Genomic DNA, 57,671 nt, shown 5'->3' with positions numbered 1-57,671 from the left:
GGGAACCCAAGTCTTTTCAAATTCTCTATGGTCGCTTTTCGGTCAGCCTCATCGCGATTGGTGATGTAAAAGGTTTCCACGTTTTTGCTTGCCGCAAATTTTAGGAAAGATAATGCGCCAGGCACCGTATCGGCCATTGCTTTGGAAGTCCATTCTGTCCAATGAGCAGGCACATAGCTTACACCGTGTTGAATTTCATAACCTTGAAATCTAGAGTTGTCTATGATTGTTTCATCAGCATCTACGATAACGCAGTTAGGCTTACCATTCTGATTTTCCCATAGCGCCTCTTTTAAGGACAATCTAGCGAAGTTATAGGCTTGAAAGGCCAAGGCTCTATACTCGCCGCTATATTGCTGCCATAGCACTGCATTTGTCCAATCTCTCTCAGGCGCTACTCCCTTTTGTGCCGAAACCAATACTGGAAAAGCAAACAGGGCAATTATTAAAAGTTTAAATCTCATATCTGATAAGTTAAAGGTGCAAAGTTAAAAAGTTAAAAGTGAAAACTCCTATTGGTATAAAATGAATGATATCAGAAGTTGATTATTCTGCTGACCCTGAAATAAATTCAGCATGACGTCACCCTGAATTTATTTCAGGGTCTGTGTTCCCAAAATATTTGTCAGACTTTAGGAAACAAAAAACCCTCACCGATAAACGATGAGGGTTTATATTTTTTTGAATCCTTCAGCAAGTTCAGGACGACAAAATCATATTATCCGTTTAATGCTGCCGCACCACTTACAATTTCGGTAAGCTCGGTGGTAATTGCAGCTTGACGTGCCTGGTTGTAAGCTAATTTCAACGATTTCAACAAATCACCTGCGTTTTCTGTTGCTTTATCCATTGAAGTCATACGAGCACCATGCTCAGAAGCATGAGAATCTAATACTGCTTTATACAACTGGATTTTGATTGACTTAGGGATTAATTGAGTTACGATCTCCTCTTTACTAGGCTCCAAGATATAGTCTACATTGGTTTCTTTAGTGCTAACTGCTTCTTCAGATTTTGGAAGAGGTAATAATTGTTCTGAAGTTAAAATTTGAACAGCAGCATTTTTAAACTGGTTATAAACCACTTCTACACGGTCGTATTTACCCTCTACAAAGCCTGCCATGATCGCTTCTGTAATTTTAGTTACATTCTCGAAAGACAAATCAGCGTAAACTTCATTATTGTTGCCAATAACATTGTAATTACGTTTCTCGTAGAAATCTTGAGCTTTTTTACCAATAGCAACAATACTTACGTTACCTTTCTTCAATTGCTCGCTGTATTTCTCAGCAATTAAGTTATTAGTGGTTTTAATTACGTTCATGTTAAACGCACCCGCTAAACCTCTATTTGAAGATACCGCAACAATCAATACTTTGTTTGGCTCTCTCTCTTCGATAAACGGAGAGGTAGAACCTTCCAAACTTGCCGAAAGATTTCCTAAGATTTCTTTCAACTTGGTTGCGTAAGGACGTAATTGAATAATCGCATTAGTAGCACGCTTCAACTTCGCAGCCGATACCATTTTCATTGCTTTGGTAATCTGCTGAGTTGACTGCACAGAGGCAATACGATTTCTTACTTCTTTTAAATTGGCCATTTGTTAGTATTTAGTAGCTAGTATTTAGTAGTTAGACCAAAATCTAAATACTAAATACCGACTACTTATAATCTAATTAATATTTACTTGAAATTTCTTTTGCTACAGTTTCCAATACACCAGTAATTTGGTCATCAAACTTACCAGCTTTTAATGCTGCTAAAGTTTCTGGATGACGCAATTCCAATGCTTGTAGATAATCTGCTTCAAATTCTTTTACCTTGTTGACAGGTACATTACGCATCAAGTTTTTAGTACCAGCGTAAACAATCGCAACTTGTTTCTCTACAGTGAATGGAGAGAACTGAGCTTGTTTCAACATCTCCACGTTACGAGCACCTTTATCCAATACAGATTTAGTAGCCGCGTCCAAATCAGAACCGAATTTAGAGAAAGCCTCTAACTCACGGTATTGTGCTTGGTCTAATTTCAAAGTACCAGCAACTTTTTTCATTGATTTGATTTGTGCGTTACCACCTACACGTGATACCGAAATACCTACGTTAATTGCTGGACGGATACCTGAGTTGAACAAGTTCGACTCCAAGAAAATCTGACCATCAGTAATTGAAATTACGTTAGTAGGGATATATGCAGAAACGTCACCAGCTTGAGTTTCGATAATTGGCAATGCAGTTAATGAACCACCACCTTTAACGATACCTTTGATAGACTCTGGCAAATCGTTCATGTTTTTAGCGATATCATCATTAGCATTGATTTTCGCAGCTCTTTCTAACAAACGACTATGCAAATAGAAAACGTCACCTGGATAAGCCTCACGACCTGGAGGGCGTTTCAATAATAATGAAACCTCACGGTAAGCCACAGCTTGTTTAGACAAATCATCATAAACAATTAAAGCTGGACGACCTGTGTCACGGAAGAACTCACCAATAGCAGCACCAGCGAAAGGAGCATAGAACTGTAAAGGAGCAGGTTCAGCAGCAGAAGCAGCCACAACCACAGTATAAGCCATTGCGCCGTTCTCTTCTAAAGTACGTACAACGTTTGCTACTGTACTTGCTTTTTGACCACAAGCTACATAGATACAGAATACAGGATTACCTGCTTCGTAAAATTCTTTTTGGTTGATGATGGTATCGATACAAACCGCAGTTTTACCAATCTGACGGTCACCAATCACCAACTCACGCTGACCACGACCGATAGGAATCATCGCATCGATAGCTTTGATACCAGTTTGTAGAGGCTCGTTTACCGGCTGACGATAGATTACCCCGGGTGCTTTACGCTCCAAAGGCATTTCGTAAGTTTCACCAGTAATAGGTCCTTTACCATCAATTGGCTCACCTAAAGTGTTTACTACACGACCTAACATACCTTCGCCAACTTTAATAGAAGCGATTTTTTTAGTACGTTTAATGGTATCACCTTCTTTGATTTCGTCTGATGGGCCTAACAATACCACACCCACGTTATCTTCCTCAAGGTTCAATACAATTCCTTGCAAGCCGTTAGCAAACTCAACAAGCTCACCACTTTGAACTTTAGTTAAGCCGTAAACACGAGCAATACCATCGCCCACTTGCAATACAGTACCAACTTCTTCAAGTTCAGCTTCTGATTTGAAGCCGGCCAATTGCTGTCTGATAATTGCCGAAACTTCGTCTGGTCTTACCTCTACCATAATTTTATGTTATTTTGATATCTTTTGTTGTAAAATGTAATCTCTTACTCTTTTGTTATTTCAGTCCCGCTTTCCGCTTTACTTCGTGTTCGCTTCAATCGGGTTTATGTTATTTGCTATTGTAATTCTTGGTATAATTCAGTATCCTCAAAGTTTCCTATCTAAATACTGATTACTAAAATCTAGTTAGCAAATTCCTTTTTCAGTTTGGTTAAGCCGCTAGCAATACTTGCATCAAATTGCTTATCGCCAACTTTAAGAATAAAGCCCCCGATTAAATCAGCATTTACCTTTTCCTTGATCAATACTTGGCTAGCATTCAGTTCCTTTTTCACAAGGCTTACTACCTCAGCTCTGTTAGCGTCAGTAAGCGGGCTTGCTGAAGTTACCTCAGCAGTTACAATACCGTTAATGGCATTATATTGTTGTACAAACTGTTTAGCTGTATCAAACAAGATAGCACCACGACCTTTGCTTACCACCAATTTCAAGAAGCTTTGAGTAATGGCATGCACTTTTCCAGCAAAAATACCATCCAAAATGCCCTGTTTCTTATCCAAAGGTACAATCGGGTTTTTAAGGATTGCCTCTAGCTCCGAATTGTCATCCACCACTTTTTCAAAAAACACCATATCATTTTTCACCTCTTCTACGGCATTTTGCTCCTTAGAAAGGTCTAACAATGATTTCGCGTATCTAGCTCCTGCTTTACTTGACATATATTTTAGTTGTAAGTTGTAAGTGGTAAGTTATAAGTTGCTTAAAACATTAAGCACTAAAACCTAAAACTTAAAACGTTATACTTATAACTTAGTTTAATTCAACGTCCTTTAACAAATTGTTCACCAACTCTTGTTGCTTAGCCTTATCATCTAATTGGCTGCGCAATACACGCTCTGCAATATCCAATGACAATGCCGAAACTTGACCTTTCAATTCTGCCAAAGCTGCTTTCTTCTGGTTTTCGATTTCGATACGAGCTTTCTCGATCAATTTCGCCCCTTCAGTTTGTGCCTGAGTTTTTGCCTCGTTAACGATGCTATCTTTTAATGTTTTAGCTTCTTTTAAAATTTGGTCGCGTTCTTCACGAGCTTGTTTCATCAACTCTTCGTTCTGAGAACTTAAACGAGCCATCTCTTGTCTAGCTAGTTCAGCTTTATTTAAAGCCTCATCAATGCTTTTCTCACGATCGTGAATACCTTTCATGATTGGCTTCCAAGCAAATTTGCCCAATAAAAACACCAACACTAGGAAAGAAATAGTATTCCACGCTAATAAACCAATTTCAGGAACTAATAAATCCATTGTATATATTTAAATATTTTTTCTTTGTTAAACTTTCTTTTAAATAAGCACCTTAGCGGCAACCCCGAAAAGGTGCTTATCTTAAAATCTTTCTTTGATTAATTTGCGATCAAAGAAACTACTACCGCGAATAAAGCAACCGCCTCGATAAAAGCAGCAGCGATAAGCATAGCAGTTTGAATTTTTGAAGCGGCTTCTGGTTGACGAGCAATTGATTCCATTGCAGATCCACCGATTTTACCGATACCTAATCCAGCGCCAATTGCAGCTAAGCCTGCGCCGATTGCAGCTAATGTTCCAGTCATTTTTCTGATTTATTTATTATTGTTTAACAATTATGTTCTAATTAATGGTGCTCTTCTACCGCCATACCAATAAATAGCGCTGATAGAATAGTGAAAATAAACGCTTGGATAAATGCTACCAAGAACTCGATCAAGCCAATGAACACCGCAAAGAAAATTGATGCTGGTGCTACAGCAATAGAGTTAAAGATAAAAATCAAGCATAATAGTGACATGACCAAAATGTGACCTGCCGTAATGTTTGCGAACAAACGAATAGCTAGAGCGATAGGCTTAGTGAACATACCAAAAATCTCTACAGGGATCATCAATGGCTTTAACCACCATGGCACTGGAGGGTTCAAAATGTGACCCCAGTAATACTTATTTGCTTTAAAGGTAGTGATCAAGAAGGTAGCAGCGGCTAAAACCACAGTTAAAGCAATATTACCAGTTACGTTAGCGCCTCCCGGGAAGAAAGGAACCAAACCTAACATATTGTTTAGCCAGATAAAGAAAAACACAGATAACAAATACGGCATAAACGCAGCATACTTATGACCTAAGTTTGGTCTAGCAATATCATCACGCACAAAAAGAATAATTGGCTCCAAGAAAGATTGGATACCTTTTGGTGCTTTGCCAGCTCTCTTTTTGTAACCTGCAGCAACCGTAGTAAAAATAATTACCAACACTACAATTGACAGCAGCATACTGAATACGTTTTTGGTAACAGAAAAATCTAAAGGACGTGCATTAGTCACCTTCTCTTCGCCTTTCTCATCAGTTACGTGAGAAACATATGAACCATGAGCATCTGCAGTAGCATTTGCATAGTATATTTTGTTATGGGCAATGGCAAAACGTTGACCATTTTTTTCTACCACAACTTTACCAGCATCGTCAAACTGAAAAGCAGACGAACTAAAAGTCACCAAACCGTTGTCAGTCCAAAGAATAATTGGCAAATGAAGGGTTAAACCATGGTCGCCATGTCCCCAAATGGTAAAAAAATGACTATCACTAATGTGATGGAAAATAAATGAAGTAATATCAAATCCTTTTTCTTCTTTTCCATGCTCTTCACCGTGTGCAGCCGGAGCACTCACTTCATGGCCTTGAGCAGCCACACTATCAGCTTGCGCAAAAGCAGTAGTCCTAAAACCTAAAAACACAGAAAAAAGCGCAAAAACAACAATTAGCCTTCTAACTTTTGACACAAAAACTTGGTTATAATCCATTTACTCGCAGATTTTTACTATTTATTTTGGTGGCGCAAGTTACGTAACAAACCTAATATTTCAAAGAGGGTAAACAATAAATATAAAGAAAAAAAATTGAGGGCAAAAACCAAATCTCCTTTGGCTTGTTTCAGGCTGTAAATCAATACAAAAGCCATAGCGAACAACATTTTGATGATTACAGAGCCTAAAATAGCAAAAACCCCAATTTGCGGATTTCTTTGAATGCCCAAGTGGGCTAATAGGTAGGCAATCAGAGTTAGTCCAGCTAAAAACCCAAATACCAACCAAAATTGACCGGCAATAGCGTTTGGCAATAGCTCTTTCAACAATATGGCCGCCCCCGCCAATATTAACGTATAAATAAAATAGGCAACAATAAATTTTCTTAAGCTCAAAACAGTTTTTTTGTGGCAAAGTTAACCATTGGCTTATAATTTTACGATTTGTTCTTACTTAATGACCTCACCACTTGATATAACGATGCGGCAACCCCTACTATTCCCAATAGGGCCGTAAAAAGAAAATTTTCGATTCCTTGGTGTTCGTCTATTTTATAGCCAATAAAAGCAAATACGCCTATAGTAGCCATCATTTGAAAAGCCAGCCCAGTATATTTGGCATAGCTAAATGCAGGTTTATCTTTTTCCTCTTCCATTGTTTGGCTAACATTTGGTAAATTACATTTCAAATATTAAGATTATATTGCCGAATAAAATATTTTTGCGAATATTTTGTTATAGTATAAATAACTCAAAACCAATTGAACTCCTACAAGAAACATGGCTACGGAGCCTTATTGGGCTGTTTAACGCTCGCATTAACAATTAGCTGCTCTTCTCAAAAAGACACGCTTGCCAACAGAAAGCTCCAAAATCTGTCTGCAAGATATAACCTTATCTATAACTCTAATGTTTTATTAGAAGAATATTTAGAAGGTGTTAACCAAAGTAGAATAGATAATTTTAGTAGTTTTTTACCGCTTTATTATGCGCCGGCTATAGCCGATGCCACCACTGCCGGCAGTAAAATAAAAGAACTTGACCTGATAGACCAAAAGGCAAGAACCATTATTGCCGAAAAGAATTACAGTAATTATATAGATGACGCGTACATCCTTTTAGGAAAAACAAATTTTCTTCAAGGTAAATATTATAACGCCACAGCCTATTTCGATTACGTAGCAAAGGCTTATCAAAAAGACCATCAAGTTTATCTCAACGCCCTTAATTGGAAAGCACGTAGTTTTATAGAGCTAGACGATTTAGGAAATGCAGAAAAGATTTTAGACACGGTTAAAATAGAGCTCGACTCTGTAAAAAGAAACAAATCAGAGCCACTAGCCACCTTGGCACAGTTTAGCATTATCAAAGAAAACGATAAGCAAGCTATCGATTATTTGGAACAAGCCTTAAAAGCTGGGCCAAGTTCCTTGAACAGAATCAGATGGACTTATACCTTGGGACAGCTTTACGAGAATGAAAAGGAATATGCCAAAAGTATGGCCGCTTACCAAAAGGTAGAAAAAAGCAACGCCCCTTTTGATATGTACTTTAATGCCAAGTTGAGCAAAATTAGAATTGCGGAACTCTTGGACGGCAAAAACTTTGACCGGAAGCTACAGCTTACCCGAATGCTAAAGGATGATAAGAATGTAGATTTTAAAGATCAGATCTATTATGAAATTGCCGAAGATTATGCTGCAGCTGACCAATATGCCAAAGCAGAAGAATACTATAACCTTTCTGTTAAAAGCAGTACCGTTAACCAAACGCAAAAAGCATTATCATACTTAAAAATTGCCGATTTAAACTTTAAGCATTATAGCGATTATGTAACCGCAAAGCTCTATTATGATAGTACAGCCTTAACTTTGCCCAAAACACATCCGCTATATGAATCAATAGCTAACAAGGCCCAAAACTTAGCTTATTTGCAACAACGTTATGAAACCATTAGCCTGCAGGATACTTTGCAAAAAATAGCCTTACTGCCCGCTAACAATCGTGCGGTTGCTTTAAACAATTATTTTTCGGCAATGGCCCCGAATGTGGCTAGTGCCTCTACAAATCCAAATGGCACCACCACAGGTAACCTAGGAAGAGCAAATGTAAATTATCAAAATCAAGCTGGCGGCACCTTTTATTTTGCTAATTCTAATGCTGTTAGTAGAGGTTTCAATGAGTTTAAAAAACGTTGGGGCAATAGAAAATTGACACCTAACTGGCGACAAAGTGTAAAATCATCGCAAGATCAGCAAGATGCACTTAACGGCGCAATAAATGACCCTGGTTCTCTACCTTCAAATCCAGATGTAGTAGCCTCAAACGACGCATCAAAAGATCAGAACAAGGTAAACTCCTATCTTGATTCCATTCCGCTTAGCCCTGCGCAACTGGAAAAATCAAACCAAAAAATCATAGATGCCTATTTGGATATGGGCAGTTTTTATCAGCAAGTGCTGCATGATAAACCGGAAGCTATCAAGACTTACCAAACTTTGTTAAAAAGGTTTCCAAACAACAGCAAGCTGGACATGGTCTATTACAGTCTGTATCTCGCTTATCAAGGTAATGATAATGCAAAATCGAATGAGTACAAAAACTTGGTGTTAAGCAAATATCCTAATTCAGTTTATGCCAAAACCATCATCGACCCTAATTTCTCTTCGAAACAAAATCAGCTGGAAGCCACCTTGAATAGAGAGTACGAAAGTTTGTTTAACAAACTGCAGGAAAAAGAATTTAAGGCCGTAATCGCTGACGCAAACAGTGTTAGTCAACGTTTCCCCGGAAATAGCATGGAGCCTCAATATGATTATCTAAAAGCAATAGCCATTGGGCGTACGGAACATGTTGACCAGTTGATTTCGAGTTTCAAACAGATTACTGAGAAATATCCGAATGACCAATTGATCAAACCCTTAGTAGAACAGCATTTGCTCTATATCAATGCTCATTTAAGCGAGTTTAAAAAGAGAAAAATAGCACTCGTAGATTACGACACCAACGAAATCCCGTTTGCAGAGAATAAAACAAGGATAAGGTTTAACGAACCTATTATTGCCAACTTACTTGATCCAACAGGTAAAAAAACTTACACGCCTACGCAAACTGTTGCACCAAAACCTGTGGAGGAAAAACCAGTGCAAAAACCAGTAGTAGAACCAAAACCTGAGGTAAAACCGGAACCTAAAGAAGCCAAAAAAGATACGGTGGCGACGAAAAAACCAGTGATTGAACCTAAAAAAGATTCAGTAATTGTACCTAAGCCAATAAAGAAAGACAGCGTAATAATTCCACCAGTAACCAAAAAGGATACCATAGCTACGCCAATAGCTGTTACAAAACCAGTGGATACTGTTGTTGCTAAGCCCGTAATTCCGGAACCTGAAAAAGAAACTTTATTCAATCCTGCTTCTTCGAGTACCTATTATTATGTAGTGGCGGTAAATTCGGCAGCACTAAATGTAAGTACTTCTCGTTTTGGTATCGGACAATTTAACCGTGGCAATTATGCTGGCACCAATCTTCGACACCAGCTTAAGGAATTCAATGAAGACCAATTGATTATTGTAGGCGACTTTAACAGTGTTGGCGATGTGCAACAATACCTGCAGAATATAAAACCTCAATTAGGGAAAATCATGAAAATTCCTGCCGCTAATTATGTTACCTTTGCCATTAGTAAAGAAAATTTAGAAAAAATCACCAATCGAAATACCTTAGAAAGGTATATCAGATATATAAGTAGCAATGAACTATAGAAAAAACAATTCATTATCTCCGGAGCTTATCAGAAAATACAATTGGCGCATTTGGAAAGTGCTGATTGCAGGCATTATTGCCTTTGCTATTTTTATCATTATGATAGGTTTTGGTGTTTTTGGAGAAATTCCTTCATTTAGAGCCATTGAACATCCAAAAAGCAATGAAGCTACAGAGGTGATTTCTGAAGAAGGAAAGGTTTTGGGGACTTACTTTGTTAAAAACAGATCCAATGTTAACTATAGCGAAATTTCACCAAACGTAATCAATGCGCTGATTGCTACAGAAGACATTCGCTACCGTTCACACTCAGGTATTGATTTTAAACGTACATTCACTATTTTTCTATACGCCCTTACGGGCAAAAAACAGGGTGGTAGTACCATCACCCAACAGTTGGCGCTCAACCTTTTTTCGGAAGAAGGAAGAGCCAAAAATTTCGCAAAAAGGATCATTCAAAAGTTCCAGGAATGGGTAATTGCCATTAAATTGGAGCGCAACTATACCAAAGAGGAAATCATTACCATGTACCTAAACACGGTTGATTTTGGAAACAATGCCTATGGTATCAAATCTGCGGCGAGAGTATATTTCAATACTACTCCCGATAAATTAACGGTACCTCAAGCTGCAGTATTAATCGGTTTACAAAAAGGGATTACCCGCTATTCGCCAACCAAAAACCCAGAGCGTTCTTTAGAACGTAGAAATACCGTAATGGCTTTAATGGTGAAAGAAGGTTACATTACCCAAGATCAGCTTGCCGGAGAAAAAGACAAACCACTCAATCTACATTTTAATGCAGCAACCACCAACGATGGTATTGCTCCTTATTTCAGATCTGTTTTAAAAACAGAAGTTAAAAAGATTTTGGAAGAGCGTTCGATCAACAAAGCGGACGGCACTCCTTATGATTTAGATAGGGATGGCTTAAAGATTTATACCACGATCAATTACGATATGCAGGTATATGCCGAAGAAGCACAAAAAGAATACATGAAAACTTTGCAGGCCCAGTTTACAAAAAGCTGGAAAGGCAGAAATCCGTTTAAAGGCCTAGACCAACTCATTGACCAAGGCATTAAAAGATCGGATAGGTATAAAGCGTTGAAATTAGAGGGCAAGTCTGATGAGGAAATCACTACTGACTTCAACACCCCTTCTAAACTGACTATTTTTACTTGGCGTGGTAACATCGACACCTTGATGAAACCGATTGACTCGGTAAAATACTACAAATTGTTATTGCGTAATGCAATGATGGCCATGGACCCAAAAACAGGCAACATTAAAGCTTGGGTAGGTGGTATTAATTTTGAACATTTCAAATATGACCAGGTAAAAATGGGTAAAAGACAGGTAGGCTCTACCGCTAAACCTTTTACTTATGCCGTAGCCATTGAAAACGGATATTCTCCTTGTTTTGAAGTGCTAAATGAGCCTGTGACCATTTCTAACCCAGGCAGTCCGGATTGGACGCCTCGAAATTCGGGCACTCCTCTTCCGGGGAAAATCACTTTGCAAAAAGGTTTGGCCTTTTCACAAAACTATATTGCTGCATTTTTAATGAAAGAAGTAGGTCCAACGGCAGTAATGAATGAAATCAAAAAGATGGGCATCACTAGTGAAGTTCCTGCAGTGCCTTCTATTGCTTTAGGAACTTTTGATGCTTCTATTTATGACATGGTAGGCGCTTATGGTGTTTTTGCTAACAAAGGAGCCTGGACACAGCCTAATTTCATCACCAAAATTGAAGACAAGAACGGTGTAGTACTTTACGAAAGTAAGCCAATTATTAAAGTAGCCATGAACGAAGAAGTGGCCTATGTAATGACCCGTATGCTACGTGGCGTAATTACTGGCGGTACAGGTTCTCGCTTAAGCTATAAATACAAGATAAACGGTGCTATAGGTGGTAAAACCGGAACTACTCAAAATAACTCCGATGGTTGGTTTATGGCCATCTCTCCTGATTTAGTAGCGGGTGTTTGGACAGGCTGCGAAGACCGTGCTTTCCATTTCACCAGTACCAGAGATGGCGAAGGTGCTAATTCGGCGCTGCCTATTTACGCAGGCTTTATGAAACGAGTATATGCCAATCCAAATCTAAAAGTAACTAAAAATGATTTTGATCCTCCTGCAAGTGGGGTCAATATTATTTACGACTGTAACCAATATCAGCCGCAAGAGCAAACGACAACAGAGCTAGACAAGAAATTGGGCTTTTAATTTTAAGCAATATTGAATAGACCTCGTAAGTTTTAAACCTACGAGGTCTAATTTTTTAGTGTAAATTTGTAATATAGATGAGCAGTTTCGATTACAAAAAGGCGTTAAAGGATATCCCACACAAACCTGGTGTTTATCAATATTTTGATATTGAGGATAAACTCATATACATCGGTAAGGCCAAAGATTTACGAAATCGTGTAAGTTCCTATTTTGTAAAAGACAAACAGGTCAATGGGAAAACCAGGGTATTGGTATCAAAAATCAGACGCATACAGTTTACCATTGTAGATACCGAAATAGATGCCTGGTTATTAGAAAACAGCTTGATCAAAAAACATCAGCCCCGCTACAACATCATGCTTAAGGATGACAAAACCTATCCATGGATTGTCATCAAAAAAGAACCTTTCCCTCGAGTTTTTTCTACCCGAAGAATGGTGAAAGATGGCTCTACTTATTTAGGACCGTACGCCTCCGTAGGAATGATGCACACTATTCTTGAGGTCATTAAGGAAACCTATACCTTACGTACCTGCAATCTTCCTTTAACAACAGAAAATATCAATGCCGGCAAGTTTAAGGTTTGCTTGGAATACCAAATTGGCAATTGTAAAGGGCCGTGTCAAAACTACCAAAGCAAGGAAGACTACGAGACCAATATTGCCGAAATCAAGGATATCTTAAACGGTAAAATCGGCAATGTGATTAAGGACGTGAAGCAAGTAGTTAAAACTGCTGCCGAAGAACTTAATTTCGAGCTGGCACACAGTTACCAAAAAAAACTGAGTGTTTTGGAAAAATACCAAAGCAAGTCTACAGTAGTAAGCAGCGCCATTACCAATATTGATGTCGTGAGCATTGCAAGTGATGAACGTTATGCCTTTGTGAATTACCTTAAGGTAATGAACGGGGCCATTATACAAACGCAGACCATAGAGATTAAAAAGCGATTGGACGAAAGTGACGAAGAACTTTTATCCATTGCCATTGCCGAATTTAGAACGAAATTTAAAAGTACGTCTCGAGAAATTATTGTCCCTTTTGAAATTCCATTGGAGGACATAAACTTAAAGCTTACGGTACCTAAGCTTGGCGAAAAGAAAAAGCTGTTAGAACTATCGCAGAAGAATGTACTATTCTTTAAAAAGGAAAAACTTAACCAATACGAAAAGTTAAATCCGGAACTGAAAACGGAACGTGTGCTTACTCAAATGAAAAATGATTTGAGACTTACGCAGCTGCCTTATCATATTGAATGCTTTGACAATTCTAACTTTCAGGGCAAATATCCGGTATCGGCCATTGTGGTTTTTAAGGATGCCAAACCCAGCAAAAAAGACTACAGGCATTTTAATGTGAAAACAGTAGAAGGCCCCAATGATTTTGCCACCATGCAAGAGGCTGTTTATAGGCGATATAAACGCATGTTGGACGAAAGCCAATCTTTGCCCCAACTGATCATTATTGACGGCGGTAAAGGCCAGCTTTCATCTGCAGTTAGCAGCTTAAAGAAATTAGGCATAGATAAGAAGGTTACGGTAATTGGCATTGCCAAAAGATTAGAGGAGCTATATTATCCAAACGATAGCCTACCAATGTACCTCGATAAAAAATCAGAAACGTTAAAAATCATCCAACAGCTTCGTGACGAGGCACATCGCTTCGGGATTACCTTCCATAGAAAGAAAAGAGACCAAGGCACCTTAAAAACGGAATTAGAAGAAATAGAAGGCATTGGTAAAAGTACCGCCGACAAGTTATTGAAACACTTTAAATCAGTGAAGAAAATTAAGGAAGCAAGTGCAGACGAGCTATCCAAATTACTTAACAAAAAACAAGTGGTTACGCTTGTAAATTACTTTAACGATACTGAAGCTGGTTAAGCTTTTCTTTTTAGTTATTGATAAACCCAAGGCAATCCTAAAGTATTATATAACAGACTTTAAGATTGCTTCGTACTTCGCAATGACATAATGCTTAAGAATAGCGAAACGATCACAAAAAAAGTCCCGATAAATGAATAACGGGACTTTTTATATTTTTACACAAGTTAGGATTAATACTCCCAAAGGCCTTGTTCCATATCAGCCATTTTCTTCTTGATACGTTCGTTTTCCAATAAACGTTGTCTTGGATCCGTAATCAAATCTTTTACCTTGTAATCACCGGAGTTGGTTTCTTTCACAATATAACTAGAGAACAAACGGTGTACAAAGAAATCGTCCATGCTTAATGGTGAAGAATCGTTTAGGGCATTGAAAAGTCTTTTGGTTGCCAGAATATCTCTAGCCTCTTCATAAGCAATCCAAAATACTGGTTGCCAGTCCTTAGTTTGCTCATTGAATTTCAAAGGAGCCAAGGCAATTATACGAGGTTCAAAAACGCCTCTTTTACCGTCGAAAACCCAATCTTCCTTAATTCTGTATTTCAAGAACAAAGCTGGATTAAACTCTCCAGCTACTTGCGTAACCGTTCCCGTTTTATTATTGGTTACGTTTACCATACCGTTTGCCAACTTAATTGCTTCCGCTGTATCCAATGGGAAATTAAATGCATCGTCATCATCCAAAGTCGTTGGATTTTTAGGGTTATAAGCCGTAAGCTCTTCATTTCTAACATGAGTAAGCAATACATCTATTAACCTTGACTTAGGGAAGTTCAGTACACCGTTAATGGTATCGCGTAAATCAATATCTCTCCAAACACGTTTGGTCAGTACTACATCTTCGTCCTTAATTACTGCTAAAAATGCCTTTTCAGAAGCTGTATCTCTTAGTTCCTTCTCCATGGCATAGCCATCTTTTGGCTTTACCTTCTGCTTTTTCTTAACCGTTTTGGTGGTATCTACTTTTGGGACTTCTGTCTTCGGAGCTTCTTGAACCACCTTAGCAGGAGGAGTTTTTGCACCTTTCTTATTGGTATTCGCCTTTTTTTGGGCAAAACCAGTAACTGAAATTACTGCAATAAATACCAACGACAACGCAATCTTTTTCATTTTCAATTATTTTACATTAAATACCAATGCTGGCAAAACCTTTTGTCTACCATCAGGCCCTTGAGAAACAATTTGGTCAAAAATAACTCTTGTTCCTGGCGATACCGCATTGATTGCACTTCTAACCGCTCCAGTAAAATTACCGCCTTGTCCTGATATGGTAATCGCATCAGCACGAGGTTTAATTACTGTTAATTCAAATCTCAAAATTTTAAACTTCACATCAAAAGGGAAGTCATCTAAATCAGCTTCAATCTCCGATTCGCTTTTCAGCTGTACCGAAGCGATATCACCACCACCATAACCACCAACTTTGGCAATTGGTGCAGGAATCGCCTTTACTCTAAATTTAGGGGCGCCCAAGTTTACCGTCTTCCCAGCATTGTTACCAGTTACACTAATAGAAATTTCTTTACCTACCAATGAACCTGGTACGTTTACCATGTATTTTCCATTGCCACCAGTTAAAGAACCACCACCTACAAGATTAGCACTAATGTTAGGGAAACCAGCTGCCGAAATGGTAAATGGATTTGGAATACCTGCATAAATTACATTCAACTTATCGGATGAAACCGTTGCCGAAGGGGCAGCTACCTGATAGGTTTGTGGTTTAGTTTCGTAAGTTTTGATATTGCCATTTCTTTCTTTAACTCTAATCGTACCTTTCCAAGTAAAGGTACCTACGCTGCCGGTACCGCCAGTATAAACGCCTTTTCCATTTTCGGTAGGAACTTTATTACCATTCACACTAACATCTGGGGTAGATTTGGAGTCACTAGCGGTTAAATAGATTTCTGCTTTATAAGGCTGTCCTTGTATCACGTATGAAGATGGTGCTACCGCAACGGCTTCAAATTGATCAAGCACTACAATAGGCTTATCAGCTAATATTTTATTGATGATATCTGCTTCCATGTTTTTAGCATCATTTTGAATCATTGTCAAAATGGTTCTAAAAGCCGCTAAAGGCACACCTTCACCAAAATTATTCCCTGTCCAAGTTCTAGGTTCACCAGCCTTAGGTTTTGCTGGGTCAAGTGCCTGTAGCATAAAAGTAGGCTTGCCCTCATCGGCCTGTAACAACGCAGCTAATTTCTTACCTGTTTCGTTAATTTTGGTTTGTAGCCTTTTACCTTCTTTATTTTCAGTATCACTACCCATGATATTTTGACCAATATCAAGGTTATTTTTTTGCACTAACTCGCCATTTTCGTCAAGTCCTTCTTCAGCAACCTTAGCTTGAAGCCCATCAATATGTTTGATTAAATCTTCAGCTATTTTCTGTGCTTCCTTTGCCCTATTTAATTTCAGCAAATTGTCGCCACTCTCCTTGGCTTTGGTGCTCTCGTAATTTCTTAAAAGTTGGGTGATGTTATTTCCAACGTTTTCCTTAGAGGTATTTAAGCTATCATTAATATTCTTAAAAGCTTTCAATACCAAATCAGAAACGTTTAGGGCAAGCATCGCTAATAGTACCAAATACATGATACCAATCATCTTCTGCCTTGCCGTTTCCTTACCTCCTGCCATATTATATCAATATTTAAAAGTTAGATAATATGACCAATTAAGCACGTGGTTGATTCATTGCCGTTAACATGTTACCATAAATGGCATTTAACGACGATAAGTTTTTGGCAAGTTTACCAACTTCTTCCTTAAACTGTTTAGAGTCCTCCATCGATTCGTTGAAATTATCCATAGTTAAGGCTAAGTTTTGGTAGAATTTATTCATGGATTTTAAGTGTGCACTAGAATCTTGCAATTCTAATTCATATACTGCATTTAATGCTGATAGGTTTTTTGCCAAATTGTTTACCTGCTCGTGATAAGCTTTTGAATCCGCGTTACTAGCACCTAATTCTGCCAACTGCTCTGTAGCTTTATTAAAAGCAGTGTTCATATTACCAAGGCTATCGCTAGCACCTTTTACTTTCGAGGTAAATTCTGTAGTTGCTAAAGAGGCGTCCGCAACATTAGAAATATTTGCTACTCGATCTCCAAAAGTGCGTAAGCCATTTCCCAAGCTCTCAATCAACTCTGGACCAATTTTTTCATTTACTAATTTATCCAACGCACCGGTTGAAGAAGCACTACTTACTGCAGCAACCTGAGGAATTGCGTCGGCAGGTGTCGGTTTGCCATCTTTACGCAATTGAGGATAAACTCTATCCCATTCCACATCTGCATGAGGAGGGAACAAACCACCCAGCAGGAACAGAATAGCTTCTACTCCTAGTCCCACACCAATCATGATACTTCCCCAAATACCTCCCAAGTGAAGGATTTTAAATAGCGCACCAACAATTACAATAGAAGCACCGATTGACGTTGCTAAGTGTAATTTCGCCTCATTAGTAGCATATTTTCCCGCCATAATTCTTAATAGTTAATTTTTTAGTTTGTGGTTTTATTTTATTTTTCTGTTGTTACTTGATGCTATTTCCTGGGTAGTGTGATACACATCTGAAACCAATGTATGACCTAGGAATATTTTGATATTCGTGCTGTGCTACTGAGTTTTGAAGGAAAAATCCGATATCCTTCCAAGAACCACCTTTTACAACCTTACGTCTACCTTTTCTAAAAATTGGGTTTTTATCTTCCGGCAAAGAACTATTGTATGAATTCAATGTCCACTCGGCTACGTTACCAGACATATTATATAGACCATAATCATTTGGCAAGTATGCCTTTGCTTCAACAGTATACAAGGCACCATCATCTGCATAGTTACCTCTACCTACCTTAAAGTTGGCCTGTAAGCAACCTTTGGCGTTCATAATATAAGGGCCTCCCCAAGGATATTTAGTTTGAGTTCTGCCCCCACGTGCCGCATATTCAAATTCAGCTTCTGTTGGCAAATCATATTTCAATCTAGAATTAACTGGCAATTTGCGTTGACGGGCTACATTTTCATAAAACTGTGTACGCCAATTACTAAAAGCCCTTGCTTGGTCCCAAGTAACGCCAACTACCGGATACTTATCATATGAAGGGTGGTTAAAGTAAGCTTCAACCATCGGATCATTATATTCATATGTATAATCTTTTCTCCAAACCAAGGTATCTGGGTAGACCATCACTGACGGATGCTCGTTCACTTTCCCGGGAGTTGGATTATCGGTATAGATATCATAATCGTCTATACGCTGTCTATTAGGAATTGAAGCATTTTCCAATGCCATGTCCATATTTTTCTCTACATAGGCATAGCGTAAAAGTTTAATATCAATATCCTTGTCGTTCTTCCCATTAGTAAAACTAGAAAGGTTATCATTGATATACATTGCTTTTAGCTTATTCTGCACTTCGGGTTTCTTATTTCTCCAAAGATTGGAGCCATTCCCTACCTTTTTCCAATCGATAGTCTTAAAGGTAGAAGGTCCAGCGGTAGCGCCACCTTTTGGTTTAATGAAATAGTCATCAATATTACCCTTGGTAACGGCAATGGAATCTCTTACCCAATTTACAAACTGTCTGTATTCAGCATTGGTGATTTCTGTTTGGTCCATATAGAAAGGACTCATCGAAACCATCTTACTTTGTTTGCCTTGGTAAAAGGTAATATCCTCGTCGGTCATTCCCAAAAGGTTCCGACCACCAGGTATATAAACCATCCCCAATGGGATAGCATTGTTTTTAAATTTCCTGTTATAAGCCCCTACTAATTCCCCATTACCGCCCTTTCCACAACTAGAAAGCATTAAAGAAAGCACGGTAATCGCAAGAAAGTATAATTTCTTCATATGTTGTCTAAGCAATTTTATAGCAATTTTATCAATTAACATTGAGATTAACAACTATTCGCACAAAAAAATCCACACTTTTTGTATTGAAATATTTTATTAACATTATGTTCATCTCAAAACCTTAAGATCTAGAAGATAATCTGGCTGCTTTCAAACCTGCCACCACATTATACACAACCCTTTAGAAAGCAGCCAGCTGGACACATTTTAGATGTACCTAGCTGACTACCAGTAGAAGTTAACGCTATTTCCGTTGCTTTATTATGTTATCGTTATACAAGAAGCATTTTATTTGCAATTTAAACGATAACTACCTGCATATCAATACCTAAAAATAGGTATTCGAAGCAATTATTTATTAGATTTCTTGATATAGTTCTCCAAGGCCATAATCATTGATGGCGCCTCTGGATTTGGTGCCGCGATATCCACAATTAAGCCTTTATCGGCTACGGCTTTCTGAGTATTTAACCCAAAAGTTGCAATCCGCGTATTGTTCTGTAGAAAATTGGGGAAATTTATATACAGCGACTGAATGCTCGATGGGCTGAAAAAAGCCAAGATGTCATAAAACACATCAGCAAGGTCTGAAAGATCACTCACCACTGTTCTAAAAAGCACCGCAGGTGTTACATCATAACCGTTTTTCTGAAGAAAGTTCATCGTATCCTCAGTTGCCACATCCGAACATGGGTAAAGGAATTTCTCCCCGGCATGTTTTTTTAACACTTCAGCCAAATCAGCTGCTGTCTGCTTGCCAAAGAAAATCTTACGTTTTCTGTATTGGATGTATTTTTGGAGATAAAGGGCTGTCGATTCTGAGATACAGAAGTATTTCAGGTTCACCGAAACCTCAAATCGCATTTCTTCACAAATCCTGAAAAAATGATCAACAGCGTTCCTACTGGTGAAAACCACCGCAGTATAATCGACCAAATTGATTTTTTCTTTTCTAAAGTCTTTAGCCGGAACGCCTTCAACGTGAATGAAAGAACGGAAATCTATTTTTAGATTATACTTCTTGGCTAAATCAAAATATGGCGATTTTTCAGTTTCTGGCTTAGGCAGGGTTACCAATATACTTTTTACCTTGCGTACTCTTTCGTCTTTATTTTCTTGCATTTTCCTAATTAGCACTTATATACCTACTGCCTTGATTAATATCAATATAGGGCAAATTTCGAGGGTGCAAAAATACAAAAATAAATACAATTTCGGAAACCTATATTGCGATAAAATATTTATTGCCGCCCTTATGAATTGAAAAACAAAGATGAGCACAAGGGCAGATATACCTAAAACAATATAGTTAGAACCATATTTCTTGGCAGAAAGCGCAAAGGCTATAATAATTGGAATGAATAGTAAAGAGGTATTAAAATAACTTAAATATAATATAGAAATGTATTGGTGAAGTGGCCGCTGCACATCAAATACAAAACCAATAAACCTTAAGCATATTATTTTAAGCAAGTATAAAAAAATAACCCCAACGGAAATGGTAACAAAGAAACCAAACCCTCCCTGATTGGCCGCTGGCAAATCCTGATACTGGGCCGCGAGGTAAAAAAACATCCCAATGGTAAAACCAAATTGGATAAACAACAACAGAAAGGACCAAGAGGTCACCAGATTGTCTTCCTTATTGAGATTGGCAAGTGCCCTATTACTATAAAATGATTGTACCACCGAACTGAGCTGCTTGCCAAAAGCATTTTTTAAAATAGCAAAAAGCACCAGCAAAAATCCAATAATACCTAAAACCCAAACATCTCCCTTAGGCAAAAGCTGGCCATGTTGGTAACTTACTTTCTCATGAGGATTATTAGCCTGGGCAATTACTTTCTGCAAAGAAAACACTTCGAAACCATAGCCTCGACTCAAGCTATCCAACCACAGTGCATTGGTAAGCGAATCTCTTATTTTTAAAATATTGGGCGTTAAAGTATCTATAGCCTTTACCTGTGCGGTATCCACAAGCAAACTCTCTGGCAGAGGTCGTACGTTTAACAGCGTATCGCTTTGCACAGGAACTTGTGCTTGGCTGAAGACAGTCATTACAGCAACTAGAAGGAAAAACAAAAAGCTTTTTTTTGACATATTAAAATAGAGCAGTAACACCGAAGTGCACTTTTCCGTTGCGCAAATTTAAGGGATTATTTCTTTGTTTGCCTAATGCATAGCTAATGGAAAGTATTCCTAAATTGGTTTCGAAGTTTACCCCCGCCCCAAATCCCAAGGGAAAATCAGTATAACTTTGCTTTGAGGCCTTATACCGCAAATACCCTTGATTATAAAAAGCAAAAAGAAAAGAATTTTGCTCCAATAAATATCTCAGTTCAGCATTACCATAAGTATATTGAGTAGCCAACACCGAAAGTTCGTTAAACCCTCTCAAACTTTGTTGTCCGCCAAGCCTGAACACCTCATTTTCCAACAGTTGCTTACTGCTGATTATTCCCGTTTGATTAGCTACTGCAAAAACAAGCTGTTTGGCCAAAGGCACATAGTAATTAACATGACTAAACCATCGATAAGAAGTGCCGCTTAATGGCACCCCCTGATAAAGCTGCTCGGGAATGGCAGCGTTACGCTTAATCTTTCTACTTCCCACCGCCACATCTAAAACTACACTGTAGCCCTTTTGCGGATTATAACGGTAGTCGAGGTTTTCCATATTCAATCCCAATCCGTAAAAAATAGTATTGGCATCAAGCACTGGTGGCAGCGTGGTGGCGTTTTGATAAGCCTCCACAGATGAAAGTCGCGAAGATTTGTTCTCGATAAAAAACTGAAAAGTATTATTGCCTTTCATCAGGTAATTAAATCCCAGCTTGGTATCTACGTTTAAAAATGACGAATCTTGCTTGTATAAATAAAGGCTTGGACTCAAACCGAAATCCGTATTCAGCACATGTGGCACTACTGCTTTTACGTCCAATAATTGACTGCGCTGGGCAAGCCCCTGATAACTAAAGTTAAGTTGTTCGCCCCTTTTAAAGGCATTTTGCAGATGTAGCCGTAAATTACCTACCAATTGTGTTTTCCCTGTAGCAGCATTTTGCTGCAAACCAACTACGCCATCAAATTGATTAGCATCTCTTTTGTTAACAAATATGCTCACCTTGGCTTTTTCCCCCGAGAACCTGACCTCCGTTGGTTTTACCACGGTTAAAAAGGGTAGCTCGCGTAAACGGTTCTCTATGGCTTGGATCGTTTTCTCGAAATAAGGAGCGCCTGCTTTAATGTTAAGGTATGACTGTATGTATTTTTGTGCAATTTGACCGCTACCTACCACTTCTATGGTATCAAAAAAAAGTCGTTGTTGAGGTTTTACATGAACGCTTGCCGAAATGGCACTACTAGAAATACTGATTTGTTCTAAGCTCACACTGGCAAATGGATAACCATTGTTTTCATAATAGGTTAAAAGCGCTTCAAAAAGATGGTTTAACCTGTCTGTATTAAAAATAGCATCTTCAAAACTTCGCTCCCTAAAACCAGCCGCTTGTTTAGCGACACCCGATAAATTTCCACTAGATAAACTGACCCATCGGTACAATTGATTAGGCAGAATATTGATGGAAGCTTCTTTTCCTTTGAAATTTAGCGCACTAATTTCTGCCAATAAATAACCTTTAAACTGCAGTTGCGACAATACCTTTTCGGCTTCTCGATAAACCAACAAACTATCTGAAACCTCTTTTTGGTAAGAGATTTTTTTGGCAATGATTTTAGCGGTATCTGGCAAAATTACCAATACTTTATAGACCTGCTGCGCCGATGAACTTACACCAAAACAAATCAAAAGCCATACAACTAAGCATCTCATACGCATCAAAAATAATAAAGGGGCGAGGTTATTCTTAGCTTTTCTATTTGTATTTGCACAAATAAGCTACTTGCTGTATGGCTTTCACCTTAAATGAGGTATGGGCCGGCACTTCAAATTCTTGTCCAGCGGTATAAGTTCCCCATTGTTCTTCGTTAGGGAGCAGCACTTCCATTGTACCTTCCACTATGGTCATTGTTTCATGTGTGGATGTACCAAATTCATATTCGCCAGCATTGATTACACCTACGGTTGATTTTCCATTGTTTTCGTAAGCCAGTGATTTTACGGCTCCATCAAAATACTCATTTACAGCTATCATATCGCTAAAATAACAACATAAAATTAATCTGACTCTCCTATTATAAAAAATTAGCCCTCGTCTGTGATGGCCTAATTTCAAATTAACCTACCTTTGCAAAAATGGCCGGTATTTATATCCATATTCCTTTTTGCAAAAAAGCTTGTACTTATTGCGATTTTCACTTCACCACTTCTACTAAATACTTAAATGAAATGGTGGAAGCAATTTGCATGGAAATAGTGATGAAAAAAGACAGGTTGGCGAATCAACAGGTGGAAAGCATTTACTTTGGCGGCGGTACTCCAACCACCCTACCAAGTGCCGCGCTACAAAAAATATTGGCCACGATTGAACGGCTCTTTTCCATTTCCTCGAATGCAGAAATTACGGTAGAAGCCAATCCAGACGACCTTACCGCACAAAAAATCACCGAGTTGAGGAAATTACCCTTTAACCGTTTTAGCATAGGCACTCAATCTTTTTTTAATGAGGATCTGATTTGGATGAACCGTGCCCATAATGCCCAAGAAGCTACAGACTGCATTAAGAGAAGCCAAGATGCAGGTTTTGAAAAGCTAACCATTGATCTTATTTATGGTTATCCTCTGCTTAGTGATGATAAATGGAAACACAATATCCAAACAGCTATTGAGCTAGAAGTGCCCCATATTTCTGCTTATTCGCTTACCGTGGAACCGCGTACCGCACTTGCCCATGCCATTGAGAAAGGCAAACAGCCTATGGTAAACGATGATCAAAGTGCCGAACAGTTTCTTATGTTGGTAGACATCTTGACGCATAACGGATTTGAGCACTATGAAATTTCCAATTACAGTTTACCCGGAAAATATGCCGTGCACAATACCAATTATTGGAAAGGCGTACCTTATTTGGGCATTGGACCTTCTGCACATGGTTTTGACGGCACTGATCGTTATATCAACGTTGCCAACAACGCCAAATATTTAGAAAGCATTGGTAAAAAGCAGCTACCAGAAACCATCGAACAGCTGAGCAATGCTGATAAATTTAACGAATATGTGATGACTTCATTACGCACCATGTGGGGCATTAGCCTTGAAAAAGTGAGTGCAGAATTTGGCAATAGGCCAAAGGAGCTGATTCTTCGTAATATTAAACCTTATCTATCCGACGAAAAAGTCTATATTGATAATCACAACATCTATCTTAGTAATAAAGGGAAGTTATTTGCTGATGGTATTGCCGCAGCACTTTTCTTAGAGGAAGATGAATGGGACTAAATCATTGCTTTCTATTAGAAGCAAAATCATAAAACGATATGATGAACAATAAAATAGTATGGATTACAGGCGCATCATCAGGAATTGGCGAAGCACTGGTATACGAACTAAATACTGCTGGGGCTAAGCTTATTATTTCTTCTCGCAACAGAGATGAATTGTTCCGCGTAAAACAAAAGTGCCGCAACCAAATCGACGTACATGTGCTTTCATTGGACCTTGAAGATAGCGAAAGCCTTCCTACTAAAGCAACAGAAGCATTACGTATTTATGGCCACATCGATATATTGATTAACAGCGGCGGCATCAGTCAAAGGGCTTTAGCTTTAGAAACCGACCTCAAAACAGAACAACGTTTTATGGACATCAATTTTTGGGGAACAGTTATTTTAAGCAAGGCTGTTCTGCCACAAATGATTAAACGAAATACCGGAACCATTGTATGTGTAAGCAGTTTGGTGGGCAAGTTTGGCACTCGCTTCCGTTCGGCTTATTCAGCATCTAAACATGCCTTACATGGCTATTTCGAATCACTGAGAATAGAACTAGACAACCCAAATATACATATTATGCTGGCCTGTCCGGGCTTCATTAAAACCAAGGTTACCATTAATGCACTTACCGCTGACGGCAGTGCACAAGGTACCATGGACACGGCCCAAGAAAATGGCATGGCCCCGGAAGAGTGCGCCAAGCAAATCATCAAAGCCATAGAGCAAAAGAAAGACGAAGTTTACATTGGTGGTAAAGAAACCAAAGGAGTGCTTTTAAAGCGTCTTTTCCCGTCATATTTTTCCAAAATGATCAAGAAAGCAAAAGTGACCTGATATGATTTAAATCATTTTTTTCACATTTTATTTTAATTCACATCTATATTTCCGTTTTTAATCACAATTTTGTGATGATTAACTTTTTGTTAATTTTAATTAAAAGTTTATACCCAAACCACAAATGAGCTTTATATTAAAACCTGTCGATACTGTCGATACGATAAGTAAAGAAGACTTTAAAAAGAACTATTTAGACCCAAAACGTCCACTAGTGATGAAAGGGCTTACCAAAGATTGGCCTGCTAGAGAAAAGTGGACCACTGAATATCTGAAATCAATTGCCGGCGACGTGGAAGTTCCGTTATACGACAACTCCAAAGCTGATCCAAGCAAACCAATCAACTCGGCAGTAGCACATATGAAATTTGGAGAATATTTGGATCTCATCAAACGTGAGCCAACTGAGCTACGCATTTTCCTTTTCAACCTTTTCAAAAAAGTACCAGGGCTAATTGACGATGTTAAAATCCCTAAAGATTTGATGGGCGGGGTAATGGAAAGCATACCAGCAATGTTTTTTGGCGGATCTAATTCTGAAACTTTCCTGCATTACGACATCGATTTACCAAACATCCTACATACCCACTTTGGTGGCCGCAAGCACGTAATTTTGTTTGATTATAAATGGAAAAAACGCTTATACTGCCTACCTAATGCCACTTATGCATTGGAAGATTTTAACGTAGGGAAGCCCGATTTTGAAAAATTCCCGTCCTTAAATGGCATTGAAGGTTACGAAGTAATTTTAGAGCATGGAGACACGCTGTTCATGCCTATTGGAATGTGGCATTGGATGAAATACCTAGATGGTTCGTTTTCGCTTAGTTTAAGAGCATGGGACCAATCAATTCCAGGTAAAGCAGCTAGTTTATGGAGTTTATTTCAACATGGCGCCGTAGATAGCTTGCTTAAAATGGCATTTAAAGGAAAGTATGCTTCTTACAGAGAAAAATTAGCAGTAAAAAGGGCTGAAAAAGCTTATGCTAAAGGCACTCTATAATAATTAGCGCTAAAAGTATTTACAGCGGGGCATTGGTAACGATAGCCCCGTTTTTATTTTGCAGAATACACCTCCCTATTTCAAATTTCAGGCATATCGAAAAAACACCAAAATCTCATAAAGTCAAAATTTTTACCGCATCGTAAAGTTGTTGCTTAACTTCGCAGTCATGCAAGAAAAGCAGTTAAGCGAAAAAGATAAAATGTTGGCTGGCAAGGCCTATCAAGCTGGAGGTACTGAGCTTGCTGGTGAGCGTTTAAAAGCTCGGGAAATTGTTTTCGAGTTCAACAACCTAGCTCCTAAACAAATCAAGGCACGCAAGCAATTGATCAAAAGGCTGTTTGGCAAAACAGGCACTATGTTCTATGTTGAGCCACCTTTCCGCTGCGATTATGGTTATAACATTGAAATTGATGAACATTTCTATAGCAATTTTAATTTAACCATTTTAGATTGTGCCAAGGTTAAAATTGGCAAACATGCTTTTTTTGGGCCTAACGTAGCACTTTATACTGCCGGACACCCACTACATCCGCATTTACGCGACCAAGAATACGAATGGGCACAATCCATTACCATTGGTGATAGCGTTTGGCTAGGCGGCAATGTAGTCGTTAACCCTGGAGTAACCATCGGCAATAATGTGGTGGTAGGCTCAGGCAGTGTAGTAACCAAAGATATCCCCGACAATGTTTTCGCAGCGGGCAATCCTTGTAAAGTAATCCGTGAAATTACGGATGCTGACAAAGATTTTTACCACAAGAACTTCACTTTAGAACAATAAAAAACACTTTTATATACAGACTTACGAAGTTAAAAAACTTCGTAAGTCTTAAAAATATCCCCCAAAATGAATTCCCATATTGAGAAAATCAACCAAACGACAACAACGCTCAGAAATCAAATTGTAAACCACGATGTTTACACGCAAATTAGCGAGCTGCCAGAGTTACGTATTTTCATGGAGCATCATATTTATGCGGTGTGGGATTTTATGTCGTTACTAAAAGCATTACAGATCAATCTCACCTGCACTACCCTACCTTGGTTTCCAGTAGGCAATGCCAAAACAAGACAGTTGATCAATGAAATTGTAGCTGGTGAAGAATCGGATGTGGATGAAAAAGGGGATATTAAAAGCCATTTTGAATTATATATTGATGCAATGGTGCAAGTGGGAGCCAACACCGAACCTATCAAAACGTTTATCCAATCGCTTCAATCTGGAAAAAGTTTTGAAGAAGCTTATACTTTGGCTAATGTTCCGTTGGCTGCTCAGGACTTTATTAATAGTACTTTTGCCATCATCAACGCGGGCAAAAATCACGCTACTGCAGCCGCTTTTACCTTCGGCCGCGAAGACCTGATCCCTAACATGTTCCATAGCATGGTGAATGATTTGAACAGCAAACACCCTGACCAAGTCACTATTTTTAAATATTACTTAGATAGACATATTGAGGTAGATGGTGACCACCACAGTCATTTGGCTTTGGAAATGACCAGCGAACTTTGCGGAAATGAAGAAAATGCTTGGAAAGAAGCTTCAGCAGCAGTAGAAGAGGCCTTGCAGCAACGTATCAATTTATGGAATGCGGCACTCAAAGAGATTGAGCAAATCCGCAGCACGACATCCGTGTAATTTCATTGCGACTTCTTTAGTATTTCATGCTATTTTAGGTTATCTTCAATGAAGATTAATCTTTTATGAGCCAAACAAATACTAGTAAATCTATGCAAACCGGGCTTTATGCCGCAGTGGTTGTATTTTTAGCCTATACCATGATTTTTGGCTACCGGAAAACCTTTACCGTAGCCACTTTTGATGGATTAACCATTGCAGGGTATAGCTATAAAACGGTGTTGGTAATCAGCCAAATGCTGGGTTACTTACTGGCAAAGTTTTACGGCATCAAATACATTTCTGAATTGCAGCGAACGGGCAGGGGCAAAATTATATTGTTACTTACAGGTATCGCTTGGTTAAGTTGGTTGCTGTTTGCCATCATTCCAGCTCCTTACAATATTGTGTTTCTTTTTGTAAATGGATTCCCTTTAGGCATGCTTTGGGGTGTGGTATTCTCTTACGTTGAAGGCCGTAGAAGCACAGATTTCATTGGAGCGGCGTTAGCAGTTAGCTTTATTTTTGCTTCTGGCTTTGTAAAATCTGTAGGTGCGCTATTGATGAACAATTTTGGCATTAGCGAATTTTGGATGCCTTTTTATGCTGGGCTGGTTTTTTGCCTTCCTCTGCTCCTGTTTGTTTATTTAATGGAAAGAATTCCGCAACCAGATGCCGAGGACGTTGCGTTTAGGTCGCAACGGGTAGCCATGACCGCCGAAGACCGAAAGAAATTCATCCGTGATTTTTTGGGCGGGATCATTGCCTGCGTAATGATTTACTGCTTTGCCACCATCTTTAGAGACATCAGAGATAATTTTAGTGCGGAGATGTGGAAGGAAATGGGGTTCTTTAATCAACCTGCTATTTTTTCTAAGACCGAAACACCAATTACGTTAATTGTACTCGTGCTCATTGGCAGCATGGTGATGATCAAAAATAATTTTTTAGCGTTAAAAACAGCTCATTACTTTATTTTAATAGGTTTTATCTTGGCTGGAGTTTGTACCTTACTGTTTAAATCGGGACAATTAAGTCCTATTACTTGGATGACATTAGTAGGACTTGGCCTTTACATGGTTTATATTCCCTTTAATGCCATCTTCTTCGATCGATTGATTTCTACCTTCAAATATGCCAGCAACGTTGGTTTCTTAATTTATATTGCCGATGCCTTTGGTTATCTGGGCAGCATTGGCGTATTGTTAAGCAAGGAGGTTTTTAAAGTAAAACTGAACTGGGTCACTTTCTTTTCGAGCAGCGTGATGTTATTGTCTGTAATTGGAGTTGCGCTAACGGCTTATTCCTTGTATTATTTTTCAAGAAAATATAGAAAATTGGTTTCGATGAAATAGTCTTGTCATTCAGAACTCTACTTGCACCGAAACGTTGGTAGCGAAGAATCCATTTTAAATGTACATATGAGATGTCTCGTGCCTCGACATGACAAAAAGGTTAATTGGGTTAAGAACTATGGTCTGCAACCACTTTCCATTGTCCGTTGATCTTTCTCAATAACAAAGTGAAATATCCTTTAGGTTCGTCTTTCTCTCGCTTCAAATTCCAACTGCCCAATACAAAAGCCCTATCTTTCGATAAAAATTCCACTTTCTTGATTCCAAAGGTTAAAAAGCCCATCGCACTTTTATCGGGATAGCCTTTCTTATAATTATCCAAAGTTTTCTGCCAGCCATAGGTTGGCCCACTTTTACCAACAAACAGCAGACTATCACTTTTCCAATAGCCTTGCATGTAGGCATCCATATCTCCTTTGTTCCAGCCTTGGCGCTGATTTTCCAATACTTTTAGAATATCCGTTTTATCTCTTGCAGTTTGTGCCATCACGGTAGTTGAGCAAGCCAGCAACAATACCCATATTATTTTTCCTATCATCTTCATTAAATTGAAAATCTAGTTTAAATTAGGTTTTTAAAACTATCTCACCAAATGGAACAACGCCAAAATACTTTTAGGTTTGATCGAAAGAGTTTTTTGATTGCCGCAATTTTATTTATCATCGAAGTTTTAATTGCCTTATACATTACCGACAACTTTGTCCGTCCTTACGTTGGTGATGTGTTAGTGGTTATTTTAATCTATTATTTTGTAAAAGCATTTTTTCGAATTCCGGTTTGGCCGTTGGCAATTGGCACATTGCTATTCGCCTATCTGATAGAAACGCTACAATATTTTCAATTTGTGAAACTGATTGGCCTGGAACATTCTAGACTGGCCAACGTGGTGCTCGGCAATTACTTCGCTTGGGAAGATATGATAGCTTATACTGTGGGCATTGCCATCGTTTTGGTGATAGAGCCAAGAAAAGCTCAGTCCTAGACTTTGTCGATCTTCTGTGCGAATTGCCAATTAAGATTGACAAAGTTGACACAGCCCTTGAGGAATTAAACCTGATGGTAGCGGGTATCCTTTTTGTTTGCAATACATTAACGTATACTTGTCATGCTGAGCCTGTCGAAGCATCTGTTACCTATAAAATATCCTTTAACAAGCTCAGGATGACAGAAACAACAAAAAGATACAAGCGTACAGCAGGACTTTCAGTTGCGATGAAAACTGGCCCACATTTTCAAAATATTATGACATCTACCTTAAAAAACTAAAACTATCAAACCATTAACTTAGTTGCTACGTTAATTATTGAGCAACGAGAGATATGAAAGGTTATCAATTTTCTAAATTTTTACCCAACGAATTGCCCAAAGGTGGTTTTGATGAATTGCTAAAATTATTTACACAGTTGCTCAATTACACCGCTGGCGATGCTGGCGAAGCTTTGGCTTGGATGAACGAGTTGGACAAGCAATACAAGTTTACCAACAATGATTATGGCATGGGCGATTTCATTGAAGACCTGAAGGAAAAAGGTTATTTGAAGGAAGAAGATGGAGAAGTAAAAATTACTGCCAAAACAGAGCAAACGATACGTAAATCAGCTTTGGAAGAGATTTTCGGAAAGCTGAAGAAAGCTGGAAAGGGTAATCACAACAGCAATATCTCAGGAATTGGCGAAGAAAAAAATGCTGATAGGCGTGAGTTCAATTTTGGGGATAGCTTAGATCAAATTGACATGACAGCCTCTATCCATAACGCTCAGATCAACCACGGTCTTGGGAATTTCACCCTTACAGAACGTGATTTGGAAGTGGAAGAAAAGGACTATAAAACCTTAACTTCTACAGTGCTGATGATAGACATTTCGCACTCGATGATTTTATATGGGGAAGACCGCATTACCCCTGCCAAAAAAACAGCCATGGCTCTAGCAGAACTGATCAAAACCCGATATCCAAAAGATACTTTAGATATTGTGGTTTTTGGAAATGATGCCTGGCCAATCAGTATTAAAGATCTACCCTATCTACAGGTTGGTCCATATCACACCAATACTTTTGCGGGCTTAGAATTAGCCGTCGATTTATTGCGCAGGCGCAAAACCCACAATAAGCAAATTTTCATGATTACCGATGGCAAACCCACTTGTTTAAAAGAAAATGGCCGCTATTATAAAAACAGTGTAGGATTAGACAGGAAAGTGATTGGCAAAACGTTGAACATGGCAGCGCAATGTAAAAGATTGAACATCCCTATCACTACGTTTATGATAGCCAAAGACCCTTATCTGCAACAATTTGTAAGACAATTTACACAAATTAATGGCGGTAGAGCTTTCTATAGTTCATTAAACGGATTAGGTGAATACATTTTTGAAGATTATATAAAAAATAGAAGAAGAACCGTAAGATAGACAAAAGAACAAGGAGCAAGGAGTAAAGACTTTTAGTCACGGCTTAAATCTTTATTCTTTGTTCTTTTATCCTTATTCCATAACAAATGCAAGCAACAACTCTAGGTGAACTAAAAGCAACCTCACATCAATCGTTAAGTATTAAAGACGAGCTTAGGAAAAATTTAATTAAACAGTTACAGCAAAAAGAAGCAGGTTTTGAAGGAATTTTGGGTTATGATGAAACCGTTATTCCCGAATTGCAAACTGCCATTCTAGCCCGACACAATGTGTTGCTATTGGGATTAAGAGGGCAAGCTAAAACCCGCATTGCCCGTTTAATGGTGAATTTGCTGGATGAGTATATTCCCTATATTGCAGGTAGCGAGGTTTTTGACGACCCATTAAACCCTATTTCGTGGTTTGGCCGCAATGAAATTGCCACCAAAGGTGATGATACTCCCATTGCCTGGTTACATCGCAGCGAACGATATACTGAAAAACTGGCTACTCCCGATGTTACCGTGGCCGATTTGATTGGTGATGTAGACCCTATTAAAGCTGCCAACCTGAAACTTACCTACAATGATGAAAGGGTAATCCATTTTGGATTGATTCCTAGAGCTCACCGCAGTATTTTCGTCATTAATGAGCTTCCCGACTTGCAAGCGAGGATTCAAGTGGCCTTATTTAACATGCTACAGGAAAAGGACATTCAAATTAGGGGTTTCAAGCTTCGACTACCTTTGGATATACAATTTGTGTTTACCGCAAACCCGGAGGATTATACAAATCGCGGAAGCATTGTAACGCCATTGAAAGACCGCATCGAAAGTCAAATTTTAACCCACTATCCAAAATCAATAGAAATTTCGAGAAAGATTACTTTTCAGGAGGCTAAGCTTACACCCGAACAACGTTTAATAGAAGCTGATGGTTTGGTAAAAGATTTGGTAGAGCAAGTAGCGTTTGAAGCAAGAAAGAGTGAATACATCGATCAAAAATCGGGTGTTTCAGCTCGTTTGACTATTTCGGCATTTGAAAACTTAATTGGCAATGCCGAGCGAAGAATGCTTATCAACAAAGAGAAAGATACTTTTGTACGTATCTCAGATTTTAGTGGTATTATCCCTGCGGTTACCGGAAAGATAGAATTAGTATATGAAGGAGAACTAGAAGGTCCCGCAAAAGTGGCCCATACTTTAATTGGAAAAGCCATTAAACATTTGTTTGTTCGTTATTTCCCTGACCCAACAAGAGCGAAAAAAAGTAAAACAGCCAACCCTTATACTGAAATTACAGAGTGGTTTACGGAGGGCAATACTATCGATGTGGATGACAACCTCACTTTAACCGAGTATAAAAAGGAATTGTATAAAGTAAAAGGCTTAGAAGAACTGATCAAGAAGTTCCACCCTAAGTTAAGTGAAAACCAAACTTTATTGCTCATGGAGTTTGTGCTACACGGATTATCCGAATTTTCACAACTGAATAAAAACTACCTTAACGGAGGCTTTGGCTTTTCAGACATGTTTGAAAGCTTATTTAATGCTGATTTGACGGATGAAGATGAGGAGGACTTTGGATAAACAACCTCTCTTCATTTGCAGCAAAGCGAGAGAGAAATCTAATGCCTTGCTAGATTTTACTGTGTAGCTGCTCCGCGGTCTCCATATAGTCGAAATGACGGAAAGCTAGACGAGACTTACGAAGTTTTTGAAACTTCGTAAGTCTTCACTAATTCTTCCTCCATCATCAGAATGACAAAGATATGGCAAGACCTGTGAAACATTTGAAAACTTCATCAATCTAAACACTCAAATCAATTAACTTTACCCCTCATGGGAAGAACAATATTTCTTACGGTACTCTGCTTTATCGTCATCTTATTCGACATTTATTGCTACAACGCCATTTTAGCTGTATTTAAAAACTGGAAACAAAGCACTAAGCAATTCTTCAAAAAAGCTTGGTGGGTAGTGAACATTAGCTTAATCGTTGGCGTTTTTTGTGCCATTTACCTCAATTTGTTTCTAACCGTTAGAGCCATTATTTTAGTAGCGTTCTTTCTGCTTTCGGCCAGCAAAGCCATTATATTACCTTTCTTATTGATCGATGATCTGAGGCGTCTAGTGATTAAATTTACAAGATTGCTGAAGCGTAAAAAAAATGCGGAAGCAGCAAAAGAAACTATTGTTGGTGAACCTATCAGCCGTTCTTCATTTTTGGTAAAAGCAGGTTTAATTGCTGGAGCAATTCCTTTAAGCTCCTTAAGCTGGGGCATTATTTCTGGGGCTTACGATTACCAAATCAGAAGGGTGAAATTAAAGCTTCCAAATTTACCTAGCGCCTTTGATGGTATCACCATGGCACAGGTTTCAGACATTCACTCGGGAAGTTTTTACAATAAAACAGCGGTGAAAGGTGGTGTAGAAATGCTCCTAGCCGAAAAGCCAGATTTTGTGTTTTTTACCGGCGACTTGGTAAATAACCTTACTAGCGAAGTAAAAGATTATCAGGATATTTTTAGCAAAGTAACAGCTCCATTGGGCGTTTATTCAGTACTGGGAAATCATGATTATGGCGATTATCATTTTGGTAGAGACAGTTCGCCAGCGAAAGTTAAAAACCTACAGGACATGATTGCTACCCATAAAATTATGGGCTGGGACCTATTAATGAACCAACATCGCAGATTAAAAGTTGATGGTGAAGAAATAGGAATTCTGGGTATTGAAAACTGGGGAATGGGCCGCTTTCCAAAATATGGCAAAATGGAACTGGCTACACAAAACACAGATGATTTGCCTGTAAAACTATTGCTTTCGCACGATCCCTCACATTGGCGTGGGGAAGTATTGCAAAAATATCCGCAAATAGATGCCATGTTTAGTGGCCATACCCACGGCATGCAGTTTGGCGTAAGACTAAAGGAAATGCAATGGAGCCCTATTCAATATATTTACAAAGAATGGGCTGGTCTGTACACCGAGCAACAACAGCAGTTATATGTGAACGTAGGCTATGGCTTTTTGGGCTATCCAGGACGTGTAGGTATTTTGCCAGAAATCACGATATTTACGTTAAGCAAAGCTTAGAAATTTTGAATGAGTAAATTTTGAATGATTGAATATCGCTTATATTTAACATTCTATCATTTAAAACTCTATCATTGAGTAATTATGATTCGAAAAATAGGTTTATCCATTCTTGATTTTCTGCTTTTTAGCAATTTCTTTATTGCTATTTGTGCAGTTGCCCAAGGTTTGGTCACTTATCATTTGCTAAAGGCAAAACCCAGCGAACATGTATTGGCATTTTTGTTCTTCTCCACTTTGTTGATTTACAATTTAGCCGTACTGCTCGCTAAACCCAAAACACCTCAAAATTCACCTTTTAAACGGGTAAGGTGGATTTTCGGGCATCATAGGTTCACTATTTCTACTACACTTATTTCTGCACTTTGTTTAATTCCATTGGGCCTGCTTTATCTAAGCTTTGAATCTAAATTGCTCATGGGATTTGTTGGTTTGCTAGCAGTAGCCTATAATATTCCCTTTCTAACACTTAATGGCAAAAAGATAGGGTTAAGGAATATTCCGGGAATTAAACTGTTTCTTATTGCCTTTGTTTGGGCAAGCAGTTGCGTGCTCCTACCCATTGTTGAGCTAGAAAGTAGTCATCAGATACAAGTACCGCTAAGTGAAACCGTATTGCTAGTCGCTAAGAGATTTTTATTCATTTGCGCCATCACCATACCCTTCGATATCAGAGATTTGTTCCAGGATAAGCTATACGAACTAAAGACCATTCCTGTAGTATTGGGTGAAAAAAAAGCCTGGATCTTCTGCCAAGCCCTGCTGGCAATTTATGTGCTACTCTTAGTACTGTTCGCCAAAAATATTAACCTGGATGTAGTTGGGCTTACTTTAACAGTAGTGCTTACAGGATGGCTCATTTTTAAATCTAATTTTAAAAGAAACGAATATTACTATTTCTTTTATTTAGATGGCACCATGTTACTGCAATACCTAATATTAGTGGCATGCAGCTGGCTGGCCATGCTATAAGCTTTATCCTAATGTTGGCATATTCTTTGCAACCTATCTGACAAGAAAAATCCAACTGAAATGAAAAAGAAACTTTTTATCCCGGTATTATGCGCTGTGGTTACCCTATTTGCCTCGTGCTACGCAACGGCTGGTAATAGTGGGAAAGTTCCTCCGGGACAGGTGAAGAAAGCTACGGGTTCCAAATCAGCAAAACCTTATGCCCCTGGTCAAAACAAGAATTAAAAAAGGCCTCGGACTAAATCCGAGGCCTTTTCTTTATCCAGCGTTAAAACGATAACCTACCCCCCTAACCGTTTGTAGCAGTTGAGGATTATCAGCATTGGCTTCTATCTTTTTACGCAAACGTACAATATGCATATCTAAGGTACGTGTATTTACATCCGAATTATAGCCCCAAACCTCCAACATCAAATCTTCTCTGCTAATTACCTGATTTGGGTTACGAAGGAAATACAGCAATATTCTATTTTCCAAAATCGTCAATTCTATTTTTTTGCCATCGCGGAAAAGCGTGTGGATATTTGGATGATGTTCCATGTTCCCAAACCGATGGATTTCAGACCTGTCGGCATTCAACAGAAACTTAACCTTGCTCTCCAGCATAGCCACCAGCACATCCATATTAAATGGTTTGGTTACATAATCTGACGCTCCAAATTGATAGGCATCTATTTTATCTACATCCTGTGCTTTGGCCGTCATCATAATAACAAGTCCCTCAAAGCCCTGTTTGCGCACTTCTTCACAAACTTCAGAGCCTTCTTTTCCCGGCAACATCCAATCCAAAAGCACAATATCAGGTTTTTCAGCATGGATAGTTTGTACCGCGGTAAGGCCATCACCTTCTTCCAACACTTGGTAACCTTCATTTTTTAGACGATGAACCACTAAAAAACGTAAGTTTTCATCATCTTCAACAATTAGTATTTTAATATCTTTTGACATAACTATTTAAATTTTGAAGATTGGATGATTGAATTCAATTATTCAAAAATCAATCATTCTATCATTGATTATAAGGTAATACTATTTTAAATTCGGTGCCTTTGCCCACTACACTCCTTACACTTATTTCGCCTTTCATAAAATTAACAAGTTCCTTACAAAAAGCCAAACCTAAGCCAACACTCCCAGCTTGGTTATACTGATTTTGAACTCTATAAAATTTCTTAAAGATATTGTTAATTTCTGATGCAGGGATACCAATTCCTGCATCTTTGAAACGTAAAACGACTTTATCTTTAATGAGCCTTGTGGTAATATGTAGTTTCTTTTGGTTGGGCGGCGAATATTTATAGGCATTTTCCACCAGATTATCAAATAAGCTCCCCAACAATACGGGATCCGTTACAAAATGGGTGAATTCCGTAACCTCGTAACTTAATTTAAAATCAGGGTGTTTAAGCTGATGGACATCAATGGTGCTTTCAATAAATTCAACCATATCAATACGGTCTTCGTTGAGCTTAATAGCCTTGTTTTCAATTTGGGTAAAAGCCAACAATTTGTTCATTAAACCATTAAGTTTATCAGCTTCTTCATCAAGGATTTTGCCATATAACTTTTGCTCTCTTTCGGAGATGCTCGCAGCGCTTTTAATGTTATTGCCCGCAATTTTAATTACGCTAACCGGTGTTTTAAATTCATGCGTTAGGTTGGTTAAAAAATCGTATTGTAGCTTAAACATTTTATGATTGATGTTCAGATTACGGTAAATCAAGAAGGCCACTAGCAACAGTAATCCATAAAAAATCAAAATCAATGCGGCAATTGGGAAAAAGTAACCAAAAATCTCTTTCTTAATAAAAGACTTAGCCGAGATGAAATAGAGCTTGTAGGCTGAAAAAGGACCACCCAATGTAATTTCCCCGGTTTCATATTCGGAAGAGGTTTCCAAAGGATCGTAGGTAATTGGCTCTATGCGCACTGATTGGTAAAGCAATGGACGATTGTTCTTGATTTTAATCTTCATAGGATCAAGTTCAAAAGAAAGCATGTCCTGTTGATATACCGGTTCCGATGGAAGCTTTTTGGTAATCATCTGCTTATACACCTTCAAATCTTCAAAACGAGGGATATTGAAATAGTCTATCCGGTTATGTTTAATATTAGAAAAAATGTTAAACAGTTCTTCCTGTGTCGGAGTTTTGGTTGTATCAAGCTTATTAACAAAAGTATATAACTTCAGGGCCAGCTCGTTAAAGCTTTCTAACGTGGCATTGCTTTGTACGGCATTAGGGCCAAAAATCTTCACCGAATCATCGGGAATATAGGTGCCAAATTGGTAAGCATTTTTCATCCCCACTGAAAATTCGCCTACGTTAAGCCCATTATCTTCATAACGCATATTACGAACCTCGGCATCAAAGAAAACTACCTTTTTAACAAAAGGGTATTTGAGTAAAACAGTATCTACAAATTTAGCAGCGGTGGCCGAATCGAGGAAGCCATTGTAATAGGAAATTTCGGGTAATTTGTTCGAAAAGAAATCATTATAGGGTTTAATACTCTCTTCCAATACATTAGTTTTGGCTGAAATAAAATCACCTTCGATTTTCTTTTTGCTGAAGTTGAACGCCAAGAACAACGAGAGTACAAAAAGCACCGATATTAGGCCAATAAAAGTGACGATTAGGGAAAAGTTTTTACGATAACCGCTTTCTTTAACAGACTCCATGGCCATAATTTAGCGCTTTTTTAAATTGCCTTGTAAAAAAAGCTCCAGTGCAGCATATGACTTTTTACGAGCTTCTTCTCTATCCGACGGCGATTTACTGTCTTCTTTTTCTAAATAGGTTACTGGTAAATTTAACTTTTTAAGCTCCTTTACAAACTGCACCGCATCATTCCCATTAATACGTGGGTCTTTGGAACTTTGTGTAATAAATATAGGGATATTTACTTTATCTGCATGAAAAACAGGAGAGGCCTGTCTCATATATTCCGCATCTTTATCTGGATTACCTACAATTTCGTAATACATTTGAAGATTAGAGGTTAAAAAGGGTGGAATTGCTTTAAGGTAACTGAAAAGATTTAATATTCCAGTGCTTGAGCCCGCACACTTATATAATTTGGAATTACCTACTGCACTGTTAATTGCAATAAGCCCACCAAAACCATAGCCATAAATAGCCACGCGCTGTGGATCCGCAATTTTTTGTTCAATTAGCCATAATACTCCTGCATCTATGTCCTGTTGTATTTTTTGTCCCCACTGTTTAAAACCCGCAGCGTAAAACTCCTTGCCATAACCTGTTGACCCCCTATAGTTTACCTGAAGTACGGCATAACCCCTATTGGCCAAAAACTGCACATCGGCATTAAAGCCCCAGGTATTGCGTTGCCCCGGACCATTATGCGGCATAACCACCACAGGTAAATTTTCAGGTTTTAATCCTAATGGCAATGTTAAATAACCATTAATTTTAAACCCATCTGCCGTGATGTAACTTATGGGCTTCATTTCGCACATTTCTCCTTCTTTAATGGAAGGATTAATGTCGCTCAATTTTTTCAAGAAATTATTCCTGGCATTGTAGAGATAATAAGCTCCTGGACTGCGGTCGGTAAAAGTTCTAACAATAAAATGCTGTTCGTTTTTATCTTGATGAATAATCCTCGATTCAGCATCAGGGATTAATTTCTCCAAGCCTTGATAAAGCCTCTTGGCTTCTTCATTCAAATAGTATTTTTCCTTTTTCCAAGTTTCATACACCAAAAAATCCATTTTGCCGCGACGCTTGGAGTATTGCGCCTCTACTACATTTAAAGTGTCTTCGGCAAACAGTACGTCTTTTTCTTTTCCTGTAATACAATCTATTTCAACCAAGGCATTTTTATCCCTATTCACGTTAGAAATGGCATAAATGGTATTGGGTTTGTTTTCTGAAAAGGCAACGGGCCATAAAGTTGTCTTAAAGTTATTGGTAATGATTTTCTGAAATGGTTTGGTTTCGTTTTCGCGGTACCAAACAGATTCGTTTACGCCATCCCTAGAAATGGCCATTCTCAATTTACCTTTGCTATCGGTTAGCCAATCGGTAAAATTTCCCGGATTTTTAGCTGCCACAAGCATCTGTCCGTTTCGTACGTTTAGTTTATAAACGTCAAAAACCGTAGAATCCCTCTTGTTACTGCTTACCAACAAAAATTTATCTTCAATCAATTGGTCCTCCAACAAGCGTACCTTGCTTTTACCATCATTGCTTAAAATGCGTTCTTGGGTACCATTCTTGTTTACAATGTATAAATCGGTTTGAAAACGGCTACCTTCTTTTTCCTTGTAATAGATCAATTCATCATTACTTACCCAGCAATAAAAATTGATGTTACGTTCTTCCAGTTTTGATACTTCGGTGATGCTACCTTTTTCGAGATCCTCAACCACCAAGTGCTGCTTTTTATCTTTAAGTGTAAGATAAGAAAGGTATTTACCATTGGGCGACAGGCGATACAAAGCCCTATCTTGGGTTTTAAAAAAATCGTTTACTGGAATTTCCCTCACTTGTGCATCACGATTGCATGCAAAAAGCGCTACCACCAACAACAACCATACATATTTTTTCACTGCAATCATCATCTCGCAAAATTACACAACACTATAGCTGTTGGGCTATTAGCATTAATATTGTTACTTACCTCAAAGACTTAGTTATATCCAAATAAAATAACTATTTGGCATTTAATGGAAAATAGACCGTAACATTTAAAATACAGTCCCCCGCCCAGCGTTATTTTATTTTCAATGCGTAATTATAAGCTAAAAAATTTAATTTTAGCAAATAGCGGAATTTGTTGATGAAACGTCTAATGTTATTATTTCTTGGCTGTTGTTGGTACACCTTTGGTTTTGCCCAGCAAAATATAGAAGAGGCACTGGCTTATCAGTACTATCAACAGGCAGACTATGAAAAAGCAGCTACCTTACTAGGAAAGCTTTTCAACAGCACCAGAAACGATGGTTATTTTGACCTCTACTATACTTCGCTACTTAAAATCAAAAAGTATGACGAGGCCGAAAGTTTAGTCAAAAGATTGATCAAGCAGTCACCACAAAAACTTAATTATCAGATTGCCCTCGGCCGGATTTATCAAGAGCTAGGAAGAACAGCGGAAGCGAACAAGATATATTATACTACCATACAAAATACGCCCAAAAATGAATTTCAGTTTAGAGAGTTGGCTAATGCCTTCTATAGGTTCGAGGCTTATGACATGGCTGTTAATACTTTTTTACAGGCCCGAAAGGCACTTGGCGATGAACAGCTTTTCACCTTCGAGTTATTGAGTATTTATCGGTTTAAGAAAGATAAGCAGGCATTGATTAACGAATATGTCAATGCTTTGCCTGCTAACCCGCAATTGGTGCCACAGGCGCAAAGTGTACTCTCAACTGTTTTTGAGGATAACAGCGACTACCAGCTTTTTCAATCAGCTTTGCTTAAAAAGATACAAAAGGACCCTCAAAATGAAATTTATGCCGAGCTTTTGATTTGGCAATATATACAGCAGCAACAGTATGAAATGGCATTGAGGCAGCTAATTGCCCAAGATAAACGGACTAAAAAAGCTTCTGATCTAATTTTCAACACGGCAAATACTTTTGTAGCCAATAAGGCTTTTACTACAGCCATTAAAGCTTATGAGTATTTATTGAGCAAAGGGACCGAACAGGAGCTTTACCTTCCTACAAAAATACAGCTCATTAATGCTAAATATGAGCTTGCCATGCAGGGAAAAATAGACCAAGTGGCCATTAAGGCATTGGCCGATGAGTTTGCACAGGTAATTAGCCAATACGGCATTAACAACCAAACTATTTTTGCACTTAAAAAGCTATCCTATCTACAGGCTTATTATTTGAATAATCTGCCCGAAGCCGAGAAGACTCTAGAACAAGCTTTAAAAGTTGCCGGTTTGCCTGCCATGGAGCTTGGACAAATTAAAATTGACCTTGGTGATATTTACGTGCTGAACAAAGAACCTTGGGAAGCAGTGCTGATTTATGAGCAAGTGGCCAAGCAATACGAAAACCTCCCGATAGCCAGCGAGGCTCGTTTTCGTTCGGCACGGCTGTCTTTCTATCAGGGTAACTTTAAATATGCCAAATCACAGGCCGATGTCCTTAAAGTGTCTACTTCACAGCTGATTGCCAACGATGCCCTGAATCTAAGCCTTTTAATTTCCGATAACCTACAAAATAAAAACGATAGCTTGGCCCTCATGATGTATGCTGATGCCGAAATGCTACAGTTTGTGAACAACAATACCGCAGCCATTAAAAAATTGGACAGTATTGATATTGCTTTCCCCAATAATAGCTTGGCTGATGATGTACTTATGTCGAAAGCTAAAATTTTTATTAAGGCTAATGACTTTGTAAAAGCGGAAGAAAGCCTAAAAAAACTGATTGCCAATCATGCTAACAGTATATGGATTGATGATGCCTTGTTTATGCTGGCAGATATTTACGAGCATAAATTAAACAATATTGAAGCGGCCAAAAAATTATATCAGCAACTCATTACCGACTTCCCCGGCAGCATGCTCAACAGTGAGGCAAGAAAAAGATACCGCAATATACGTGGGGATAATTTGGGGGCTTAAATGTATCTTTGCAGATGCTATTATTTAACGTAACCGTAATTATTGAAGAAGATTCGGCAGCTGATTGGCTACATTGGGTGAAAGAAATCCATATTCCACAGTTGATGGACAAGGAATGCTTTGTATCGCATAGGCTTTTAAAGATAGTAGACTCTCCTAACGAGGGCCTGAGCTATTGCATACAGTTCATTGCCGAAGATGAAATCCGCCACCAAGCTTTTTTAGATTTACACGAGCAACTTTTTATTGCCGAAATGTATAACAGATACCCCAATAAGCTGGTTACTTTTAGCACGTTAATGGAATTTATAGGATAATTCATGAACTTAATAGAAACACCAATAAAAGACCTATTTGTGATTGAGCCAAAATTATGGCAAGACAGCAGAGGTTATTTTTACGAGAGCTTTAACCAAAGAATTTTCGAACAGGCGGGCATTGATGTCACTTTTGTACAGGATAATCAATCTTTTTCCAAAAAAGGCACGTTACGAGGAATGCATGCTCAAGCAAATCCCTTTGCACAAGGGAAATTGGTAAGGGTAATACAGGGCCGTGTAGTAGATGTTGCTGTAGATATTAGAAAAAACTCCCCTACTTATGGGCAGTATTTTGCCGTTGAGCTAAGTGGTGAAAATCATAAGCAATTATGGGTACCTCCAGGCTTTTTACATGGCTTTTTAACACTGGAAGATGATACCATCTTTACCTACAAGGTCAGTAATTATTATGATAAGGCCTCAGAAATAGGCATTATGTGGAATGATCCAACCATCAATATTGATTGGGGGGCCTACTTGGATGCTAATGAATTTTTATTGTCAGATAAAGATTTAGTATTGGCCGATTTTGCTTCATTACAATCACCATTTTAATATAAAAGCCACAAATACGCAAACTTGGTTTGTGTATTTGTGGCTACAGATTCTTCGCTACGCTCAGAATGACAAACAGAGTTTTCTGTAGGCTTACGTACGAGGTTTAAATTTAAGTAGCTTAAAGACTTCGTAAGTCTTCTTTATTGCTTGATTAAATCGTACAATTCGTCCAATTTCGGAGAAAGTACAATTTCAATCCTACGGTTTTTGCTTCTTCCTTCAGCGCTAGTATTTTCCGCCAAAGGTTGGTACTGTCCTTTACCAGTAGCAGTCATTCTCACGCTTTCTACCTTTTGCTCCTCGGTTAAGAAACGTACTACAGAAGTGGCACGCAATACACTTAAATCCCAGTTATCCTTAATCTGTCCCAAATTGTTAATACGTTGCGAATCGGTATGGCCTTCTACCGCAATATTGATTTCTGGCTGCTGTTTTAATACTTCGGCCAGTTGGGTCAATGCTTGCTTTCCGCGTTCATCAATAATGATACTTCCCGAAGGGAATAATAATTTATCGGTTAGGGAAACGTATACCTTACCATTTTTAACCTCTACGGTCAATCCATTTTTGGTAAAACCCAGCAATGCTTGTTGCAATTTAGCTCTTAATTGGTTGGTGGCTTCATCACGTTTACGCAATACTTCTTCCACCTCTTTTAAACGTTGCTCTCTCTTTTTAAGATTTTCGTTTAATTTATTGATTTCTGATGAACTATTGCTTCTCAATTTACTATAATTACCATCTAAATCGGTATAACGTTGGTTAAGTGCTGCCAATTGACTATTCAAAGATGCGGTATCAGCCTGCAGACGCTTAATACGCTGCTCTAAACTTTCATTCTGCAATTGCGAGCTGTTCCATCCGGTGTTAAGGGAATCTTGCTTGGCTAAAAGCGATTTGTATTTTTTGGTAGAAAGTACCACGCATGAACTAAGAGTGGCAAGAACTAAAAAGAGAGCTACTAAAAAATTGAATTTCTTCATTGTGTGTCTGTCAATGTATATTAAGGAGTTACTGATCTACTGCTTTGCGTAAAAATAAAATGAATGGTTGGATTACATGAAATGCTTTTTTCAACTTTTCAACGATATTCTTTTGATAGAAGTCTTCTTCCTTTAATGGATAGATGGAAATAAAGCTTTTCAATTTCAAGTAATCAATCATCGGATGATCTATCTCATACCCTTTTGGCGCTTTTTTCAAACTATCTTCCTTACTTAACGAAAATATTGTTTTGTACTCTTTATCGTTAACCACTTTCAAGAATTCATCCGAGCTGTAATCGATTTCTTCTCTAATACTTTTAACTACCTTGCTTTCCGGCATCCAAAATCCGGCACCGAAGAAACAGCTTCCCGGCTCTAAGTGAAGGTAGTAGCTAGGAGTAGTTGGACCATATCCCTTCACGTCAAAGGCAATTCCATAGTTTTTTTTGTAAGGCGCCTTATTAGGGCTAAAACGAATGTCTCTGTAAATACGCAATAGGCATTTTTTAGGTTCGGTATCTGCGGAAAATTGTGGATCAATACTCGAAAGCTCCTTGATTAAAGGCGTTATAAAGGTAAAAAGATCAGTTTTGGCCTCTTCGTACAGGTGCTTGTTTTTTGCAAACCATTCTCTGTTGTTATTGTCTGCCAATTCCCTTAGGAAATCGAAAGTGGATTTTTTTAGCATAGCAAATCTTTGGATGCCAATGTAGCAAATTAATCTTTGTTTAAGGAAATTTTAAGGTTTTTTAACTGCTCTAAGCTATTGTATTACTAAACAGACTAAGATCGTTTCATCATATACTAACGAATAATCGTTAACGGCTAGCATTTTTAAAAAATCTTGATTTACTTCACTAAAAACATCGCGACAATAATTGCGATGGTAACGATACAAGAAGCGATGTTATAAAAGTTTGTTTTTTTCCTAATTACAAATAGAAATGCAGCGATAGCAAATATGGCAATTACACTTGCAATCAGCGGAATAGTGATGAACTCATAAATGGCGCCAATTACTGCATTATCTAACTTTGCGATTAGTCCAGTAAAAACCAATGAGAAATAAATCAGTAAGCCAATGCTGGCAAAAAACATTTTTTTTGAAAAAGCTACCGTCTGTATCATAACGTTAATTTTTTAGTTGTAATCTTACTTAGTTCGATAATTTCTATACCAAACCATGCCTACACTGCCCGCCAAAAGAAAAGGGATGGCCAATAAATAAATCACGCCTGAATTTAAACCTTTAGTTTGTGTATTTCCATTTTTAACACCCATTTCAGCATTTGCTGTACACATGGCACATTGGGCATTAGCTTCAGGGCTAACAATGAGCACTGTGAAAAAGAAAAGTAATATGGCCAATATTTTTTTCATACTTCAAATTTAAACTAAAATTGGCGGAAGTTAATTCATTTTTAGGTAAATAATCATAAAGATACTTTATTCAGAAACTGGCAATTTATCTTTCCATTTGCGATTTCATCTACATACATTCCTAGTTTATTGTATGATTTGGCCCCGCTGATTACTTGAAGCCTTTATACTTGGGATAAGATCTCTATGAACTAATGCTGTAAGGTTTCATTGTAATTTCAACTCTTATTTATCAACATCAATTTATCTAAACATCTCAACTTCTTTATATGATCTTTTTAAAGATAAAAAGAATATACAACATTATATTCCCAGACTTCTAAAAAGCAATACAACATATGAAACAACTCACTGAAAACCAAACAAATTAACCTCCACATATCCATATAATTATTAAATTTGATTTTATAGTCATAAAACCATATACCACTAAACAAATTTTTATGTTAAAGAAAAATTACTTTTTAGCAATTGCTTTTTTTTGTTTCATTAGCGCTTGTAAAAAAAATGGACAGAACACGATTGAGAATTTTGATGTTGCAAATTATAATGTGCAACTTAAAAGATTAACTGGCAACGTAGGCAAAGTCCATAACAATGGCCTAGATGTTGCATTAAGGTCTAGTATCTTAATAACCCATAATAAGCTGCAGTTTAATAGGCGCCAAGTTCAATCACTTTTCCCAACTGCTCCAGATCCCGAAAACCCAGGTCAAGAAGCCAGTGAAAGTTCTGCACTAGCCGCATGTGAAAACTACATTAATAATCAGCCAGAATTTAGTGGACTTAACTTATCGACCTCCCCTGATGTTATGTTATCTATAAATTCATCTGCGACAATAAGAACCCCATCTCATTTATCAAATCAACTAGACTCTGTACTAAATATTCTAAATCAATATAATTTAATTTCCTCTAGAGAATTAGGTATGGTTGAAGAACTCAATGATATTTTTATTAATGGATATTCTCTTAACTTAAACCAAGCTGATGCAAATTATTATTTCGCTACGGAATTACAGGCTTTAAGAAATCAACATATGAATATTGTATGGAATGTTAATGAGGGCGAGCTATTCTTAGGTATGTTAGAAGTAGCAATAAATTCTAATATCTATTGGCATTCTAATCTTTCTAACGAAACGCAAGGATTTAGAACAAGCAAAACTATGACTTTATCCAATGAATTACTTCCAGCAGATCCGACTCTACCAGAAGAGCCATTGGTTCAGGTTGATGCAATTGGATATATTTTCGGATGGGGAAAAGCAGTTTTGTCTGATTATAACAACAACAAACTAAATCCCTCAGGACAATGGCATAGAATAGGCCAAGGTGCCTTAACAGCACTACAGGCGAGCACGTTAGGAGGTTGGCGAAAATGGTTCGGTGATGGTGATCCAGAGAACCCCTCCATTGACAACCCTGGTAACGGCTCTAACAACAACCCATTAAGCTTACCCATGCCACTTCCAACGCCTGTAATAGCTTACTGGATTTCGGTTAGTGATGCTGAAGTTAGTAACACAGTAGATAACTCATTCAGTACACCTATTTATTTAAATTCAGCAGATAATAAATATTATAGTGATGCGATTTTTAGCAATGTTGTACCAGACGGTCTTTATAAGCATCCAGAAAATTTTTACAACAACAAATTTCATCGTATAATTAACGGGCAAGTTACAGCAATATTAGCCATTGATTTTACTCCTTAGTTATTTGCTATAGTTTGTAAAGCTTATAGGTATTTTCGAAATCGAAAATACCTATAAGCTAAATAAGCAACTTAATTTATAGATCTCTGTAAAATTAGAAACGCTTAAAAATAACTGGACTATATTAAACATATCATTTCTTTCAAAAATAGGTGTGCCAAAATATACTTATGCCCCTATTAACAAAATAAGAAATGCCCAACAGTAGAAATATGGGGCCTGCCCAATAAGTTCCAAGCTGATATTTAGTTTTTTTTAATTTAATATTGATCATCGTCCTTTATTGATATTTCGTTTCCTGTTCAGTAATAAGTTTTCTTTTAACCAGATAAAATATGATGATTAATACTAAGTTCAGTGTAGCCAACACATAAACACCATCAACAAACCACATTAATATTCCATAAAGCAGGAATAAAAATGGGGAGACGATGAATTCGGTTCTTTTTCTATAATTAAACTGATAGTCACATAAGAATACCAAAATGGACAAAAGCAAGAATGCTGCAAATGCAACTTTTAATTGAAATGTGCTAGACTGTACTTTAAAAGAAAACTGACCTATGTGGTTTACTAGATAGATCGCAAAAGCAGATACTTGAAATAGTAGTGTATGTTTCATATCATAGTTGAATTACTAAAGTAGTTATATAACCAGCTTACTTATAAAAGTAAGTAATAATTACCAATCATATATATTCTAAAAAACAGCCTGGCTATTCACCAGACTGTTTTATTAATTATTAATCTAACTCACAAAATCTCTACTTTCTGAGCGTTTCATAGAAATATGTTATGGTTAGGTGTAAACTATTGCCCTAGTCTACCATATAACATGTTATTAGGATTAGCTACGGATTTAATCGCACCAATTGGGAATTTAACCGTGTTACTACTACTGCTTGCCCAAGCAATGGTAAACTCCCTTTCGTCACCAGCTCCAAAAAGATCATTTACTGGTGCAACTTGTGTTGCTCGGGTATTCCAGTTATTGCCACCATCAATACCGATGCGTTTAAAAAAGATGCTGTTTCCTTGTCTTCGGTATTCATAGGTAGCAGAGGCTACAAAGCTTGATGTACCAGACGTATAAGCAATATAAAATATCGCCGTTGTACTGTTGGTAAAACCAAAGTACATATTGGTAATATTTCTACTAGAGGCAGTGAACAAAGTTCTGACCTGATCAAAAATATGAACATTTGCGGTCACTCCTGGAATAGTTGCGCCCGAAACTAATTTTTTAAATGCCTTATTATAGGCAAATACTGATTCAATATTATATAATGGCGTTCCACTATTCAATATTTCTTGGTTGCTGCCATCTGTAAAAATCAGATTTACCTTGGTGCCTGCATAGGAAATTGCTTTGATTACTTTCCCAGCAAATGGTACAAATAACGGTCTTACCAAACTTAAATCAGTTGTGGTATAGTAGTAAGGCGAGGTTTTACTACTGGTTACTTCACCTGTGGCATCCACGTAACTAAACTTAATGGCTTTAGAAGCATAATCTACCTCTATAGCTAGTTTATTGGCTTGTGCATCTAACGCGTAAGAAAACGCATAATTGGTATTGTAAACGTTTGAAAAACCCGTTGAGAAGGTATTTAACCCGCTACTTTGATAAGCCTGTTGTTCTGTATTGGTGGCTTTGATCAACACTAGCGGCAAGCTGTATTTTTTACCTGTAAAGAATAGCGAATCGCCTCTTTTTCCTTGATAAGAAAATTCAACATCGCTTCTAAATCCCTGACCTGCTGTTCCGCCTGCTACATCTGGTACTGGATCTTGCAATAGCGAAATATGATTGTAGGTATCAAAAATTAGCGAGGCTACCCCTGTTGGTGAAACACGGTAAGTTGATTCCTTTAAAGTAGAACCCGTAGTCGTTGAAAAATCGCCTACCATTTTTACTTTATTATCATCAGTAAACTGAAAATAAAAACCATATCCACCCTTTAGTCCCGTTTGTAATCCCGCTTTCCAGCCATATTGTGCGCTGGTTAGGTCCTTTCTAATCATTGCCAGCGTATCGGCCATTCGCCCTTCTGGTGAATCTGCAAATAAGTTATCTACTTCCGTTTTTCGGCAAGCCGAAAGTGCCAACAATAACACTCCCGCATATAAAAAATATCTTTTCATATCTATTTCAATACTATTGGTCCATAAAAATAATTTGCTGCCACTCCTTTTTCAGTAAAACCGGCAAAGGTCCTATACAGTGGATTAGTAGGTGTTATTCCAGTAGGTAGCCAATCCGCAACAAATATGCGGTTTGTAAGATATGGCAATAAATACTGTTCAAAAAATGGCTTCATACTTGCAATCTGCCCATTCCCATGGTTTGTAGTTGTTCCCTCGGGAAGCACTTTAGCAAATGTGACCTCTCCGTTTGCAGAAACTATCTTGGTTGAAAAGTTATAATCTCCGCTATAGTTTGTTGTATTTGTTGTATTTGAAAATCCAATGCGTAACGTCATTGTCGTGTCCGAGGTGAACATCAATTGCATTGTCTTTGGAATATACTTGGTATTTGCGGTTTGTGTAGAAACGGCCGTCACATAGTTATTCCACATGGTGGTAAAAGTTGTAGATCTGCCATAGGTGGTATAATGTGCAGCCGCAGGATCTATGGTTAACGTGCTTACTTTGTTGTTAACTAACCAAGCTGCAAAAGTTTGAGTTAAGTCTACTGGATCTGTTGCTCCGTATTTCGTTTTTAACACATTTTGAATTTCTGCCTGCAATGCTCTAAAATCAATTCCGAAAGCATCTTTAAAGTATTGAACCACCATCGCTTCTTTTCTTCTCAGCTTTCGTTGCGCACTTGCTGGGGCACTCACTACATAATTATCAAACCAAATTTGCCCATGCACCAATAAATGTGCGGTCATTTCTGCAAAGTCTTCTCCATAATTAGAACGAGCGTATCGACTTATAAAGCCTAATTGCATTGCCAACACTTCTGTATTAGCATCGTTAGTCCATTCTTCGGTATAATCTGCCTTGGTTACCTGTGTAAATTCTGGTGGAATGATAACGTTTTGATTAAGGATGTGCGTGAATTCATGGTGAATGGTTCTCAACTTCCTTCTTACGCCATTTTCTCCTTCTACATCGGTAAGGTTAAAGCCATTTACGCCATATAAAGTTACTTTACGCCCGCCATCGGCTGTACCTAAGGTTACTGAGCCGTTTGAATTATATGCTACAGATCCATACAGTACATACTGTTTAGGGCAAAGTTTTTTGATAAATGCTTTCCCAGCAATTTTTTCATACGGCAATAAATAATTGTCTAAAACTGCCGACATGATAGGCTGCACCTTGTCTAAATCAACTGGCGAGATATCTTTTGCCGGATCAGCTAAGTTTCTATCAAAGCGATAAACTACTTCAATATTATATGGATTGGTTATATTGGTCATTAACCAGTTGTCAACGCTGTTCGGCGTGGTCACATCAGAATTGTATTGATTCATATCAACACTCACATTGTCTTCTTTTTTACAAGAAGAAATGATCAATACAAAAGCCGAAAGCCAAAATATTATTTTATTTTTCATCTTCTTTACTATTTGAGTTTACCTTGGATTTGGTGTAATACCTGCTGCGATCGCATCTTGCGGAATTTGGAAGGTACGTCTTGGATCATTGGCTTCTAAAATTTTGAAAGTCTCTGTTCCGTCTGTTGCAAGGAAGTTGTGTTTTACAGGCAATTTGTATCTTAAAATATCCATCCAACGGATACCTTCTTGCATAAATGCAACACGCTTGGTTTGTAGCAATGCTTCAATCATCGCTTGTTTTGCATCTGTTAAGTTAAAATACGTTTTCGCTTTATCTACCGTTAAACCATGAGTATTTACATTATAGTTCACAATTCTAGTACTTGCAAAATCATTTAAATCCTTGATGGCATTGGTATAATCTTCTCTTTGAATGTAGGCTTCGGCCCTGTTCAACAATGCTTCATCAGCAGTTAAAATAGGTGCCATGATATAGGGTAATCCAGTATTAGATTGTGTGTTGGTGATGTAAAAATATTCGTTAAACTTATTCGTAGTGTAATTTGGTGCGCCACCATTTGTACCTACTCTATTTCTAAAAGATGCTCCAAAGACTGTTACAACAGAATAAAAACTTCTCACCGTTTCTCCAAAGCTATAACGGGCACGGGTTGCTCCACTGGTTCGTTGAAAAACAGAGTAAGTATTGGCCAGCAGTAAATTCCAAGATTTCTCTGCTTTGGTATACTCAACTGGATGCTCTGCAAAAGTTAAGTTATAAAGCGAACCTGTATACTGTCTGATGTTGGATTTAAAATTACCATCGGTATAAATAGCATTAGCATGCGCAATTACCTTTGGCCAATCACCTTTAAACAAATAAAACCTTGTGGCGAATGCATGTGCTGCCTGCTCCGTAAAATGGTAATGCGGCACTTGATATTTAGCTCCAACTAAAAGCGGCAGACCTTCTTCCAAATCCTTTTCTATTTGCGCATAAGTTGAAGCTACCGTTCCTCTTTCATAAACTGGTCTGGTCACCGTTTCAGGAGTTAGCGGATAAGGAACCCCCAAACCTGCATTAGCACCATTAATTTCATAAGCTGGCGAGAAGAAGGTTACCAACATAAATTCTGCGTAAGCACGTGCTACTAAAGCCTCGCCCTTATACTGATTTGCCGCTGCGCCAAAGTTATTTTCGCGAATAGCCTCCAATGCTTGGTTTGCTGCCGCAATAGCTCTATAACAAGCATTCCAATACTCAGATGGTGTACCGTTTCCTGTGCCTACCACTACGTTCCAGTTATAGAGGGTTGGAAAAGGTTCGTTAACATGGGTACTAAACCCACCCGTTTTGTCTTCTGCATTATCAGAGGCAACTTCAGCAAAAGTAAAATAATTTCTATCCGGGTAAGCTGTTACCAACAACTGTCCCAATTTTTCAACCGTATTGATTTCGGTCCTCATATCTGGATTAACATCCAAGTATTTTTTACAACCAGTGCCTATGCTTAAAAGGCAAACTGCGAGCAAACTATTTTTTAATATTTTATTCATGATGATGTGTCCTTTAAAATCCTGCTTTAATCGATAATGTATACTGTCTTGGTATTGGCATGGCTACACCTCCGTTGTTAAAAAACTCAGGATCTGCACCATTTAATCGCTTATCAGAGTACAACAGAGCAATGTTATTGCCGACTAAAGAGATTTGAGCATTAGTCATTTTTAATAAGGATGCGATTTTTTGCGGAATACTATAGGTCAGCGTTACATTTTTCAAACGTACAAAATCACCTTTAGCTACACGTTGATCCGAATAATTATAAGCGTTATAGGCATACCTTGCATCTACAGTTTCGCCATTTGGTCTAATGATTCTATTGCCAGCCACAAACGGTTCAAGAATAGCTGGGATATTGGTTTTATTCTCATCGCCTGGGAACAACCAACGGTTAGCCATCGATTTTGATATCGAATTCAGATCGCTATAAGTCGAGGCATAACTAGGTTGCAAGCGAATATAATTACCAGTGGCGAAAGTAAACAGGGCTGATAAGGTAAATCCTTTATAGGCAACCTGGTTATAAAAACCACCTGTTAATACTGGATCTACAGGACCATGATATACTAAATTAGAAACATCAGTAGTGTTTTGGAAATAGATATATGGTTCTTTTCTGGTACCATCTAGCCCTATAAATGTAGGATAACCATATTTTGGATTAAGGCCATCAAATTTAATAGAATACAAACCACGCTGCGACTTACCTAGTAAAGGTGCACCTTCTGCTCTCACTAACGACCAAATGCTTGGATTAACTTCTAAAGCGGTAACCTTGTTAGTGTTGTGGGCAAAGTTCAATTGCGTTCTCCACTTAAAGCCTGATTGGGTAGCCACAGGATTTCCAACAATGGTAAACTCAAAACCAGAAGCGGTCATTTTACCATAATTGGCATACTTCGTATTTTGTCCGCCAACACCAGATGTCCTTAAATTTCCTAACAGGTCAAAGATATTACGCTTGTAATACTCCATCGTTACATTCAATTTATCTTTAAACAAACCGAAATCACCCCCGATATTTAGCTCATACAACTTTTCCCAGGTTAACTCGCTATTGGCTAAACTAGAGATATATACCGCAGTTTCTTTTTCGTTTTCATAAGGACGATAGGTGGTACGGTTAAAATACAATACAGAAGAATTGGAGGCATCCCCTGGGTTTGCGACCAAACCATAGGTTCCTCTTAATCTTACTGAGCTCAGCACATCATTTTTAGGATAGAATTCTTCCTCATCAATGGTCCATGCACCAGATACGTTCCAAGTTGGCAACCATCTTGAGGCCGTTGATCCTTGTCCCATTCTGTTAGAACCATCGTAGCGGAAGGTTGCATTTACAGAATATCTGTCATCATAGCTATAGGCGGCCCTACTCATAAATGCTACATTTCGCTCTTGAGTAAGAGACATACCAAAATATGGATCACCTCCTTCGCTAGCCTTCTTGAAATAACGGTAGTTAGAATTTACCAAACCTCCGTTGCCAAATTGGTAACCTACGCCATCATAATCGGAATTTCTTCTGTCTGTATAACGCACCTCCATGGAACCAAAAAGGTTTAAGCGATGCTTTACGTTAAAAGTTTCATCAAATTCTAAGTTTTGACGGAAGTAGTAGTTTTTGATGCTGTTTAGTGAAGTGTTATAAAAACCCCCTTCTGGCAATATCACCCTCGCAGGATCATTCGGAAAATCAGGATCTTTATATAGAAATAAGTTGGCATCATTAATCACAGCGTCGCCATTTGCTCTAAATGCAGAAGCCATGTTAGAACCTTCTAAAGCACTATGGTTTCTTTCTGAAGAGGCGTAACGATAAGCACCATCAACCGAATAGGTAAGTTTTCTCGGGATAATTTGATATTTTACACCACCTTGCAGCTTTAAATCAATAAGTTTCAGATTTAAATAGTTAGTGTTTAGCTCATTTAAAACATTGAAAGGTGCATAGTTCCTAGTGAAATACTCCAAGTTTCCATTTTCATCATAAGGAGTAATCAACCTACTGGTATTTAATGCATACGAATAAGGGTTGATATCAAAATCTCTAGAATATTGACCATAAACTGGATCTGATTGTCTAGTTAAAGTTCCTGGAGCACGTTGGTCACGGATGGAACCGTTCATCAATAAATCAACAGTTAAACGATCGTTAAACTTTACAGTATGCGTTACATTACCCGTAAAACGTCTTACTTTATCCGCAATAGTTTGACCATTATCTGAAGTAAAACTAGTTGAAAAATAAGATTGCGCTTTTTCAGTACCCGAAGTTGCACTTAGTGAATGCTCTTGCAAAAGCGAGTTTTTAAAAAGCACATCGAACCAATTGGTATTGGCGTTTGCATATCTGCCTAGAAAATCTAATCTTGATTGCAATGTATTTTTTAACTTAAATGAATCACTTGAAGAATCATAATCATACATCTGATTGTACATCTTATAAAAGATCCCGCCGGTGGATATCCGTGAAACTTGCGCATGATCAAAATAGCCTTTGTTTTCCATTTCCATCAAAACAGACATTTGTTCGCCCGAGTTCATGATATCAAATTGACTATAATTAGGTCTTAAGTAGGTAGTTAAAGTACCTGAATAATTGATATTAGCCCTACCTTGGGTATTTCGTCCACGTTTAGTGGTTACTACAATTACACCATTCATTGCTCGTGCTCCGTACATAGCGGTTGCAGCAGCATCTCTAAGGACGGTAAATGAGGCAATATCATCTGGGTTTAAACCCGCTACAGAAGATCCCAAAAGTGTATTGGCATCTCCTGTAGATAAGGCCTCATTAGAAATGTTTACCACATCTTCTAGGATAATTCCATCTACTACCCATAAAGGTTTGTTATCGCCTGATAGTGAGGTAGCACCACGAACACGGATTTTAGGCGCCGCTCCAAATGTACCTGAAACGTTTTGCACAGATACACCAGCAACCTGGCCTTCTAACATTCTAGAAACATCTGGGATACCGCTTCTTTCAACGTCCTTGGCATTAATTTTTGAGGTAGAACCCGTAAATAGTTTTCTATCTAAATTTTGATAACCCGTTGAAACAATATTAACTTCTTTTAACTGGCTAGCGTCTTCTTCAATAGAAACATCTATTTTAGTTCTGCCATTGATACCAATTTCTGTGGTTTTATAACCAATAAAGCGAAAAACCAGCACCGCATCTTCTGCCGCGGTAATTTGGTACTCGCCCTTCTCATTGGTAACTACTGTAGTAGTAGTGCCTTTAATGGTAATGCTAACTCCAGGCATCGGTAAACCGTCCTTTTTGTCTCTTACGATACCGGTAACTTTGATAGTGGCAAAGTAATCTACAATTTTTTCAAAAATTGATTTTTCTCGGGGCTTGATGAGAATTGTCTTGTCTTCTATAGAATAGGTTAAGTCTTTTCCAGAAAGGATTTTATCCATGACTTGCTCTACAGAAACGTTATTGAAGCCTGCTGTTACAACCGTATTGCTCTTCATTTTGTCGGTTGACACCAATACGTCGTAACCAGCTTGCCGTTTTATTTCCTTAATAACTCTTTCTAAAGTTGCTTTCTTTTCTTTAATAGTTACCAACTGCCCGTAGGTAGCAGCGCTTACTTGAAGAAAGGAGACAAGCAATATCACTGTAACTAATTTCATGATCAATAAAAATTTTGGTAGGTAGCCAAAATGCCTACATAGAATTTTGGTGTAATTTCTATACATTTGATAGTCTGTTTTTTTGCAGCTTCTCCGTAGGTGCTAAACACCACTGAGATTTTGCGGTTAATCCAATAAAATTGATTCCTGATACGCCAATATTTTAGGAATGGGTTTAAACAGATACTAGAAAAGGGGGTGTTACGAGCACCTCTTTTTCTTTTGTACTTGACGTTAAATTGGGCGGGATTAGGTTTGTTGAGTTCTTTTCATTTTTTAAATAGTTTGTTGGTTAGTTGATTTATTTTAACGCTAGTTAGCGCTCAGTTTCTTTATAAACGGTTATTTTATTTTTATTGATTTCAAATCTCACTTCTCCGGTCTGTTCAAATTTCCTCAGTAATTTCGAAACATTTTCAAAACGGCTAATACTTCCGTAATACATTACGTCCTTAGCGCTAGCATCAGCATATTCGATCTGCACATTGTACCATCGGGCTATTTTACGCATGATGCTTTCCTGTCTCTCATTATTGAACATGAAATAGCCATTTTTCCAATCAATAGCTTCATCGGCGTCAACTTCTTTAATATTGATTCCCTTTGCATTGAGAATCGACTGTTCTCCAGGTTTCAAAACATTTGCCTGTTCTCCGGCCAAATAAGGCACTACTTTCACGCTACCTTCCAATAAAGTAGTTTTTACCTCGCTTTCATCAGCGTAGGAATTGATGTTGAAATGTGTGCCTAAAACTTCTACTTCTTGTTTGGCTGTTTTTACAATAAAAGGGTGTTCTTTATCTTTTGAAACTTCAAAATAGGCCTCTCCTTTTAATTCAACAATACGATTTTTACCTTTTGCGAAAGAAATTGGATAGGTCAAAGATGAAGCGGCATTTAGCCATACCGATGATCCGTCTGGAAGTTTGATTTGCCAAACACCTCCTTTTGGAGTTTCTATGGTATTATAAGTATCGTCTTTCGTAGCTCCCGATGAGATTTCTTCAAGAACGTTATAGACTAGCTGACCATCAGCAGTTTTGGTAATGGACAAACCTGCTTCTTTAGCCACATTACCATTATTAACATCACTTAGAGAAATTTTACGTCCATCGGCCAGTACCAAAATGGCTTTGTTACTTCCCGGCAACGCATCAGAAGCATAGCTGCGCTGTTTGTGAAATAAAGATTTACTTCCGCCAGAATATAAATAAATCAACGAGCCCAATGCAAGTAAAATTACCGCTGCTGCGGCCCATCTGAAAAATACTGTACTGCGAGAAAGCTTAACTTGTTTTTTTGGAAGAATTTGCTGCTGTTTATTTAGTTTCTTTTCAAATCTCTCCGCTACTTGTTTATCATCTAAATTAGCCAACGGGCTAGCTTGCCCCGACAAATGCCATACTTTTTCTACACTATGATAGAAAGCCTCATTTTCCGCGGATTGTTTACGAAATTGATCAACTTGGGCTTTACATTCCAAATCATTCGGGTATTCCAAATGTCTTGCAATTAAGGCAAGTATTTCTGGCTGGTTGGTCATTTTGTTTGTTTAGTACTCCCTATGACAAACAGTAAACAAAAAACCCCTAGTCGTCTACAAACTTTTTTTAAAAAAAGAATAAAATCTGGAATAGCTTTATGGAATTATTGATTTCTATATTCCGCTTTTTGAGCATAGCTTCTCTCAAAAGCTTTAATGCATTGGCAATATGATTTTCTACGGTTCTTTCGGAAACGTCCAACTTCATTGCGATTTCTCGATACTTCAATCGCTCAAACCTATTCATTTTGAAGATTTCCTTACATTTTGGAGGTAGCTTCTCAATTTCGTCAAATAAGCATACAATCAATTCATTCTCTTCGTCCAACTGAT

The 57,671-nt window shown here is 38.0% G+C and carries 50 protein-coding genes (2 of these 50 only partly in view); 19 read left to right on the top strand and 31 right to left on the bottom strand.

The window, feature by feature from the left end; all coding sequences use genetic code 11:
• The 9 genes from ABDV71_RS14210 to ABDV71_RS14170 all read right to left on the bottom strand — a co-directional run.
• Positions 1-464: the 5' portion of a 5'-nucleotidase, lipoprotein e(P4) family gene (locus tag ABDV71_RS14210; protein WP_343533664.1), read on the bottom strand. The gene continues 313 nt to the left of window position 1, outside the view; the window shows 464 of its 777 coding nt (coding positions 1-464); its start codon is at positions 462-464; its stop codon lies off the left edge, out of view.
• A gap of 254 nt (positions 465-718) precedes the next feature.
• A complete protein-coding gene (gene atpG, locus ABDV71_RS14205; RefSeq protein ID WP_343533661.1) occupies positions 719-1,600 on the bottom strand; it encodes an ATP synthase F1 subunit gamma in 882 nt (293 codons plus the stop codon).
• A 76-nt stretch (positions 1,601-1,676) separates the two neighbouring features.
• Positions 1,677-3,251, bottom strand: coding sequence for a F0F1 ATP synthase subunit alpha (gene atpA, locus ABDV71_RS14200; protein ID WP_343533659.1), 1,575 nt, complete (start codon positions 3,249-3,251; stop codon positions 1,677-1,679).
• Between the two features lie 182 nt (positions 3,252-3,433).
• Positions 3,434-3,970 carry an ATP synthase F1 subunit delta gene (gene atpH, locus ABDV71_RS14195; RefSeq protein ID WP_343533657.1) on the bottom strand — a complete coding sequence of 179 codons (537 nt, stop codon included), beginning with the start codon at positions 3,968-3,970 and terminating at the stop codon, positions 3,434-3,436.
• 91 nt (positions 3,971-4,061) lie between these two features.
• Positions 4,062-4,556, bottom strand: a complete 495-nt coding sequence (locus ABDV71_RS14190) for a F0F1 ATP synthase subunit B (RefSeq protein ID WP_113648462.1) — start codon at positions 4,554-4,556, stop codon at positions 4,062-4,064.
• 98 nt (positions 4,557-4,654) lie between these two features.
• Positions 4,655-4,861, bottom strand: coding sequence for an ATP synthase F0 subunit C (atpE, locus tag ABDV71_RS14185; RefSeq protein ID WP_113636474.1), 207 nt, complete (start codon positions 4,859-4,861; stop codon positions 4,655-4,657).
• 41 nt (positions 4,862-4,902) lie between these two features.
• Positions 4,903-6,081, bottom strand: a complete 1,179-nt coding sequence (atpB, locus tag ABDV71_RS14180; protein WP_343533653.1) for a F0F1 ATP synthase subunit A — start codon at positions 6,079-6,081, stop codon at positions 4,903-4,905.
• A 17-nt stretch (positions 6,082-6,098) separates the two neighbouring features.
• Positions 6,099-6,479 carry a hypothetical protein gene (locus ABDV71_RS14175; protein WP_343533651.1) on the bottom strand — a complete coding sequence of 127 codons (381 nt, stop codon included), beginning with the start codon at positions 6,477-6,479 and terminating at the stop codon, positions 6,099-6,101.
• Positions 6,480-6,520: 41 nt separating this feature from the next.
• Complete coding sequence (locus ABDV71_RS14170; protein ID WP_343533649.1) at positions 6,521-6,739, bottom strand: AtpZ/AtpI family protein; 219 nt, start codon at positions 6,737-6,739, stop codon at positions 6,521-6,523.
• A gap of 105 nt (positions 6,740-6,844) precedes the next feature.
• Here ABDV71_RS14170 and ABDV71_RS14165 point away from each other — a divergent pair, with 105 nt between their 5' ends.
• The 3 genes from ABDV71_RS14165 to uvrC all read left to right on the top strand — a co-directional run bounded on the left by ABDV71_RS14165 (position 6,845) and on the right by uvrC (position 13,963).
• Positions 6,845-9,847 (top strand): gliding motility protein, encoded by a 3,003-nt coding sequence (locus ABDV71_RS14165; RefSeq protein WP_343533647.1) that lies wholly within the window; start codon positions 6,845-6,847, stop codon positions 9,845-9,847.
• On the top strand, positions 9,837-12,077 hold the full coding sequence (locus tag ABDV71_RS14160; protein ID WP_343533645.1) for a transglycosylase domain-containing protein: 2,241 nt from the start codon (positions 9,837-9,839) through the stop codon (positions 12,075-12,077). The genes ABDV71_RS14165 and ABDV71_RS14160 overlap by 11 nt, the downstream gene beginning before the upstream one ends.
• 77 nt (positions 12,078-12,154) lie before the next feature.
• Positions 12,155-13,963, top strand: coding sequence for an excinuclease ABC subunit UvrC (gene uvrC / locus ABDV71_RS14155; protein ID WP_343533643.1), 1,809 nt, complete (start codon positions 12,155-12,157; stop codon positions 13,961-13,963).
• A 173-nt stretch (positions 13,964-14,136) separates the two neighbouring features.
• Here uvrC and gldN read toward each other — a convergent pair whose 3' ends face one another.
• From gldN to ABDV71_RS14115, 8 genes are all read right to left on the bottom strand, one after another.
• Positions 14,137-15,075, bottom strand: coding sequence for a gliding motility protein GldN (gldN, locus tag ABDV71_RS14150; RefSeq protein ID WP_343533641.1), 939 nt, complete (start codon positions 15,073-15,075; stop codon positions 14,137-14,139).
• Between the two features lie 6 nt (positions 15,076-15,081).
• Positions 15,082-16,608 (bottom strand): gliding motility protein GldM, encoded by a 1,527-nt coding sequence (gene gldM, locus ABDV71_RS14145; protein ID WP_343533639.1) that lies wholly within the window; start codon positions 16,606-16,608, stop codon positions 15,082-15,084.
• A gap of 37 nt (positions 16,609-16,645) precedes the next feature.
• Positions 16,646-17,455 carry a gliding motility protein GldL gene (gene gldL / locus ABDV71_RS14140; protein ID WP_343533637.1) on the bottom strand — a complete coding sequence of 270 codons (810 nt, stop codon included), beginning with the start codon at positions 17,453-17,455 and terminating at the stop codon, positions 16,646-16,648.
• A gap of 52 nt (positions 17,456-17,507) precedes the next feature.
• A complete protein-coding gene (locus ABDV71_RS14135; protein WP_343533635.1) occupies positions 17,508-18,827 on the bottom strand; it encodes an SUMF1/EgtB/PvdO family nonheme iron enzyme in 1,320 nt (439 codons plus the stop codon).
• Between the two features lie 354 nt (positions 18,828-19,181).
• Complete coding sequence (locus tag ABDV71_RS14130) at positions 19,182-19,952, bottom strand: uroporphyrinogen-III synthase (RefSeq protein WP_343533633.1); 771 nt, start codon at positions 19,950-19,952, stop codon at positions 19,182-19,184.
• Positions 19,953-19,967: 15 nt separating this feature from the next.
• The gene (locus tag ABDV71_RS14125; RefSeq protein ID WP_343533631.1) at positions 19,968-20,888 is read right to left on the bottom strand and encodes a DUF4271 domain-containing protein; all 921 of its coding nucleotides are present in this window, start codon (positions 20,886-20,888) and stop codon (positions 19,968-19,970) included.
• A gap of 43 nt (positions 20,889-20,931) precedes the next feature.
• Entirely contained in the window at positions 20,932-22,662 is a 1,731-nt protein-coding gene (locus ABDV71_RS14120) for a ShlB/FhaC/HecB family hemolysin secretion/activation protein (protein ID WP_343533629.1), read from the bottom strand.
• Positions 22,663-22,705: 43 nt separating this feature from the next.
• Positions 22,706-22,984 (bottom strand): pyrimidine/purine nucleoside phosphorylase, encoded by a 279-nt coding sequence (locus tag ABDV71_RS14115; protein ID WP_343533627.1) that lies wholly within the window; start codon positions 22,982-22,984, stop codon positions 22,706-22,708.
• 101 nt (positions 22,985-23,085) lie between these two features.
• On the opposite strand from ABDV71_RS14115, the gene hemW reads away from it, so the two are divergent.
• The 6 genes from hemW (at position 23,086) to ABDV71_RS14085 (ending at position 29,034) form a co-directional block, all read left to right on the top strand.
• On the top strand, positions 23,086-24,228 hold the full coding sequence (gene hemW / locus ABDV71_RS14110) for a radical SAM family heme chaperone HemW (RefSeq protein WP_343533625.1): 1,143 nt from the start codon (positions 23,086-23,088) through the stop codon (positions 24,226-24,228).
• A gap of 41 nt (positions 24,229-24,269) precedes the next feature.
• A complete protein-coding gene (locus tag ABDV71_RS14105; RefSeq protein ID WP_343533623.1) occupies positions 24,270-25,055 on the top strand; it encodes an SDR family oxidoreductase in 786 nt (261 codons plus the stop codon).
• A 124-nt stretch (positions 25,056-25,179) separates the two neighbouring features.
• On the top strand, positions 25,180-26,058 hold the full coding sequence (locus ABDV71_RS14100; protein WP_343533621.1) for a cupin-like domain-containing protein: 879 nt from the start codon (positions 25,180-25,182) through the stop codon (positions 26,056-26,058).
• Between the two features lie 169 nt (positions 26,059-26,227).
• A complete protein-coding gene (locus ABDV71_RS14095) occupies positions 26,228-26,842 on the top strand; it encodes a sugar O-acetyltransferase (RefSeq protein WP_343533619.1) in 615 nt (204 codons plus the stop codon).
• Positions 26,843-26,908: 66 nt separating this feature from the next.
• Positions 26,909-27,700, top strand: coding sequence for a DUF3050 domain-containing protein (locus ABDV71_RS14090; RefSeq protein ID WP_343533617.1), 792 nt, complete (start codon positions 26,909-26,911; stop codon positions 27,698-27,700).
• Between the two features lie 65 nt (positions 27,701-27,765).
• Positions 27,766-29,034 carry a DUF5690 family protein gene (locus ABDV71_RS14085; protein ID WP_343533615.1) on the top strand — a complete coding sequence of 423 codons (1,269 nt, stop codon included), beginning with the start codon at positions 27,766-27,768 and terminating at the stop codon, positions 29,032-29,034.
• Between the two features lie 109 nt (positions 29,035-29,143).
• On the opposite strand, the gene ABDV71_RS14080 is transcribed toward ABDV71_RS14085, so the two are convergent.
• Positions 29,144-29,578, bottom strand: a complete 435-nt coding sequence (locus ABDV71_RS14080) for a nuclear transport factor 2 family protein (protein WP_343533613.1) — start codon at positions 29,576-29,578, stop codon at positions 29,144-29,146.
• Between the two features lie 48 nt (positions 29,579-29,626).
• Here ABDV71_RS14080 and ABDV71_RS14075 point away from each other — a divergent pair, with 48 nt between their 5' ends.
• From ABDV71_RS14075 to ABDV71_RS14050, 6 genes are all read left to right on the top strand, one after another.
• A complete protein-coding gene (locus ABDV71_RS14075) occupies positions 29,627-30,016 on the top strand; it encodes a DUF2809 domain-containing protein (protein WP_343533611.1) in 390 nt (129 codons plus the stop codon).
• A gap of 337 nt (positions 30,017-30,353) precedes the next feature.
• The gene (locus ABDV71_RS14070) at positions 30,354-31,445 is read left to right on the top strand and encodes a VWA domain-containing protein (RefSeq protein WP_343533609.1); all 1,092 of its coding nucleotides are present in this window, start codon (positions 30,354-30,356) and stop codon (positions 31,443-31,445) included.
• 86 nt (positions 31,446-31,531) lie between these two features.
• The gene (locus ABDV71_RS14065) at positions 31,532-33,013 is read left to right on the top strand and encodes a magnesium chelatase (protein WP_343533607.1); all 1,482 of its coding nucleotides are present in this window, start codon (positions 31,532-31,534) and stop codon (positions 33,011-33,013) included.
• A 252-nt stretch (positions 33,014-33,265) separates the two neighbouring features.
• A complete protein-coding gene (locus ABDV71_RS14060; protein ID WP_343533605.1) occupies positions 33,266-34,522 on the top strand; it encodes a metallophosphoesterase in 1,257 nt (418 codons plus the stop codon).
• A gap of 84 nt (positions 34,523-34,606) precedes the next feature.
• Positions 34,607-35,494: a hypothetical protein gene (locus ABDV71_RS14055; RefSeq protein ID WP_343533603.1), complete on the top strand. Its 888-nt coding sequence runs from the start codon at positions 34,607-34,609 to the stop codon at positions 35,492-35,494.
• Between the two features lie 60 nt (positions 35,495-35,554).
• Positions 35,555-35,719 carry a quinol oxidase subunit 4 gene (locus tag ABDV71_RS14050; protein WP_343533601.1) on the top strand — a complete coding sequence of 55 codons (165 nt, stop codon included), beginning with the start codon at positions 35,555-35,557 and terminating at the stop codon, positions 35,717-35,719.
• Positions 35,720-35,752: 33 nt separating this feature from the next.
• On the opposite strand, the gene ABDV71_RS14045 is transcribed toward ABDV71_RS14050, so the two are convergent.
• The 3 genes from ABDV71_RS14045 to ABDV71_RS14035 form a co-directional block, all read right to left on the bottom strand.
• Positions 35,753-36,442, bottom strand: a complete 690-nt coding sequence (locus tag ABDV71_RS14045) for a response regulator transcription factor (protein ID WP_343533599.1) — start codon at positions 36,440-36,442, stop codon at positions 35,753-35,755.
• 61 nt (positions 36,443-36,503) lie between these two features.
• Positions 36,504-38,174: a HAMP domain-containing sensor histidine kinase gene (locus tag ABDV71_RS14040; protein ID WP_343533597.1), complete on the bottom strand. Its 1,671-nt coding sequence runs from the start codon at positions 38,172-38,174 to the stop codon at positions 36,504-36,506.
• Between the two features lie 9 nt (positions 38,175-38,183).
• On the bottom strand, positions 38,184-40,076 hold the full coding sequence (locus ABDV71_RS14035) for a prolyl oligopeptidase family serine peptidase (RefSeq protein ID WP_343533595.1): 1,893 nt from the start codon (positions 40,074-40,076) through the stop codon (positions 38,184-38,186).
• 221 nt (positions 40,077-40,297) lie between these two features.
• Between ABDV71_RS14035 and ABDV71_RS14030 the strand changes: the two genes are divergently transcribed.
• Genes ABDV71_RS14030 through rfbC form a run of 3 tightly spaced genes read left to right on the top strand, consistent with a single transcriptional unit; the run spans position 40,298 to position 42,981 of the window.
• Positions 40,298-42,106 (top strand): tetratricopeptide repeat protein, encoded by a 1,809-nt coding sequence (locus ABDV71_RS14030; protein ID WP_343533593.1) that lies wholly within the window; start codon positions 40,298-40,300, stop codon positions 42,104-42,106.
• A gap of 14 nt (positions 42,107-42,120) precedes the next feature.
• Positions 42,121-42,423: a DUF4286 family protein gene (locus tag ABDV71_RS14025; protein ID WP_343533591.1), complete on the top strand. Its 303-nt coding sequence runs from the start codon at positions 42,121-42,123 to the stop codon at positions 42,421-42,423.
• 3 nt (positions 42,424-42,426) lie between these two features.
• Positions 42,427-42,981, top strand: a complete 555-nt coding sequence (gene rfbC, locus ABDV71_RS14020) for a dTDP-4-dehydrorhamnose 3,5-epimerase (protein WP_343533590.1) — start codon at positions 42,427-42,429, stop codon at positions 42,979-42,981.
• 143 nt (positions 42,982-43,124) lie between these two features.
• On the opposite strand, the gene ABDV71_RS14015 is transcribed toward rfbC, so the two are convergent.
• The 4 genes from ABDV71_RS14015 to ABDV71_RS14000 all read right to left on the bottom strand — a co-directional run bounded on the left by ABDV71_RS14015 (position 43,125) and on the right by ABDV71_RS14000 (position 45,350).
• A complete protein-coding gene (locus ABDV71_RS14015) occupies positions 43,125-43,967 on the bottom strand; it encodes an OmpA family protein (RefSeq protein ID WP_343533588.1) in 843 nt (280 codons plus the stop codon).
• A gap of 28 nt (positions 43,968-43,995) precedes the next feature.
• Positions 43,996-44,658 (bottom strand): DUF2461 domain-containing protein, encoded by a 663-nt coding sequence (locus ABDV71_RS14010; protein WP_343533586.1) that lies wholly within the window; start codon positions 44,656-44,658, stop codon positions 43,996-43,998.
• A gap of 161 nt (positions 44,659-44,819) precedes the next feature.
• Positions 44,820-45,098 (bottom strand): hypothetical protein, encoded by a 279-nt coding sequence (locus tag ABDV71_RS14005; RefSeq protein WP_343533584.1) that lies wholly within the window; start codon positions 45,096-45,098, stop codon positions 44,820-44,822.
• Positions 45,099-45,122: 24 nt separating this feature from the next.
• Positions 45,123-45,350, bottom strand: a complete 228-nt coding sequence (locus tag ABDV71_RS14000) for a hypothetical protein (RefSeq protein WP_343533582.1) — start codon at positions 45,348-45,350, stop codon at positions 45,123-45,125.
• A gap of 443 nt (positions 45,351-45,793) precedes the next feature.
• On the opposite strand from ABDV71_RS14000, the gene ABDV71_RS13995 reads away from it, so the two are divergent.
• Positions 45,794-47,068, top strand: a complete 1,275-nt coding sequence (locus ABDV71_RS13995; RefSeq protein ID WP_343533580.1) for a hypothetical protein — start codon at positions 45,794-45,796, stop codon at positions 47,066-47,068.
• An 810-nt stretch (positions 47,069-47,878) separates the two neighbouring features.
• On the opposite strand, the gene ABDV71_RS13990 is transcribed toward ABDV71_RS13995, so the two are convergent.
• The 6 genes from ABDV71_RS13990 to ABDV71_RS13965 form a co-directional block, all read right to left on the bottom strand.
• Entirely contained in the window at positions 47,879-49,213 is a 1,335-nt protein-coding gene (locus ABDV71_RS13990) for a DUF4302 domain-containing protein (RefSeq protein WP_343533578.1), read from the bottom strand.
• A gap of 2 nt (positions 49,214-49,215) precedes the next feature.
• Positions 49,216-50,637, bottom strand: a complete 1,422-nt coding sequence (locus ABDV71_RS13985) for a substrate import-associated zinc metallohydrolase lipoprotein (RefSeq protein ID WP_343533576.1) — start codon at positions 50,635-50,637, stop codon at positions 49,216-49,218.
• Positions 50,638-50,655: 18 nt separating this feature from the next.
• Positions 50,656-52,137, bottom strand: coding sequence for a RagB/SusD family nutrient uptake outer membrane protein (locus ABDV71_RS13980; protein ID WP_343533574.1), 1,482 nt, complete (start codon positions 52,135-52,137; stop codon positions 50,656-50,658).
• Positions 52,138-52,150: 13 nt separating this feature from the next.
• Positions 52,151-55,795 (bottom strand): SusC/RagA family TonB-linked outer membrane protein, encoded by a 3,645-nt coding sequence (locus ABDV71_RS13975; protein ID WP_343533572.1) that lies wholly within the window; start codon positions 55,793-55,795, stop codon positions 52,151-52,153.
• Positions 55,796-56,111: 316 nt separating this feature from the next.
• Positions 56,112-57,338: a FecR domain-containing protein gene (locus ABDV71_RS13970; protein ID WP_343533570.1), complete on the bottom strand. Its 1,227-nt coding sequence runs from the start codon at positions 57,336-57,338 to the stop codon at positions 56,112-56,114.
• Positions 57,339-57,405: 67 nt separating this feature from the next.
• Positions 57,406-57,671, bottom strand: partial view of an RNA polymerase sigma-70 factor gene (locus ABDV71_RS13965; protein WP_343533568.1) — the 3' end only. 325 nt of this gene lie beyond the right edge of the window; the window shows 266 of its 591 coding nt (coding positions 326-591); its start codon lies off the right edge, out of view; its stop codon occupies positions 57,406-57,408.

Origin of the sequence: Pedobacter sp., from assembly GCF_039594775.1 — a bacterium.
Lineage (GTDB): Bacteria > Bacteroidota > Bacteroidia > Sphingobacteriales > Sphingobacteriaceae > Pedobacter.
The sequence above is the reverse complement of the archived record's forward strand: the minus strand, read 5'-3'. Positions and strand labels throughout refer to the sequence as shown.

Coding starts and splice junctions, on each gene's coding strand:
- atpG (WP_343533661.1), bottom strand. CDS start 1,600: ATGGCCAATTTAAAAGAAGTAAGAAATCGTATTGCCTCTGTGCAGTCA.
- atpA (WP_343533659.1), bottom strand. CDS start 3,251: ATGGTAGAGGTAAGACCAGACGAAGTTTCGGCAATTATCAGACAGCAA.
- atpH (WP_343533657.1), bottom strand. CDS start 3,970: ATGTCAAGTAAAGCAGGAGCTAGATACGCGAAATCATTGTTAGACCTT.
- ABDV71_RS14190 (WP_113648462.1), bottom strand. CDS start 4,556: ATGGATTTATTAGTTCCTGAAATTGGTTTATTAGCGTGGAATACTATT.
- atpE (WP_113636474.1), bottom strand. CDS start 4,861: ATGACTGGAACATTAGCTGCAATCGGCGCAGGCTTAGCTGCAATTGGC.
- atpB (WP_343533653.1), bottom strand. CDS start 6,081: ATGGATTATAACCAAGTTTTTGTGTCAAAAGTTAGAAGGCTAATTGTT.
- ABDV71_RS14170 (WP_343533649.1), bottom strand. CDS start 6,739: ATGGAAGAGGAAAAAGATAAACCTGCATTTAGCTATGCCAAATATACT.
- ABDV71_RS14160 (WP_343533645.1), top strand. CDS start 9,837: ATGAACTATAGAAAAAACAATTCATTATCTCCGGAGCTTATCAGAAAA.
- uvrC (WP_343533643.1), top strand. CDS start 12,155: ATGAGCAGTTTCGATTACAAAAAGGCGTTAAAGGATATCCCACACAAA.
- gldN (WP_343533641.1), bottom strand. CDS start 15,075: ATGAAAAAGATTGCGTTGTCGTTGGTATTTATTGCAGTAATTTCAGTT.
- gldM (WP_343533639.1), bottom strand. CDS start 16,608: ATGGCAGGAGGTAAGGAAACGGCAAGGCAGAAGATGATTGGTATCATG.
- gldL (WP_343533637.1), bottom strand. CDS start 17,455: ATGGCGGGAAAATATGCTACTAATGAGGCGAAATTACACTTAGCAACG.
- ABDV71_RS14135 (WP_343533635.1), bottom strand. CDS start 18,827: ATGAAGAAATTATACTTTCTTGCGATTACCGTGCTTTCTTTAATGCTT.
- ABDV71_RS14130 (WP_343533633.1), bottom strand. CDS start 19,952: ATGCAAGAAAATAAAGACGAAAGAGTACGCAAGGTAAAAAGTATATTG.
- ABDV71_RS14125 (WP_343533631.1), bottom strand. CDS start 20,888: ATGACTGTCTTCAGCCAAGCACAAGTTCCTGTGCAAAGCGATACGCTG.
- ABDV71_RS14120 (WP_343533629.1), bottom strand. CDS start 22,662: ATGAGATGCTTAGTTGTATGGCTTTTGATTTGTTTTGGTGTAAGTTCA.
- ABDV71_RS14115 (WP_343533627.1), bottom strand. CDS start 22,984: ATGATAGCTGTAAATGAGTATTTTGATGGAGCCGTAAAATCACTGGCT.
- hemW (WP_343533625.1), top strand. CDS start 23,086: ATGGCCGGTATTTATATCCATATTCCTTTTTGCAAAAAAGCTTGTACT.
- ABDV71_RS14105 (WP_343533623.1), top strand. CDS start 24,270: ATGAACAATAAAATAGTATGGATTACAGGCGCATCATCAGGAATTGGC.
- ABDV71_RS14100 (WP_343533621.1), top strand. CDS start 25,180: ATGAGCTTTATATTAAAACCTGTCGATACTGTCGATACGATAAGTAAA.
- ABDV71_RS14095 (WP_343533619.1), top strand. CDS start 26,228: ATGCAAGAAAAGCAGTTAAGCGAAAAAGATAAAATGTTGGCTGGCAAG.
- ABDV71_RS14090 (WP_343533617.1), top strand. CDS start 26,909: ATGAATTCCCATATTGAGAAAATCAACCAAACGACAACAACGCTCAGA.
- ABDV71_RS14085 (WP_343533615.1), top strand. CDS start 27,766: ATGAGCCAAACAAATACTAGTAAATCTATGCAAACCGGGCTTTATGCC.
- ABDV71_RS14080 (WP_343533613.1), bottom strand. CDS start 29,578: ATGAAGATGATAGGAAAAATAATATGGGTATTGTTGCTGGCTTGCTCA.
- ABDV71_RS14075 (WP_343533611.1), top strand. CDS start 29,627: ATGGAACAACGCCAAAATACTTTTAGGTTTGATCGAAAGAGTTTTTTG.
- ABDV71_RS14070 (WP_343533609.1), top strand. CDS start 30,354: ATGAAAGGTTATCAATTTTCTAAATTTTTACCCAACGAATTGCCCAAA.
- ABDV71_RS14065 (WP_343533607.1), top strand. CDS start 31,532: ATGCAAGCAACAACTCTAGGTGAACTAAAAGCAACCTCACATCAATCG.
- ABDV71_RS14060 (WP_343533605.1), top strand. CDS start 33,266: ATGGGAAGAACAATATTTCTTACGGTACTCTGCTTTATCGTCATCTTA.
- ABDV71_RS14055 (WP_343533603.1), top strand. CDS start 34,607: ATGATTCGAAAAATAGGTTTATCCATTCTTGATTTTCTGCTTTTTAGC.
- ABDV71_RS14050 (WP_343533601.1), top strand. CDS start 35,555: ATGAAAAAGAAACTTTTTATCCCGGTATTATGCGCTGTGGTTACCCTA.
- ABDV71_RS14045 (WP_343533599.1), bottom strand. CDS start 36,442: ATGTCAAAAGATATTAAAATACTAATTGTTGAAGATGATGAAAACTTA.
- ABDV71_RS14040 (WP_343533597.1), bottom strand. CDS start 38,174: ATGGAGTCTGTTAAAGAAAGCGGTTATCGTAAAAACTTTTCCCTAATC.
- ABDV71_RS14035 (WP_343533595.1), bottom strand. CDS start 40,076: ATGATTGCAGTGAAAAAATATGTATGGTTGTTGTTGGTGGTAGCGCTT.
- ABDV71_RS14030 (WP_343533593.1), top strand. CDS start 40,298: ATGAAACGTCTAATGTTATTATTTCTTGGCTGTTGTTGGTACACCTTT.
- ABDV71_RS14025 (WP_343533591.1), top strand. CDS start 42,121: ATGCTATTATTTAACGTAACCGTAATTATTGAAGAAGATTCGGCAGCT.
- rfbC (WP_343533590.1), top strand. CDS start 42,427: ATGAACTTAATAGAAACACCAATAAAAGACCTATTTGTGATTGAGCCA.
- ABDV71_RS14015 (WP_343533588.1), bottom strand. CDS start 43,967: ATGAAGAAATTCAATTTTTTAGTAGCTCTCTTTTTAGTTCTTGCCACT.
- ABDV71_RS14010 (WP_343533586.1), bottom strand. CDS start 44,658: ATGCTAAAAAAATCCACTTTCGATTTCCTAAGGGAATTGGCAGACAAT.
- ABDV71_RS14005 (WP_343533584.1), bottom strand. CDS start 45,098: ATGATACAGACGGTAGCTTTTTCAAAAAAAATGTTTTTTGCCAGCATT.
- ABDV71_RS14000 (WP_343533582.1), bottom strand. CDS start 45,350: ATGAAAAAAATATTGGCCATATTACTTTTCTTTTTCACAGTGCTCATT.
- ABDV71_RS13995 (WP_343533580.1), top strand. CDS start 45,794: ATGTTAAAGAAAAATTACTTTTTAGCAATTGCTTTTTTTTGTTTCATT.
- ABDV71_RS13990 (WP_343533578.1), bottom strand. CDS start 49,213: ATGAAAAGATATTTTTTATATGCGGGAGTGTTATTGTTGGCACTTTCG.
- ABDV71_RS13985 (WP_343533576.1), bottom strand. CDS start 50,637: ATGAAAAATAAAATAATATTTTGGCTTTCGGCTTTTGTATTGATCATT.
- ABDV71_RS13980 (WP_343533574.1), bottom strand. CDS start 52,137: ATGAATAAAATATTAAAAAATAGTTTGCTCGCAGTTTGCCTTTTAAGC.
- ABDV71_RS13975 (WP_343533572.1), bottom strand. CDS start 55,795: ATGAAATTAGTTACAGTGATATTGCTTGTCTCCTTTCTTCAAGTAAGC.
- ABDV71_RS13970 (WP_343533570.1), bottom strand. CDS start 57,338: ATGACCAACCAGCCAGAAATACTTGCCTTAATTGCAAGACATTTGGAA.